Origin of the sequence: Arthrobacter sp. MSA 4-2 (genome assembly GCF_016405885.1) — a bacterium.
Lineage (GTDB): Bacteria > Actinomycetota > Actinomycetes > Actinomycetales > Micrococcaceae > Arthrobacter_D.
Genome location: NZ_JAEKGC010000013.1, coordinates 1 through 57,340, shown reverse-complemented (window position 1 = coordinate 57,340; position 57,340 = coordinate 1). Strand labels below are relative to the sequence as shown.

Sequence of the window (57,340 nt, the reverse complement as noted above, 5' to 3'; positions counted from 1 at the left end):
ACTCGGGAGTCGGAGTTGCGGCAGTAGGGGCAATGCACTGCGTACTCCTGTCTCCGCTCGGGCCGGATGGGCGGGTACCGGACCGCTGGGCGCTCCGGATGGTTCAAGTGTAGAACCAGATGTAGGGAAACTACAAGCGTGCAATTACCACATCTAGTGGTTATTGCGGGGGAAGCGCGCCCGTACGGCGTCGCCGTGGGCGGGCAGGTTCTCGGCCTCCGACAGCGCCAGGATGGGCGCGCTGACCTCCGAAAGCGCACTCCGTGAGTACTCCACCACCTGCTGCGCCCGCAGGAAAGTCGTCGTGTTGAGCCCGGACGCGAACGAGGCGGTCCCCCCGGTGGGCAGGACGTGGTTGGAGCCGGCACAGTAGTCGCCGAGGCTGACCGGGCTGTACGGTCCGACGAAGACCGCGCCCGCGTTGCGGACCCGGGCGGCGGCGGCCGCGGCGTCGGCGGTGTGGATTTCGAGGTGCTCGGCGGCGTAGGCGTTGCAGACTTCCAGGCCGGAGTCGAGGTCGTCGACCAGGATCACCCCCGACTGCGGGCCGGACAGGGCCGTAAGCACCCGTTCGCGGTGCCGGGTGGCGTCCGCCTGCCGGCCGAGTTCGATGCGCACGGCATCGGCGAGGGCGGGGGAATCAGTAATGAGCACCGAGGCTGCCTGCGGGTCGTGTTCGGCCTGGCTGACCAGGTCCGCGGCGACGAGGACGGGGTCTGCGCCGGCGTCGGCCAGCACCGCGATCTCGGTGGTGCCCGCCTCCGAGTCGATGCCGACGACGCCGCGGACGAGCCGCTTGGCCGTGGCCACGAAGACGTTCCCGGGCCCGGTGACGACGTCGACCGGCTCAAGGGAGGGGTGGCCGTCGGCCTCCTCGAAGCCGTAGGCGAAGGCCGCCACCGCCTGGGCTCCGCCGATCGCATACACCTCGGTAATTCCGAGCAGGGCCGCCGCCGCCAGGATGACCGGGTGCGGCCAGCCGCCCCATTCCTTCTGCGGCGGGGAGGCGAGGGCGATCGAGGGGACGCCGGCCGCCTGCGCAGGAACGACGTTCATCACCACCGACGAGGGGTAGACCGCGAGGCCGCCGGGCACGTAGAGGCCCACCCGGTCGACGGGAACCCACCGGGACACGAGCCGTGCCCCCGGCGCCGGACACACCTCCACCTCGGCCGGCACCTGCGCCGCGGCGAACAGCCGGGCGCGGGTGATCGCCTCGTCCAGGGCCGCACGGACCTGCGGATCGAGGTTCTCCAGGGCGCTGCGCAGGACGTCGGCGGGCACCCGGGGGTGGTCCTGCTCCACGCCGTCGAAGCGGCGGGCGAGCTCCCTCAGGGCCGGCAGACCCCGGTTCCGGACGTCCTCGAGGATCCGTCCGACCGCCTCTTCGGGCGGATGCTCCCCCACCACCGGCCGGGGCAGTGCGCGCTTCAGCTCACGCCGGCTGAGGGAGAGACCCCGGAGGTCGATGGTTCGGAAGCCCTCGCGGGCCGGGGCGGCAGCTGGATTTTCCACTCGGCCAGTCTACCGGCGCCCGGGACGCGGCCCGCTGTCAGGGACGCCCGCGCTGCAGCCAGTCGAACAGGGCGGCGGCAAACACGATGAGGGCTGCGGCCGCCGGCCAGATGGCGGCGGCGCCCGGAGAGTGGAGCCCGAATCCCGATCCGGGGATCTCGGGACTGCCATGCGGGCCGATCCAGGCACCGAGCGCGGTGCCGACCAGGACGGCGAGCAGGGACCCGAGGATCGAGCCGCCGACCGCGGCGAGGAGCCGCCGCAGCCCGCCGGGCCGCCCGAGGCGCCGGGCCAGCACCGTTCCCACGGCTACGCCCGCAACGAGTTCAAGCCCCGCGAGGGTCAGGTCGCGCAGCAGCCAGGTGCCGGGGAGGCGTCCGTCGCCGAAGAGAATCCCGCCCGGGGCGCCGAGCCACCAGAACACGCCCAGGACGATACCGAGCACCGCCGTCGAGCCCGCCCACCACAGCAGGCCCACGGGAGGGGCCGCCGTGCGGTTCGGAGCCGGGGCGTACACCGGGGGCGGGTAGGAGCCGGCGTCGTGCGGGCGGGAGGGGTGCATGACTTCTACATTAACAAAAGCACGCTCCCGCCGCCCGGCTCGCCTAGGGTTGAGGGATTGCCGGAGCCGCCGGCGGCCGCACCCGCCCGAGGGATGCGGATCGCAATCGTTGAAGGAGGGGCCATGGAAGGGAACCTGGTGAAGGACAGTCCTGCCGCCGCCGATCCGGGCCCGGGATCGGCATTCCGCGGAGTTTTCCGCCGCCATGCGGCCGGGGTCGCCATCATCACCGCGTCCTACAACGGACAGCCCTTCGGGTTCACCGCCACGTCCGTGGCGTCCCTGTCGGCCGACCCGGCCCGTTTCACCTTCAATATGTCGCGGGGGTCCTCCTCCTGGCCCGCCGTCGCCAACACCAGTTACGTCGGCGTCCACATGCTGAGCCTTGACAACCAGGCCCTCGCGGACCGGTTCGCCCGCACCCCGGACCGCTTCGGCGGGGACCATTGGAGCCCGGGCTCCCACGGGGTCCCGCTGCTGCACGGAGTGGCCGGCTGGCTGATCGGGCGCATCACCATGAGGCTGTCCTTCGAGAACAATGCGGTGGTCGTCGCCGAGGTGACCGAGGGAGGCACCGGGGCCGACGGCGCGCCGCTGCTGTACCACGGGGGCGGCTACGCCGCGCCCACCGACTACATCATCTGAGGGATCGGCCGGGGAGCGCGGCTGCGACGGCCGGCCTGCTCAGCCGGCCGGGTTGCTCAGGCGGCCCGGGCTCAGCCGATCGTCAGCCTCAAGCGGCCGGCATCCTCAAGCGTCGAGGCAGGCTGGGCCGAGCAGCACCTTCAGGTCCCCGAACAATGACGGGGTGGGGTTCACCCGCAGGTCCACTCCGAGCTTCATCACCTCGACCTTGCGGTTGCCGTTGAGCCGGATCTGGACCTCGCTGGTGCCCGGATGGGTGCGCAGCACCTCGCCCAGGGCCGTCACCGCCGCCTCGGTGGCCTTGTGCTGGGCCATGGAGATGACGACGGGCCCGGAGTGGCCCTCGCTGAGGTCGGGCACCGTGAGTTCCTGCGCGTTGAGCATCACCGCGCCGTCGTCCCGGCGCTGCAAGCGGCCGCGCACCACGACGATGAGGTCCTCGGCGAGCACGCCGGAGATCGGCCCGTACACCTGCCCGAAGAACATCACCTCCATCGACCCGGCGAGGTCCTCGATCTCCGCGCGGGCGTAGGCGTTGCCGCTGTTCTTGGCGATCCGCCGCTGCAGCGAGGTGATCATGCCCGCGATGGTGACAATGGCGCCGTCGGCCGGGCCCTCGTCGCTGATCACCGAGGGAATCGTCAGGTCGGCGTGCTGGCTGAGGATCCCCTCGAGGCCCTGCAGCGGGTGGTCCGAAACGTAGAGGCCAAGCATGTCGCGTTCGAAGGAGAGCTTGTCCTTCTTCTCCCATTCGGGCAGGTCCGGCACCTCGACCGAGAGGCTGCTGCCGGCGCCGGGGTCGTCAAACGCGCTGAACAGGTCGAACTGGTTCGCGGCCTCGTTGCGCTTGAGCACGATGACCGAGTCCACGGCCTCCTCGTGGATCATCGCCAGCGCCCGGCGGGGGTGCTTGAGCGAGTCGAAGGCCCCGGCCTTGATCAGGGATTCGATGGTGCGCTTGTTGCAGACGACGGCGGGGACCTTCTGCAGGAAGTCACTGAAGGAGGTGAAGTCGCCCTTCTCCTCCCGGGCCGTGACCATCGCCCCGACGACGTTCGCGCCGACGTTGCGGATGGCGCCCATGCCGAAGCGGATGTCGTTGCCGACCGGAGTGAAGTTCACGCTCGACTCGTTGACGTCCGGCGGCAGGACGGTGATGCCCATCCTGCGGCACTCGTTGAGGTAGATGGCCAGCTTGTCCTTGTCGTCGCCGACGCTGGTGAGCAGGGCGGCCATGTATTCGGCCGGGTAGTGGGCCTTGAGGTACGCCGTCCAGTAGGAGATCAGCCCGTACGCGGCGGTGTGAGCCTTGTTGAACGCGTAGTCCGAGAAGGATTCGAGGACGGTCCACAGCTTGTCCATGGCGGCCTGGGAGTAGCCGTTTTCCTTCATGCCGGCGAAGAAGTCGGCCTGCTGCTTGTCCAGCTCCGACTTCTTCTTCTTGCCCATGGCGCGCCGGAGCATGTCCGCCTGGCCGAGGGTGAAGTTCGCCAGCTTCTGGGCCGCGGACATCACCTGCTCCTGGTAGACGATCAGGCCGTAGGTGCCGCCCAGGATCTCCTCGAGCGGGCCCTCGAGCTCGGGGTGGATCGGCTCGATCTCCTGGAGCCCGTTCTTGCGCAGCGCGTAGTTCGTGTGCGAGTTCACGCCCATCGGCCCGGGACGGTAGAGCGCCAGCACCGCGGAGATGTCTTCGAAGTTGTCGGGGCGCATGAGCTTGAGCAGGGAGCGCATGGGCCCGCCGTCGAGCTGGAACACGCCCAGGGTGTCGCCGCGGGCCAGCAGCTCGTAGGAGGCCTTGTCGTCGAGCTCGAGGTCCTCCAGCACCAGGTCGGTGCCCTTGTTCGCCGTGATGTTCTCCACGGCGTCGGTGATGATGGTGAGGTTCCGCAACCCCAGGAAGTCCATCTTGATCAGTCCGAGCCCCTCGCAGGTGGGGTAGTCGAACTGGGTGATGATCTGGCCGTCCTGGTCGCGGCGCATGATCGGGATGATGTCGATCAGCGGGTCCGAGGACATGATGACGCCGGCGGCGTGGACGCCCCACTGGCGCTTCAGGCCCTCGAGGCCCAGAGCCGTCTCGAACACCTTGGCGGAGTCGGGGTCGGTCTTGAGCAGCTCGCGCAGCTCGTCGGCCTCGGAGTAGCGCTTGGCGTCCTTGTTGTGCACGTCGGCAAGGGCCAGGCCCTTGCCCATGACGTCCGGCGGCATGGCCTTGGTGAGCCGCTCCCCCGTGGAGAACGGGTAGCCCATGACGCGCGAGGAGTCCTTCAGGGCCTGCTTGGCCTTGATGGTGCCGTAGGTGACGATCATGGCGACGCGCTCGTCCCCGTACTTCTCGGTGACGTAGCGGATCACCTCGGAGCGGCGCCGATCATCGAAGTCGACGTCGAAGTCGGGCATGGAGACGCGCTCGGGGTTCAGGAAGCGCTCGAAGATCAGCCCGTGCTTGAGCGGATCGAGGTCGGTGATGCGCATGGCGTAGGCCACCATGGAGCCGGCGCCGGAGCCGCGGCCGGGGCCGACCCGGATGCCGTTGTTCTTGGCCCAGTTGATGAAGTCGGCCACCACGAGGAAGTACCCCGGGAAGCCCATCTGGGTGATGACGCCGACCTCGAACTCGGCCTGCTTGCGCACGTCGTCGGGCACGCCGCCGGGGTAGCGGTAGGCCAGGCCGGTCTCGACCTCCTTGACGAACCAGGACTGCTCATTCTCCCCCTCGGGCACGGGGAAGCGGGGCATGTAGTTGGCCTTGGTGTTGAATTCGACGTCACACCGCTCGGCGATGAGCAGCGTGTTGTCGCAGGCCTCGGGGTAGTCGCGGAAGATGGCCCGCATTTCGGCGGGCGACTTGAGGTAGAACTCGTCGGCGTCGAACTTGAAGCGCTTGGGGTCGGCCAGGGTGGAGCCCGACTGGACGCATAGCAGGGCCGCGTGCGCCTTGGAGTCCTCGGCGTGGGTGTAGTGAAGGTCGTTGGTGGCGACCAGCGGCAGGCCCAGTTCGCGGGCCAGCTTGATCAGGTCGGCCTGGACGTTGCGTTCGATGTCGAGCCCGTGGTCCATCAGCTCGCAGAAGTAGTTTTCGGCGCCGAAGATGTCGCGGAAGTCCGAGGCCGCCTGCTTTGCCTCCTGGTATAGCCCAAGCCGCAGCTTGGTCTGCACCTCGCCCGAGGGGCAGCCGGTGCTGGCGATCAGGCCCTTGCCGTAGGTCTGCAGCAGGTCCCGGTCCATGCGGGGTTTGTAGAGGTAGCCCTCGAGGGAGGCCAGCGAGGACATCCGGAACAGGTTGTGCATGCCCTCGGTGGACTCCGACCAGAGGGTCATGTGGGTGTAGGCGCCGGCGCCGGAGACGTCGTCGCGGCCTCCCCCGCCCCACTGGACGCGGGTGCGGTCGGAGCGGGCGGTGCCCGGGGTCAGGTACGCCTCCACCCCGATGATCGGTTTGATGCCGGCGCTGCGGGCCTTGCTCCAGAAGTCGAACGCCCCAAACACGAACCCGTGGTCGGTGGTGGCCAGCGCGTTCATGCCGAGCTCTTCGGTGTGGCTGAAGAGGTCGGTCAGCTTCGCGGCCCCGTCGAGCATCGAGTACTCGGTGTGATTGTGAAGGTGGACGAAGGACTCACGGGACGCTGCTGTTGAAACCACTCGACCATTCTAGGCCCGCCGTTCCATCCCTGGGCCCCACCCCGGGCTCCGCAGGCGTGTTAGGCGCGGTCCCCCGACAGGGCGCCCAGGGCGTACTCGAGGTCCAGCGGGTAGGGACTCACGGCTAGGACCGGCTCGCCGGTGCGCGGATTCTCGAAGCCCAGGCGGTGCGCGTGGAGCCACTGACGGGTCAGGCCGAGCTCCGCCGCAAGCCGCGGGTCGGCGCCGTAGGTGAGATCGCCCACGCACGGGTGGCGCAGCGCCGAGAAGTGGACGCGGATCTGGTGGGTGCGGCCGGTCTCAAGGTGGACCTCGACGAGGCTGGCCCGGCCGAAGGCCTCGAGGACCTCGTAGTGGGTGATCGAGGGCCGCCCGTCCTCAAGCACGGCGAACCGCCAGTCGTGGGCCGGGTGGCGCCCGATGGGCGCGTCGATGGTTCCCTCGAGCGGGTCGGGCAGGCCCTGCACGACGGCGTGGTAGACCTTGTCCACGGTGCGCTCCTTGAAGGCCCGCTTCAGGGCCGTGTAGGCCCTTTCGGTCTTGGCGACGACCATGGCCCCGGAGGTGCCGACGTCGAGCCGGTGCACGATACCGGCCCGTTCGGGGGCGCCGGAGGTGGAGATCCGGTAGCCGGCCGCGGCCAGGGCGCCCACCACGGTGGGGCCCACCCAGCCCGGGGAGGGGTGGGCGGCGACGCCGACGGGCTTGTCGATGACCACGAAGTCCTCGTCATCGACGAGGATGCCCATGCCTTCGACGGCCTCGGGGATCACCCGCAGCGGGTCGGCGGCATCGGGGACCATTACGAGCAATTCGGTGCCGGACTGCACCCGGTCGGCCTTGGCCAGGACCGCGCCGCCGCGGCTGACCCTGCCGTCGGCGCACCAGGCGGCGGCCACCGACCGGGAGACCCCGGCCAGCTGCGCCAGCGCGGCGTCGGTGCGGGATCCGCCGAGGTCCTCGGGCACGGTGAAGGCGGTCGGGGTGCCCACGTCGGAGGTCCCGCTCACGAGGCGTTGCCGTCCGGCCGGGGCGTGTCCGGGCCGGTTCCGGCGGCCCTGTCCGCGGCAGGGCTTTCCCCGGCAGAGCTGTCCCCTGCAGCGCTGTCCCCTGCAGCGCTCTCGCTGCTGCGCCGCCCGTCCATGCCGATACCGCGCAGGGTCATCAGGCACACCAGGATGACTCCGCTGACGACGGCGGAGTCGGCGATGTTGAAGATCGCGAAGTTGGGCAGGGCGATGAAGTCGACGACGTGACCCTGCCCGAAGGACGGTTCACGGAAGAGGCGGTCGGTGAGGTTGCCCAGCGCGCCGCCGAGCACGAGCCCCAGGGCGGCAGCCCAGCCCCAGGAGGCGACCTTGCGGATCTGGGTCAGGATGGCCAGGGAGACCAGGGCCTGGATGATGGTGAAGACCCACGTGACATTGGTGCCGATCGAGAAGGCCGCCCCGGGGTTCCGGATGAAGTGCCAGTTCAGCAGCGGAGGTAGCACCGGCGTGACCTGGCCCTCGGTCATGGTGGAGACCACCCAGGCCTTGGTGACCTGGTCAAGGACGTAGGCGGCGAGCATGCAGACCAGCAGCAGGACGGCGTACCGGGCCCGGACCCGCTTGCTGTGCCCGGGCCCATCGGTCCGTTTCGTTTCCGCGGGGGTTTGCTCTGCCGGTGGATTCTCGCTCATAACGCTTTCATGCCGGGTGCATACGCTTCCGCACGGCGGCAGAGGTATGGAACAGGTGGATCGGACTGTCGTGGGACGACTCCTCAAGGGTACGGCAAAGGCCGGCCCCTTTTCCGGGGCCGGCCTCAATCCGGTACTGCGCTGCGGTGCCGTGCCGGGCACCTCTGCGCGGTGCGCCCGAGGGGCTTTTAGGCGTCGGCCGTCTCCGAGGCCACCGACCCGCGGGAGTCGAGGTCGCGCAGCTGGCCCTCGATGTAGGCCTTGAGGCGTGAGCGGTAGTCGCGCTCGAAGCTGCGGAGCTGTTCGACCTTGCGCTCCAGCACGCTCTTCTGCTGCTCGAGGGCACCGAGGACCTTGCGGCTCTTGTCCTGGGCGTCGTTGACGAGGCTGCTTGCCTCGATCTGCGCTTCGGCGATGATCTTGTCGCGCTGCTCCACGCCCGCGTTGACGTACTCGTCGTGAAGCTTCTGGGCCATGGCGAGGACGCCGGCCGCGGACTCGGCGCTGGCAGCCGCGGGAACGGCTGCGGGCGAGACGGTCTCGACGCGGGGCTCGGGCTTTGCGGGCTCGGGCCGCTTCTCCTCCTCGCGGACAACTTCGGTCTTGGTGCTGGCGGCAACCGGGGCGGGGACCGTCCCGGTTGAGGCGGTGCCTGCAGGAGCGTCCGAGAGCCGGCGGCGCAGCTCCTCGTTCTCCTGGTTCAGACGGCGCAGTTCGACGACGATCTCGTCGAGGAAGTCATCCACCTCGTCCTGGTCGTAGCCCTCGCGGAACTTCGTCGGCTGGAACCTCTTATTGACAACATCTTCTGGCGTCAGGGCCATCTGGTCACCTCGTAGTGTTAAAGACCTGCCTGCCCGGGGGCGGACCTGCCTGCGGTACCGAATTGTGGACGTGAAAAACTGGATTCACATCAGAATGTGATTCAGCTTATATCTATTGGGACTCGAAAACTAAACCGGGCCTATGTCGTGGCGAAACCCCGTGACACACCCATTAGGATCACCACGGCGAAAAACAACACAAGAAAAGCCAGGTCGAGGGAAACTCCCCCAATTCGCAGCGGCGGAATCACGCGACGCAAAGCTTTGATCGGCGGATCGGTCACTGCATAAATACCGGAAGCAACGACCAGCGCGATTTTCTGGGGACGCCAGCTACGGGCGAAAATCTGGACGGCGTCGTAAATAATCCTGATGATCAGCGCAAGCTGGAACAACATCAGAACGAGGTAAATCAGGGCAAATACCAAACTCACGGAGCGGTTCCAGTCCTTAGGGCCTTACAGGGGGCGGCAGGCACGGACAGCCGGCCGGCTTCAGCTCTGGTTGAAGAAGCTGGTCTGAGCTTCGCTGGCCTTCTGGTCCTCACCCAGAACTTCAATATACGACGGCGAGAGCAGGAACACCTTATTGGTGACCCTTTCGATGCTTCCGTGCAGGCCGAAGACCAGGCCCGCGGAGAAGTCGACGAGGCGCTTGGCATCGGATTCGCCCATATCGGTGACGTTCATGATGACCGGGATACCGTCGCGGAAACTCTCGCCGATCAGCTTCGCATCGTTGTAGGAGCGGGGGTGGACGGTGGTGATCTGCCGCAGGGCGGAATCGTCACGGGTCGACTGGACGCGCTTGATCGGTGTCACCGGGGCCCGGTACTCCTCGCTGGGGACGCTTCGTGGGACGGGGGCGGGTTCGGGACGGCGTTCGTCACGGTCATAATCCACTGCGTAATCCTCGTTCCTGCTGTGGGCGCTCTTCGCCTCGGGCTCGTAGTGCTCGTCACCATCGGCGAGCCCAAGGTAAATCATTGTCTTGCGCAGTGCGCCAGCCATGGTAACTCCTGTCATTGAGAGAGTGGATAATTTGCTTCGTCCCGGTGCCGAAACCGCGCCCTGCGGGTTCCACTGCCGTCCCGGTGCAGACGCTACCGCAACGGTGGGCGGGGACCGAGTACATCTGAGCCAATCCGCAGGTGTGTCGCGCCCGCCTGGATGGCGGCCTCGAGGTCCCCGCTCATGCCGGCCGAGATGGCCGACGCGCCGGGGTGGTCCACCCGCAGGTCCGCGGAGATGCCGGCCAGGCGCTGGAAGGCGGCCAGCGGGTCGGCGCCCAGCGGCGCCACCGCCATGACGCCCTCAAGATGCAGCCCCTGCGCCCCGGCGAGCCGGGCGGCGATCTCCGGGACCTCCGATGCCGCTGCCCCTCCCCGTCCGCCGGCGCGGGCGTTCGGGTCGAGGCTGACCTGGATGAAGCAGCCCAGGTCGGGCCGCGGCGGAAGGCCGGCGCCGGAGCGGCGTACGGCCTCGGCGCCGGCGGCCTTCGCCAGCGCCTCCGCCACCGACGGCCGGTCCACGGAGTGCACCGCGGCGGCGTAGCGGACCACCGAGCGGGCCTTGTTGCTCTGCAGCTGGCCGATGAAGTGCCAGCGCAGGTCGAGGTCGGCGGTCTCGGCGGCCTTCGCGGCGGCCTCCTGGTCCCGGTTCTCGCCCAGGTCCCGCACGCCGAGGCCGGAGAGCAGCCGCACGTCCGCGGCGGGAAAGAACTTCGTCACCACGATCAGCTCGGGCGCGTCGGTCCGTCCGGCGGCGGCGCAGGCCGCCGCGATCCTTCCCCGTACCGATTCCAGCCGTTCCGCGAGTTCCTGCCGGCGCGCGGAGGCGTCCGCCGTCCCGTCCGTGGCGCTCACGTGCGCCAGACCAGGCCGGCGAGCCGGCCGGCACCGGGTTCCCTGCGGTGGGAGAACAGCCGGGGGTTTTCGAGGGTGCACGCCGACGATCCCGACGGCACCGCCGCCACGTCGACGCCGGCATCGAGCAGCTGCTGCCGCACCGCGGCCGGCAGGTCCAGCGCCGGGGTGCCGTGCCGTGTCTGCGCGTAGGAGGCCGGTACGGCGGCCGCAACCTCCTCCCTCATTTCCGCCGGCACCTCGTAGCAGCGCCCGCACACTGAGGGGCCGATCCAGGCGGTGAGCTCCCGGGCGCCGTGGGCGCGCAGGCCCGCGACGGCGTTGGGTACGATGCCGGTCAGCACGCCCCGGCGTCCGGCATGGACGACGCCGGTCGCCGGGCCGGAGCGGTCGGCAAGGACAACGGGGACGCAGTCCGCCACGAGCACGGCCAGCGCCTGGCTGCCGTCGGGGCTGAGCAGGGCATCGGCCTCCGGCGGGCTCCAGCGGGGGGACCCGGCCGGCACCTCGGCCACCGTACTCGAATGCACCTGGGTCATGAACCGCAGGGAACCGGGGGCCACGCCCATCGCCGTCTCCACCCGTGCCCGGTTACCGGCCGCCGTCGAGGGCCGCCCAAGGTTGAGTGCGAGGTTGCCGGCGGCGGAATCGGTAAAGGCGGCGTGCAGCCCGGGCTGCACGCCGCCTTGCCAAAAGAACATCCGCAGGAGGTCCCGGTTACTTCAGGAAGTCGGGCACGTCGAGGTCGTCCGAGCGGCCCGAGGAGAGGTCCGGCTCCACCACGGCGGGCAGGTCGACGTCGAAGCCGGCATCGGCCGGCACCGTGTTGGACTGGGAGAAGCGCTGCTGGGACCACGCACCGAGGCCCGCGGAGGCCGGAGCGGCGGCACGGGCGGTGTCGCCCCCGCCGACCGTCGGGGCCGCAGCGGGCTTCACCGCGGGCACTGCGGGCTGGGACGTCGCATCGACCTGGTCGAACCCTGCCGCGATGACCGTGACGCGGGCCTCGTCGCCGAGGGCGTCGTCGATGACCGCACCGAAGATGATGTTCGCCTCCGGGTGGGCGACCTCCTGGACGAGCCGGGCCGCCTCGTTGATTTCGAAGAGGCCGAGGTCGGAGCCGCCCTGGATGGACAGCAGCACGCCGTGCGCGCCGTCGATCGAGGCCTCGAGCAGCGGCGAGGCGATGGCGAGTTCGGCGGCCTTCACGGCGCGGTCCTCGCCGCGCGCGGAGCCGATGCCCATGAGGGCCGAGCCCGCACCCTGCATGACCGACTTGACGTCGGCGAAGTCGAGGTTGATCAGGCCGGGGGTGGTGATCAGGTCGGTGATGCCCTGGACGCCGGAGAGCAGCACCTGGTCGGCCGAGCGGAACGCGTCGAGCATTGAGACGTTGCGGTCGCTGATCGAAAGCAGGCGGTCGTTCGGGATGACGATGAGGGTGTCGACCTCGTCGCGCAGGGTGTCGATGCCCGACTCGGCCTGATTGGACCGGCGGCGGCCCTCGAAGGTGAACGGCCGGGTGACGACGCCGATGGTCAGCGCGCCGAGCGAGCGGGCGATGCGTGCCACGACGGGCGCACCGCCGGTGCCCGTGCCGCCGCCCTCACCGGCGGTGACGAAGACCATGTCGGCCCCGCGCAGCACCTCTTCGATCTCCTCGGAGTGGTCCTCGGCCGCCCTGCGGCCGACCTCCGGGTCGGCGCCGGCGCCGAGCCCGCGCGTCAGTTCCCGTCCGACGTCGAGCTTCACGTCGGCGTCGCTCATCAGCAGCGCCTGTGCGTCGGTGTTGATGGCGATGAACTCCACCCCACGGAGTCCCACCTCGATCATCCGGTTGATGGCGTTTACGCCGCCCCCGCCGATGCCGACGACCTTGATGACGGCCAAGTAATTCTGCGGTGCTGCCACGTCCTGTGTCCCTTGTTCGAATCTGTGCGCTGTTGTCTGGGGTTACACCCGGCCGGAACCGGCTTCAACCTTCACCCGGCATAACGTTAACTCTCAGGTTGAGGGTTAATGTTATGTCAAGTAACTTCTATCTGAGACGCTATGGGCACCGGGAGTCTTCTGCAATGACCGGTGCCGCGTGTCGCCTTGTTTCTTTGAAATCCCGCTCACCGGGTGACCGGACGGTCGGGGGTGCTGACGTCATATTCCTTCACCGGTGGATCCGATGCCGGGACCTTCAGCAGGGCCGAGAGGACCCTCGCCTTGGCGGTGTTGCGCTCCGCACTCCCCCAGAAGATTCTCTGGTTGCCGGTCAGCGAAAGCGAAACCGAGTCCACGCTTCGGGCGGAGGCGTGGTTGAGGCGGGACAGGATGTCCGGGGGCAGGTCGGCCAGCACCGCGGTGATCGAGCGGAAAACCTCCGAATTGACCGCCTCCGTCCCGCCGTCGATCAGCGGAAGCTTCACCGCCTTCCGGTCCGCGACGGTCTTGAGCTGCCGGCCCTCCGAGTCGATCAGAATGAACTGCTTGTCCTTCTGCACGATGGCCACCGGCACCCGTTCGCGGATGGTGACCACGAGGGTTGACGGCGGCTCGGCCGCCACGCGCACCGCCTCGATGGGCGCCTTGTCCCGCAGGAGGCCTTCGACCTTGTCGTCCGGGAGCCGGGTGAGCGAGGTGCCAAGGAGCGGCTTGAGCGCCGTGGTGACCTCCTCGGTGGAAACGAGCGTGTTGCCCTCGACCCGCAGGTGCTTCAGCGCCAGGACCGGAGAGAAGATCAGGTACGCGAGCAGGCCGCCCACCACCAGGACCAGGCCTGGGAGGGTCCACAGCAGCACCCGCCGCCGGCGCCGGGCCGGCGGTTCAGGGAATTCAAGGACCGTCGCTCCGGCCGGCTCCGCGTCCTCCCGGGGCAGCACGGAGACCTTGCCCGAGTTGGCCCGCCCACCGGCGGCGGCACCGGTCCCGGCGCCGGCCGGACCGGATGGCTTCCTAGGCTTCATCGTCCGCCGTTCCGGTGCCTTCCCGGGCACGGAGGGCCTCGACCAGCCCGGAGGCAAGGTGCGTGACGTCCCCGGCGCCGACGGTGAGGATGATGTCACCGGCGGAGGCGCGGGCGGCCACCTCACGGACGGCGGCCTGCTGATCCTGAACGTATCCCCCGGGCCGGGCGAGCTTCGCGGCGATCAGGTCGCTGGTGACGCCCGGGATCGGGTCCTCGCGGGCGGGGTAGATGGGCAGCAGCGTCGCCGAGTCCGCCGATGCGAGGGCGGCGGCGAACCCGTCGGCGAACTCCCGCGTCCGGGAGAAGAGGTGGGGCTGGAACAGCACGTGCACCGCATGCCCGGCAGCGACGGTGCGGGCCGCCGCCAGGGCCGCGGCGACTTCCGTGGGGTGGTGGGCGTAGTCGTCGAAGACCCGCACCCCGGCGCCCTCGCCGCGGGCCTCGAAGCGCCGGGCTGCCCCGGAGAACGAGGCGAGGCCCTCGGCGGCGACCGCCGGGTCCACGCCGAGTTCGAGGCCGACGGTGAACGCCGCCGCGGCGTTGAGGATATTGTGGGCCCCCGGCACGCTCAGCTGGAGTTCCTGCTGGGCGTCGAGTCCGTCGACGGCGAAGGAGAGCACGCTGTTGGAGGTGCTGCCCAGCGCTCGGGTGGAGCCCAGCTGGATGTCGGCGGTCGGCGAGTACCCGTAGGTGCGCACCCGGCGGGTGGCGGCGGCGGCGGCGGCCAGGGCGGCCGCTCCGGGATCGTCGGCGCAGGCGACGAGTACGCCGTCCTCGGGCAGGAGCCCGACGAACTGTTCGAAAACCGCGGTGACGGCGGCAGCCGTGCCGTAGTGGTCGAGGTGGTCCGCTTCGACGTTGGTCACCACGGCGATCTGCGGGCTGTAGTTCAGGAATGAGCCGTCCGATTCGTCGGCTTCCGCAACGAACACGTCGCCGCCGGACCAGCGCGCGTTGACTCCGAGGGCCGCGACGTCGCCGCCGATGGCGAAGGAGGGATCGCGCCCGGCCGCCTGCAGCAGCACGGTGATCATCGCCGTCGTCGTGGTCTTTCCGTGGGTTCCGGCGACGGCGATGACCAGCTGGCCGGCCATGGCCGCGGCGAGGGCCTCGGAGCGGTGCTGGATGGTGATGCCGCGGTGGCGCGCCTCGAGCAGTTCGGGGTTGTCCGGCCGGATGGCCGAGGAGATGACGACCTGGCCGGCGCCGGTGACGTTCTCGGCCCGGTGGCCGACGTGGACCTCGGCGCCGAGGGCGGCAAGGGCCTTCAGGGCCTTGGAGTCCGCGGCGTCCGAGCCGGACACGGGGATGCCCTGGCCGAGCAGGACCCGGGCGACAGCCGACATGCCGGCGCCGCCGAGGCCGATGAAGTGGACGCGTCCGGCGGTTGGGCCGCCCGGCCGAGGCTCGGGGACGGATTCCTGCGGGATGCCGGTCATGAGGAGGCTCCTGCCGCGTCGAGGACGAGTTTGGCCATCGTCCGGTCGGCGTCGCGGATGCCCTGCGCCGCGGCGGCAGAGGCCATCCGCTCAAGGGCCTCGGGGTCCTTCAGCAGGGCGAGGGCCTCCGAGCTCAGCCGCGCCGGTGTGAGGTCGGAATCGGAGATCAGCACCGCTCCCCCGTCGGCGGTGAGGGCTGCGGCGTTGAGGGCCTGCTCGCCGTTGCCATGGGCGAGCGGAACGAGGATCGAGGGCAGCCCGACGGCGCTGATCTCGCAGACGGTGGCGGCACCGGCCCGGGCCACGAGCAGGTCGGCCGCGGCGTACACGGCCTCCATGTCGTCGACGTACTCGAGCTGGTGGTAGCCCGGCAGCGTGAGCGGGGAGCCGTCGCCGGCCGTGATGGTCTTGCCCCGGCCGGTGATGTGGAGGATCTGGATCCCCTCGCCGCACAGGCCGGGGGCGGCCGCGGCGGCTGCGCGGTTGATGCTCAGGGCCCCGGAGGAGCCGCCGGTGATGATGAGGGTCGGGCGTGCCGGGTCGAGTCCGAGCGCGCGCCGGGCGGACTCGCGTGCGGTTGCCCGGTCAAGTCCGGCGATGGCGCGGCGCATGGGCATGCCCACCCACTGGGCCTTGGGCAGCCGGGTGTCCCGGAACGCCACGGCGACGGTCCCGGCGATGCGGGCGCCCAGCCGGTTGGCGATACCGGGGCGGGCATTGGCCTCGTGGATGACCAGGGGCACGCGCCGCAGGAACGCCGCGAGGTACAGCGGCGCGGCGACGTAGCCGCCCACGCCGACGACCACCGAGGGCCGAACCGTATCGAGAATGCGCAGCGCCTGCCGGACGGCGGCGGCCAGGCGGTAGGGCAGCTTCACCAGGTCGGTGGAGGGCCGGCGGGGCAGCGGCACCCGGTCGATGGTCTCCAGGGCATAGCCGGCGGCCGGCACGAGCCGGGTCTCCATTCCGGACTCGGTCCCGACGGCGGTGATCCGGGCGCCGGGGGCGAGGTCGGTGATGGCGTCGGCGATGGCCAGCAGGGGGCTGATGTGGCCGGCGGTGCCGCCGCCGGCCAGGACGACGGACACGGGTGTCGGGGGGTTCATGATGCTGCGTTTTCGCTTTCGGTCTTGATGAAGGTCGCGGGCATCCGCCGGGCGAAGGAGAGCAGGACGCCCACCGCGGCGAGGGTGAAGGTCAGCGCCGACCCGCCGTAGGAGATGAAGGGCAGGGGGACGCCGATCACCGGCAGCAGGCCGGTCACCATGCCGACGTTGACGAAGGCCTGGCCGATCAGCCACACCAGGATGGACCCCATCAGGATACGCACGAAGGGGTCGCTGTAGCGCATGGCGACCTGGATGGTGGCCACCGCGAGAATTCCGAACAGGGCGACAACGACGATGGCGCCGACGAGGCCGAACTCCTCGCCGATGATGGCGAAGATGAAGTCGTTGTGCGCCTCGGGGATCCAGTTCCATTTCTGGCGGCTCTGTCCGATGCCCACGCCGAACCATCCGCCCGAGGCCATGGCGAACAGGCCGTTGTCCGACTGCAGGCACAGGTCGGCGCCGTCCTCGCAGTTCAGCCGCAGCCAGGCGCTGATGCGCCCGCCCCGGTTGGCGCTGGTGGCCACCATGAGGGTTCCGACGAGCGCTATGCCGACGCCGGCGAGGAGGAACATCTTCAGCGGTGCCCCGGCGAAGAACAGGGCCGCGGCGGCGATCATCATCAGGATCATGCCGGTGCCGAGGTCGCCGCCGAGCAGCACCAGGCCGATGGGCAGCCCGCCCAGGGGCAGGGCGGGAATCAAGGCGTGCTTCCAGTCCCGGATCAGCCCCTTCTTGCGCTCGAGGACCGTGGCGAACCACAGGGCGAGGGCGAGTTTGGCCGGCTCGGAGGGCTGGAAGGACTGGCTGCCGATCATGATCCAGTTCTTATTGCCGTTGATGCTGACGCCGATGACGAGCACCAGGATCAACAGCACCACCGCCACGCCTAGTCCGGGCCAGGCCAGGGCCTTGTAGAGCCGGGGCCCGAAGCGGGCAAGGATGAACATCAGCACCAAGCCGGCGCCGGCCCACACCGCCTGCTTCAGGAAGAGGTCGAACTCCTCCTTGCCCTCGGAGATCGCCTCAACGGAGGACGCCGAGAGCACCATGAGCAGGCCGATGGCCGTCAGGGCGAGGGCTGACCCGAGGATCAGGTAGTAGCTCGAGCCGCTGGGGCTGCGGTCGGTTCCCTCGAGGAAGCGCCAGCCCCGCGCCGCGGCTGCCCGAATCCCGCGGCGCGGTGCCGGGGCGGTGGAGCCGGTGGTCTGCGTCGTGCCGCTGGCACGCCCGGCCGGTGATCCGGCGGCTCGGCCGGCCGCTGCGCCGGCGGCGCGGGCGGCCGCGGGCCTGCGCCCGGGGTGCCGGGTGGGGGTGGTAACCATCTAGAGCTCCTTAGCGGTTGGTGCCTGCCCCTCCACCAGCGCTCGAACCGCCGTGGCAAAGGCATCACCCCGGTGGGCGTATGAGGAGAACTGATCCATTGAGGCGGCGGCCGGTGCGAGCAGGACGGTGTCGCCCTCCCCGGCGAGGCGGGCCGCCTCGGAGACCGCCCATTCCATCACCTGCGGACCCTCTCCCCCGCCCTCGGGGTGTCCGTTTCCAGTGTGACTGGTGTGCCAGCTGATGATGGGCACATCGGGAGCGTGTCGGTGCAGGGCCTCCTGCAGTGCCGTGCTGCCCGCCCCGATCAGCACCACGGCCCGCAGGCGGGCGGCGTGGGTGCGGACGAGGTCGTCGTAGGCGACGCCCTTGGAGAGGCCCCCGGCGATCCAGACCACCGAGGTGAAGGCGGCCAGGGAGGCCGAGGCGGCGTGCGGATTGGTGGCCTTGGAGTCGTTGATCCAGAGCACGCCCCCGGCGGAGGCGATGGCCTCGATGCGGTGCGCGCCCGGGGCGTAGGTGCGGATCCCCTCACGGACGGCGGCCGGAGAGATGCCCGCGGCCCGCACCAGGGCGGCGGCGGCCAGCGCGTTGGCCACAAGGTGGCGCGGCACGACGTCCCCGAGTTCACGGACCGACGCCAGTTCGGCGGCCGAGTCCCTGCGCTGTTCGATGAAGGCCCGGTCAACGAGGAGGTCCTCGACGACGCCCATCATGCTCACCGCGGGCGTACCGGTGGTGAAGCCGACCGCCCGGCAGCCTTCGATCACGTCGGCTTCCTCGACCATCACCTCGGTCTCGTGCTGTTCGGCGTTGTAGATGCAGGCGACCCGGGTGCGATCGTAGATCTTGGCCTTCGCCGCGGCGTAGGCCTCGTAGCTGCCGTGCCAGTCGACGTGGTCCTCGGCGATGTTGAGGCACACGCTCGCCAGCGCGGAGATGGACTCGCTCCAGTGGAGCTGAAAGCTGGAGAGCTCCACGGCGAGGAAGTCGAACCCCTGCGGGTCGCGGATCACATCGAGGATGGGCGTGCCGACGTTCCCGGCGGCCACGGCGCGCTTCCCGGCCGCGAGCAGCATCGACTCGGTCAGGCCGACCGTGGTCGTCTTGCCGTTCGTGCCGGTGATCGTGAGCCATTCGGCGGTGGGCCGGCCTTCGCGGATGCGCACCCGCCAGGCCAGCTCGACGTCGCCCCAGATGGGGATGCCCGCACCGGCGGCGGCCGCCAGCAGTGGCTGGGCCGGGCTCCACCCGGGCGAGGCGATGATCAGCTCCGGCGCCTGCCCATCGACCAGCGGGATGCCGGTGGTGGAGTCGGCGCCGAGGAGCACCTCGCGGACGCCGACGATCCGCAGCGTGTCTGCCTTGGCCCGGTTGTCCTCCGAGTCGGAGCCGTCGACGACGACCACGGCCGCGCCGAGCTCAACAAGGGTGTCGGCGGCGGAGAAGCCCGAGGCGCCGATGCCGGCGACGACGACGCGCAGCCCCCGCCAGTCGGCATCCCAGCTCGTCAGCCCTGCCAGCCGTCCGGCCGCATCCGATTCCGAAATGTCCGTCAACCCACTACCCAATCCGCATAGAAAATACCGAGTGCCACGGCCACGAAGAGGCCGCCGAGGATCCAGAACCGCACCACGACCGTGACCTCCTGCCAGCCCTTCAGCTCGAAGTGGTGCTGCAGCGGCGCCATCTTGAAGACGCGCTTTCCGCCGGTCGCCTTGAAGTAGCCGACCTGGATGATCACCGAGAGGGTGATCATCACGAACAGGCCCGCCATGACCACGAGCAGGAGCTGGGTCCGGGAGAGGATCGCGAAGCCGGCGATCGCGCCGCCGATCGCGAGGGAGCCGGTGTCGCCCATGAAGATCTTCGCCGGCGAGGTATTCCACCAGAGGAAGCCGACCAGCGCGCCGGCCATCGATCCGGCGATGAGCGCCAGGTCCAGCGGGTCGCGCACCTCGTAGCAGACATTCACGGGGACCTGCAGGGAGCCGCAGCTCTGGTTGGACTGCCAGATACCCATCAGCATGTACGCGGCGAAGACGAGGATGGAGGCGCCCGCGGCGAGCCCGTCGAGCCCGTCGGCGAGGTTCACCCCGTTGGTGGCGGCGGTCATGATCAGGTTCGACCACAGAACGAACAGAATGGCCCCGACCAGCGTGCCCGCGAATGCGAGGTCCACCGAGGTGTCCCGCAGGAAGGAGATGGCCGTCGAAGCCGGCGTGCGGCCCTGCTCGTCCGGGAACTGGAGGGCCAGCACTGCGAAGAGGATACCGACGAAACTCTGCCCGGCGATCTTCGCGCCGGCGCTGAGCCCGAGGCTGCGCTGCTTGGAGATCTTGATGTAGTCGTCGAAGAAACCGACGGCACCCATCCCGGCCGTCACCAGCAGCAGGAGCAGTCCCGAGACACTCGGCCCGGTCGAGGCGCCGAGCAGCGCCATCACGCCGTGGGTGAGGAAGTAGGCGAGCAGCACCGAGCCGACGATCACCGCGCCGCCCATGGTGGGGGTGCCGCGCTTGGTGTGGTGCGCCGTCGGGCCGTCGTCGCGGATGAACTGGCCGTAGCTCTTCCGGACCAGGAGTTTGATGAATAGTGGAGTGCCGACAAGTGCGAAGAACAGCGCCGACGCCGAACCGATCAGGAGGGCGATCACGGCTGCGGGCTCCTTCGTGGGGCAGTGCCGTCCGGGCTGGCGGCCGGAGGCTGGATGGGATGCGCTGGCACTGGATCCGGCGAGCCGGCAGCATCAGGGAGCAATGCTATCCGATCTCCCAGGAACCTCAGGCCCGCCCCGTTGGAGGACTTGAACAGCACAATGTCACCGGGCCGCAGCTCGGCCCGGAGCAGCCGTTCGGCCGCCTCGGCATCGGGCACCTGCTGAATCTCGTCGCCCCAGGAGCCTTCGAGCAGGGCGCCGTTGAACAGGGCGCGGACGTTGTCGCCGCCGACGACGACGAGCTTGGAAATGTTGAGCCGCACGACGACCCGGCCGAGGAGGTCGTGCTCCTCGATGGAGGACTCCCCCAGCTCGAGCATTTCGCCCAGTACGGCCCACGTGCGGCGCCGGCCGGCTCCGAGTTCGGCCAGGGTGCGCAGGGCCGCCCGCATCGACTCTGGGTTGGCGTTGTAGGCGTCGTTGATGACGGTGACCCCGTCGGCCCGCTCGGTGAGCTCCATCCGCCAGCGGCTCTTCGCGGCCTGGGTGCGCAGCGCTGAGGCAATGCGCTCCCCGGGCACGCCGAGGGCCCAGCCCACGGAGGCAGCCGCGAGCAGGTTGGCCGTGTGGTGGAGGCCCAGCAGCGGGGACACCACCGGGCGGGAGGTCCCGTCGGGGATCACGAGGTCGAAGGCGGGGTGGCCCTCGGGCGTCGTGGTGCTCCCGGCCGCGGTGAGGATGTCGCCGTCGGCGGCCCCGAAGTCCCCGGAGGAGGTGAAGTAGACGCGCCGGGCGCTGGTGCGCGAGCGCATGGCCAGCACCCGCTCATCGTCGGCGTTGATCACGGCCGTCGCTCCGGGACCCAGGGCGGCGAACAGCTCGCCCTTGGCGCGGGCAATGGCCTCCACCCCGCCGAACTCGCCCACGTGGGCGGACCCGACGCCGAGCACGACACCGATGTCCGGCTGAACCATGTCCGCAAGGTAGGTGATGTTGCCGGCCTTAGTTGCACCCATTTCAATGATGAGGTAGCGCGTTCCGTAGTCGGCGCGGAACACCGTCAGCGGCACCCCGACCTCGCCGTTGTAGGACCCGGTGGGCGCCACGGTGGGGCCTTCGGTGCCCAGCAGGCCGGCCAGGAGATCCTTGGTGGTGGTCTTCCCTGCCGACCCGGTGATGCCCACGACGGTCAGCGGCCCGCTGGCGCGGAGCCGGCGCACGGATTCGGCGGCGAGGACCCCCATGGCGAGCACGGCGTCGGGCACGATCACGGCGGGCAGGTCGGATCCGTCGGCTCCGCTGACTGGGCGCTCGGCGAGGGCCAGGACGGCGCCGGCGGCGAAGGCCTGGGCAGCGTAGTCGTGGCCGTCGGTGACCTCGCCGGGTTTGGCGATGAACAGCCCCCCCGGGAGGACCTCGCGCGAGTCGGTGGCCGCGGAGGTGACGGTGAGGGTGGGGTTTCGGCTGGCGCCCTGTGAAAGGTGGCCGCCGGTGAGTGCCGCGATGTCGGCTGCGCTGAATTCAATCATGACGGTCTAGGACTCTATCGCCACAGGCGTGCGCACAGAGAATCCGTGCCTTGTCAACGAGGCGGCGAGCTCCACGCGGTCGTCGAGGGCGTGGTTCACCCCCTTGATCTCCTGCCAGACCTCGTGGCCGCGGCCCGCGACCAGGACGGTGTCCTGCTCCCCCGCCATCGCCACGGCCGCCTCGATGGCTTCCGCCCGGGGAAACACCTCGAGCACCTCGCAGGCAAGGTTCTCGGCCCGCACCGCGGCCAGCGCGCCGTCGAGGACACCGCGCCGGATCTGCGCTTCGTCCTCGTCGTGCGGGTCGTCGTCGGTGACGATGACCACGTCGGCGAGCCGCGCCGCGGCCGCCCCCATGATAGGCCGCTTGGTCTCATCGCGTTGTCCGGTGGCGCCGAAGACGATGATGACCCGGGAGCCCGGATCGGGGCGCCGCACCGCGGCGAGGGTCCGCACCAGCGCGTCGGGGTTGTGGGCGAAGTCCACGATGCCTGTCGGGGCGTCGCTGATGAGCTGCATCCGCCCGGGTACCTGCACCGTGAAGGGATCGTGTGCGGCGGCGGCCCGCTGCAGGTCCTCCGGGTCCACCCCGGAGGCAAGCACCATCACCGCGGCGAGGGCCGCGTTGGAGACGTTGAACGTGCCCGGAAGGCCCGTGGACAGCGCCAGGTCCGTCCCGCCGGGCCCGCGCAGGGTGAACCGGTGGCCGAGGCCCGCCGGTTCGATCGCCTCGACCGTCCAGTCCGCGGGTGCACCGGACGGCGCGTCCGGGTCCGTGCGCAGGGTCACCACCGGACCGGTGGCGGCCGCGGCCATCCGCGTACCCCACTCGTCGTCGACGGTGACCACGCCGACGCGGGAGCGTTCGGCGCCGAAGAGGGAGGCCTTGACAGCGAAGTAGGACTCCATGTCGCCGTGCAGGTCGAGGTGGTCCTGGGTGAGGTTGGTGAAACCGGCGACGTCGAACACCACGCCGTCGACCCGTCCGTATTCGAGGGCGTGGGAGGAGACCTCCATGGCGGCCGCGCCGAGTCCGCGTTCGCGCATCAGGGCCAGGAGGGAGTGGACCTGCGGCGATTCGGGAGTGGTGAGGGTGCTCGGGATGGCTTCGGCCCCGGCGAGGATCTCGATGGTGCCGATCAGCCCCGTGGTGCGGCCCAGGGCCCGCAGGAGGGCGTTGATGAAGTAGGTGGTGGTGGTCTTGCCGTTGGTGCCGGTCACCCCGAAGAGCACCGGCCGCGCCGCCTCGGCGGGCTGGCTGGCGAACACGGCGGCCGACAGCGGGCCGACGAGCATCCGCGGACGCTCCGCCACGAGGACGGGGAGCGCGGAGGGGTTGGACCCCGCCCCGATCAAGGCGGCGCCTTCGGCGTCCGTCAGCACGGCGACGGCCCCGCCGGCGGCTGCCTGCGCGGTGAACTCGGCCCCGTGGCGCTGCGCGCCGGGCACGGCGATGTAGAGGTCGCCGGGCGCGGCGGCCCGGGAGTCCACGGCCACTCCAGTCACATGCAGGGAGGCCACCGCCGAATCCCGCACCGGCGCCCCGTCCACGGTGATGGCGGGCAGGGCGGCGTCGAGCCCGCCCAGGGCAGCGGCAAGGGACACCGGCTGGACATGCCGGGGCCTCATTCCAAGGCCTGCGGCGCTTGGAGGGGTGTTGATTGACACGGAGCTTTTACTTTCGGATCAGTACTCGACGGGGTAGGCCTCGGGCTTACCCGTCGAAGGTGGAACGTTCGATGCGTTGAGGACCTGCTTCATCACCTTTTGGAACGACTCGCCCGGCACCAGGTAGTAGAGGTCGCCCTGCGGACGCTGCAGGGTCACCACCACAACATATTCGGGGTCCTCGATCGGGGCGATCCCGGCATACGACAGAGTGTAGCCGTCGTATCCGCCGTTGGGCCCGGGTGCTTCAGCCGTGCCGGTCTTCGAACCGACCCGGTACTGCTCGAGGGCGCCGGACTTGCCCGAGCCTTCGACCGTGACCGTCTCAAGGAGCTTCTGCAGCTTCTTGGCCGTCGGTTCCGAGACGACCTCGGTTCCCTCCCCCTGGGGCACCTTGTGCTCGGTGCCGTCCGGGCCGATGTAGGAATCGATCAGCCGGGGCGGGAGCCGGACGCCGTCATTGGCGACCGTCTGGAACACCATGGCGGTGTGAAGGGCGGTCTGGGCCAGGCCCTGTCCGAAGAGGACCGTGTACTGCTGGCGGTCGTCCCAGGTTTCGGGCTTGGACAGGAGGCCGCGGGTTTCGCCGTTGAGCCCCGTGTTCAGCTCCTCGCCGATCCCGAACTTCTTCAACCAGTCGTAGCGCTGCTGCTTGGTCAGCTGCTCACCGATCTTCACGGTGCCGGTGTTGAGCGACTTGGCGAAGATGCCGGCCACCGTGCGGCGCTCCTCGCCGTGCGCGTAGGCATCCTTGAAGGTCTGGTTCCCCACGGTGTACAGCGGGGGGATCTCGAACCGGGTGGTCGGCTCAATGATCCCTTCCTCAAGGCCGGCGGCAAGCGTGATCAGCTTGGTGGTCGAGCCGGGCTCGAAGGCCGCGGTCACCGACAGCGGGTTGCGGAACTCCGGCGGGGTGGCCCCGGGGTTGTTGGGGTCCGGCGTCGTCGATTCGGCGAGGGCCTTGATGGCTCCGGTCTTGGCTTCGACGACGACGATATTGCCCCAGTCGGCGTTGTAGTCCTTCACCTGCGAGGCGATGGTCTGCTGGGCGAACCACTGGAGGTCCTGGTCGATCGTGAGCCGCACGGACTGGCCGTCCTTGGCGGGCACGTCCTCATTGGTGGCGTAGGGGATGCGGATCCCGTCGCCGCCGATCTCATAGGTCTTGCTGCCGGCCTTGCCGGTGAGCTTGTCGGTCAGGGACAGCTCGAGGCCCTCGCGGGGCTTCCCGTCCGGGCCGACGTAGCCGATGATCGACCCGGCCACCGAGCCGGCCGGGTACGTGCGTACGCTGGTCTTGTCCGCGTACACGCCCGGCAGGCCGACGGCCAGGGCGCGGTTCTTGACCTCGGGGGTGACGGTGCGGGCCACGTAGTTGAAGCTCTTGTCCCCCTGGATGGAGGCGCGCAGGGTTTCGGCGTCGATGCCGAGCACGGCGGAGAGTTCCTGGAAGCCCTGCTCGATCGGCAGGTCAAGCTCCCGCTCGCCCAACTCCTCGTTGTACCGGTCGAAGGTTTCGCCGCCGCTGAGCCGCTGGTCGACGACGATGTCGAAACGTTCGACGCTGCGGGCGAAGTACTTCCCGTTGGCGTCAAGGATGGACCCGCGCACCGGCTGCACCGCGGTGGTGGTGAGCCGCTTGGACAGCCCGGCCTGGGCCAGCCCGTTCAGGTCGAGGGCCTGCAGCTGGAACAGCCGGACGCCGAGGACCAGCAGCAGGACCAGGACGAAGGCGAGCCCGACGCGCAGGCGCCGTGATCCGAGCGCTACGCGGAGGGCGTCCTGGCTGCCGGGTTTGGGGTGTGCCACGTGGGGTCCTTGGTGGTCGCGGGGAGTTTCTGGGCGGGGGCCCGGCGGGGCCGGGGTTCCTAGCGGGAGCTGGGGAGCTGTGCGGGACCGGGGATGGTACCGCCGGCGGGGCGCTCGGGTGCCGCACCCTGCCCGGGCGCATTGCGTGCCTGCTCCGGCAGCTCGACGGCCGGCCCCCGGGGCGCGGGAGCCTCTGCGGCCTGCCCTTCGGCGGCCTCGGCCGGCGCCGGGGCGGGCGCGGCCTCGGCGGGTGCCGGGGCTGGCTCCGGCTCCGCGGCGGCCTCCGGTGCCGCGGGCGGGGCGGGAACGGGGGCATCCTGGGCCGTGACGACCTCGGGTGCGGCAATGAGCGCCTCGGGGGCGCTGCCTTCCTTGGCCGGCTCGGGGGTGCCGGTGACCTTGACTGTCTCAAGGTCGATGGAGCCGAACGTCGGGGAGGACACCATGCCGAGCTTTGTCGCCGCGGCCGCCAGGTTCTGGGGCGCGCCGCGGTCCTCGAGTCGCTGGACGAGGGCTTCGTTCTCCTGGCTCAGCGCCACCTGCTGCCCGCGGAGCTGAACCAGCTCGTACTGGGTGCTCGAGACGGAGATGTTAAGGATCAGCACGGCCACCAGCGCGGCGACCAGCAGTGCGCAGCTGAACACGGCGAAGGGCACGCGGCGGCGCGAAGCGCGCGCCGGAACCACCGAGAGCGGTGTCCGGGGACGCTGGGGCGTTCCGGGCGAGGGCCTTCCACGGCGGACGGGATGAGAGGCAAGGGCGCTGCTGCCGGAAGTCGCGGGTGGCCGGGTGTGCGCACTCAATGCCTGGCTCATGTTGTTTTCCTGTCCTTGGGACCTCGTGTGATTTTTTCGACAGCCCTGAGCTTCGCCGACGCCGCCCTGGGGTTTTCCCGTATCTCCTGCTCCGTCGGGGCCTCGGTGCCCCGGGTGAGAAGTCGGAGATATGGCTTGTGCTCCTCGAGTTCGACGGGGAACCCGACCGGAGCCGAAGACTTGCTTCCGGCCGCGAAGGCACTCTTCACGATCCGGTCCTCGAGGGAGTGGTAGGACAGCGCGACGATCCGGCCACCGACATTCAGGGCGTCAATCGCGGCCGGCACGGCCCGTTCGAGCACCGTCAGCTCTTCATTGACCTCGATCCGCAGCGCCTGGAAGGTGCGCTTCGCGGGATGGCCGCCGGTGCGGGCGGCCGAGGCCGGCACGACCGAACGGATGACTTCGACGAGCCGGCCCGTGGTCGTGATGGGAGCGGCGGCGCGTGCCTCGACGATGGCGGAGGAGATCCGTCCGGCGAACTTCTCCTCGCCCCAGGTGCGGATGATCCGCAGGAGGTCCTCGCGGGAGTAGGTGTTGACGATCGTGGCGGCGGTGGCCCCGCGGCTGGTGTCCATCCGCATGTCGAGCGGCGCGTCGTAGGAGTAGGCGAATCCCCTCTCGCGTTCGTCGAGCTGCAGCGAGGAGACCCCGAGGTCGAAGAGGACGGCGTCGACGCCGGGAATCCCGAGATCGGCAAGGGCCTCACCGATCTCGTCGTAGACGGCGTGGACGAGGTCGAGCCGGTCGTCGAACCGGCTGAGGCGGGCACCGGCGAGGCTCAGCGCCTGGGGATCGCGGTCAATGCCCACGAGGTGCGCCGTGGGGAAGGCCTCGAGCATGGTTTCGGAGTGCCCGCCCATTCCGAGGGTCGCATCGACGATGACCGGCCGGCGGCCTGCCTCGGCGGCGGCCTCGACGGCGGGAGCCAGGAGGGTGACAGAGCGTTCGCGCAGAACCGGGATGTGCCGATCGCCGGTCGGGCGCTCATCGCTCATGCACTGACTCCTTCCTGAGTGTGGCTGTCCACCCGCACCACCTAAGCGGTGTTGGTGCGGGTGGTTGGTACGAATGGTCCACGCGTCGGGAGGTGTCCTTGAATCAGATCCCCATCCGGCCGGCCGTCCGTCCGCCTGGCTCCGGGGAAGTGAAGCCAGGTGAATCAAGGCGTCCGGCGGCTGGAGATCTCATCCAAGAAATTCACGCCGCAATGGTTTTGTGCAGTTGTTCCGGACCGGGCGGTCTGGTCTTTTCGGTGGTTCCGGCCGGGTGGCCGGTGCCGCCTAGAAGATTCCCGGCAGTCCCTCGTCATCCGTTTCGGAGAAGGCTGTTTCCTTCTCTTCCAGATAGCTGTTCCAGGCTTCCGCGTCCCAGATCTCGGCCCGGCTTCCCGCACCGATCACTGCGAGCTCTCGGTCCAATCCGGCATACGAGCGAAGCGCGGGCGGAATGGTTATCCGGCCCTGCTTATCCGGCACTTCATCTGAAGCCCCGGAGAGGAAAACCCGAATGTAATCCCGTGCCTGACGGGAAGAAATCGGAGCCGACCTCATTTGCTCGTGAACCTTTTCGAATTCGCTCTGGCTAAAAACGTAAATGCAACGTTCCTGCCCCCTGGTCAACACCAAACCGGACGAGAGTTCCTCCCGGAACTTCGCCGGCAGGATCAACCTGCCCTTCTCATCGAGACGGGGGGTATGGGTCCCGAGGAACATCCCCCACCGCCTGTTCTGACTCGGGCGAAGGCCGGTTCGTTACCGATTCGCTCTTATATTCCCCACTTTACTCCACAACGCTCCACAGTCAATCCACCGACACCACCAGTCCCTCCACTTTTATTTCGGGCGCGCCGGAAGCATTTTTGGTACGCATGTGAAAGCGCCGCAGCACCCTGGCGGGGTGGGGCGGAAGGCCGGCAGGCTTCGGGGTGCGGGCTCGGGACGCACGCCGGCCGGGGCCTTAAATCACGAAAGACCCGCAGGTGCGGGTCTTTCGGAAAGTTCAGTTCGGAGCTGGTCGGCTCACCGGGGGCGGGCCGTTAAGGGCGGGCTCAGGGTTGATCCCGCTTCCGCTCCTCCCACTTATCTTCGAGGCTGCTCATGAAGCCGCTCCTGCCGGCGGAGGCAGGTTTGGAAGGGAGCCCCGCGGTGTGTCCTGTCTCGACGGTCTTAGCCTTCGTCGTCGCGAAGTAGACGCCGGCGCCCATGATGATGAAGCCGGCCACCCCCACCACGATGAGCTGGGATCCGATGCCCGCAAGCAGGACCAGGATTCCAGCGATGGTGACAAGCGAGCCGATGACGAGCCTTCGGGTCGACATCGACCGGCGTGTACTTGACGCCATCGAGTGTGCGAATTTCGGATCGTCGGCGTGAAGCTGCTGTTCGAGCTGATCGAGCAACCTCTGCTCGTGTTCCGAGAGTGCCATCACGGCCTCCTTGATGTAAGTGCCAACGTTCCTTCATCCAACCAACGAGTCCGGCCCCGGGATGGTTCCCGGCTGGGCCCGCCGTTCCGGTCCGCGCCGCGCGGCCGTGGGGGCTGCGCGGCGCGGATGCCGGAGATCGATTGACCTACACCAAGAGTAGTTCTCACCACGGTAACTTGAAAGTCACAATGTAGCGTTACCGGGCGGATTTCCGCGCCGGGCCGTGCGGGGCGCCGGAGGGCCCAGCAGACCCGCCGGCCGCACCCCGGCGGCGCCGAATTTCCGGTTCACGGCATCGAGGGCAACCTCGGCTGTCCGCCAGTTGTCATCCTGCCTGTCGATCGTCAGCTGGTGGGCCCCCGCTCCGCCAGATCCGAGCTGTTCGGCCCGCAGCCCGATCAGCCGCACGGCCAGGGGACGCTCGCCGAGCGCGGTCAGCAGCGCCGTCGCTGCGCCGTAGATCGCGTGGGCGCTGTCGACGGGCTCGGCCAGTTTCTTTGAACGGGTCAGGGTTGAGAAGTCGGCATAGCGGAGCTTGAGGGAAACGCCCTGGGCAGACAGGCCCGCCGCGCGCAGCCGGGTGGCGGTCCGGTGGGCAAGCCGCAGGAGTTCCCGGTGCAGGACGGCGGTGTCGGTGACATCCTGCGCGAAGGTCTCCTCCGCCCCGATGCTCTTCTCGGCGCGGGAGACAACGACCTTCCGCGGATCCCTGCCCCAGGCCAGTTCGTGGACGTGCCGGCCGGAGGTGCCGAGGAGCTTGGTGAGCGCCGAGACCGGGGTGGAGGCGAGGTCCTCCACCGTCCGGATGCCCAGGCGGGCAAGGGTCTCCTGGGTCTTGGCGCCCACTCCCCACAGCACGGAGACCGGCTGGGCGTGGAGGAAGGCGACGGTGTCGCTGCCTGGCACCAGCAGGAGTCCATCGGGCTTGGACTGGGTCGAGGCGATCTTCGCGACGAATTTGGTGGTGGCGGCCCCCACGCTCGCCGTGATGCCGAGGCTCCTGCTGATCTCCGCGCGGATCTGCTCCCCGATCTCCCGGGGATGTCCCAGCCGGCGCGTGGCTCCGGCGACGTCGAGGAAGGCCTCATCGACGCTGAGCTGTTCAACCAGCGGGGTGACCGATCGGAAGATCTCCATCACCGCCGCCGACACCTCCGCATAGCGGTCGTGGTGGGGTTCGAGGATCACCGCCGCCGGGCAGCGGCGCATCGCCACGGCCATCGGCATGGCGGAGCGGACGCCGAACCGGCGGGCTTCGTAGGAGGCAGACAGGACGACCGAGCGGCCCGACGGGCTGCCGACGATGACCGGCACGCCCCGGAGTTCGGGCCGGCTCATCAGTTCGACCGATACATAGAAGGCGTCCATGTCGATGTGCAGGATGGTGCACTCCGCGCCGACCGGCAGCTGGTCCCGAGTCCCGTTCACCACGGAGCCATCGTATCCGAGGTCCCCGACACCGCAGGCCGGGCCCGGCCCCGGCTGGGGGGCCCGGCCGAGGGGGTTTAGAGTTGGATCCGTTCACGCCTGCCTAGCCGTACGGGGAATCCATGCAGTCCGCCACCCGACCCGCCGACCCGGACAACCGCCTCACTGACTCGGTCCGCCGGGACCAGGGCGCCTTCCTCTCGTCCATGTCCGAGGAAACCGGAGCGTTCCTCGCAGCGCAGGAGGAAATCCTCGCGGAGATCTCCCCCGAGTCACTGTCACTGCTGTCCGCCATCCGCGGGCTGACGTCCGGGGGAAAACGGATCCGCGCCCTTCTCTGCTTCTGGGGCTGGCGTGCCGCCGGCGGAACGGGCGACCTGCAGCCGGTGGCAAGGGCGGGAGCGGCGCTCGAGTTCTTCCAGGCCGCGGCCCTGATGCACGACGACGTGATCGACCGGTCGGAGACACGCCGCGGAGCCCCTAGCATCCACCGGCAGTTCCGGCAGCAGCACCTGGACGCCGGGTGGCACCTCGACGCCGACCGTTTCGGTACGTCGTCGGCGATCCTCGCCGGGGATCTGTGCCTTGCCTTCAGCGAAGAGCTGTTCACCGGGGCGTGCGTCGGGGCCGGGGCGTCCTCCGCGCGGGCCATCTTCAACCGGATGCGCACCGAGGTCATGGCCGGCCAGTACCTCGACCTCCTCGAGGAGGCAGTGGGGCCGGACCTGCCGCCGGCGACCGCGGCCGATCGTGCCCTCAACATCCTCCGGTACAAGTCGGCGAAGTATTCGATCGAGCGCCCGGTGATGCTCGGCGGCGCGCTGGCCGGGGCGGACGCGGCCACGCTCGCGCGGTTCTCCGCATTTGCGCTGCCGCTCGGCGAGGCCTTCCAGCTGCGCGACGACGTGCTCGGGGTCTTCGGCGACCCGGCGGTGACCGGGAAGCCTGCCGGAGACGACCTCCGGGAAGGCAAGCGGACCTACCTCATTGCCCGCGCGCTGGCCGGCAGCGGCCCGCATGACCAGGGCGTGCTCAACTCGCTGCTGGGCGATCCGGCGCTTGACGACGAAGGGGTCTCTCGGCTGCGCGGGCTCATCACCGCCAGCGGGGCCCTGCGGGATACCGAGAAGCTGATCCAGGACCGTTCGGCCGAAGCCTTCGCTGCCCTTGGTGTCCTTGAGACCGATGAGGTGTCGGCGGCGGCCCTGGGGCTCCTTGCGGAAGCGGCAGTGACCCGGACCTTCTGACCGTCCGGCACCGTCCAGCACCGCCCGGCCCGTGCGCCGTGCGGACCCTCAGGCGCACGGCGTACGCGCCGGCCGGCGCCCGGAGGACGGCTGCCTGCCCGACGCCGTCCACCCCGCGCCGTCTACAAGGCGCTGCCTACAGGCTCCGTCTACGAGCTCCGTCTAGCCGGCGCCGTCTACGGGCTCTGTCTACCGGTCGCTGTCTACCAGGCTGCGGCCTGGGCCCGGCGCCGAATCTCGGTCTTGCGGCCTTCGCGGAGGGCGTCGATGGGACGGCCCGGCAGCGAGTCGTCCTCGGTGTAGAGCCAGCGGATGATGTCCTCATCCTCGAACCCGGAGTCTGAGAGGACCACGACGGTGCCCTTGAGGCTGTCGAGGACCGCCCCGTCGACCAGGAATTCCTCAGGGACGCTCCGGATCCTCCGGTCGGTGATCCTCAGGGCGACCAGGGCACGCTCATCGAGCAGCGCATGGACCTTCGTGATGGGGACGCCAAGCAGTTCGGCGACCTCGGGGAGATTTCTCCAGTGGGGCACAAGTTCTTCGATTTCAGTCACCTTCTAAGGGTGCCACGACCCGGCGCACACGCTCTACCCGCCGCCTGCAGGGGAACCGACACGCCGGACGGGCTCCTGATGTGGAGTTCCCACCTGTTGTGATACGCCCGCCATCGTGTACATTCACTACAGTCACACATGTAACTGGAGTCACAGAAGACCCATTGCTTAACATTGCACCTTGGCTTGCCGGGACAGGAGAACGATCGCTCCCGGCAGTCCGACGACCGTGCGGCCCCGGCCGCCCATAGATGAGGAAATGCCCATGACTGCCCAGCCACCGTCTACACCCCTGAGCGGAGCCTCCCGGCGCGCCGCCGCAGGCACCTCCTCCTCCCGGCGGCGGAACCTGGCCGTGTCCACGGCCGCCATCCCGGCCGTCATCCTGTCCTCGGTGGCGCTGGCAGAATCAGCAGCGGCCCACCAGCCCTCCCCTGCCACCTCGGTGCGGCACCAGGTCCCTGCCGTACAGGCCGCCCCTGCCCGCGCCCTCATTCCGGCAGCCGAGGTCGCCGCCCGTATTCCCGCCCTGAAGGTTCCTGCCGTGACAACGCCGGCGGCCTACACGATCAAGGCGGGCGACACCATGGGTGCCATCGCCCGCAAGCACGGAATCGAGCTCGGCGCCCTGCTCAAGCTCAACCGCATGAGCCCCACCACAGTGATCTACCCGGGACAGAAGATCCGACTGGTGGCCGGATCCACCCCTGCGCCCGCCGCTCCTGCAGCGGTCCGCACCCAGACCACCGGCAGCTACGTCGTCAAGCCCGGTGACACCCTCGGCGCCATCGCCGCCCGGCACGGCGTCAGCCTCGACAGCGTGCTCAGGGCCAACAACCTCTCGATGAGCTCGGTCATCTACCCCGGCCAGAAGATAGCCATCGGCGGACCCGCGGCCGTCAAGCCGTCGGCACCGGCTCCGGCTCCGGCCAAGCCCGCTCCCACCGCCCCGGCCGCTCCGGCCGGCAGCTACGTCGTCAAGCCCGGAGACACCCTCGGCGCCATCGCCGCCCGCCACGGCGTCAGCCTCGACAGCGTGCTCAGGGCCAACAACCTCTCGATGAGCTCAGTCATCTACCCGGGCCAGAAACTGGTCCTCGGTGGAAAGCCGGCCGCCCCTGCGGCTCCGTCCGCGCCCGCCGCACCATCCACGCCGACCGCGCCCGCCGCCCCGGCCGGAACCTACACGATCAAGGCCGGAGACACCCTGGGTGCCATCGCAGCCCGCCACGGGGTGAGCCTTGCCGCGCTGCTCCAGGCGAACAACCTGCAGGCGTCGACGGTGATCTACCCCGGCAAGAAGCTCACGATTCCCACCGGCAACGGCGGCTCCCCCACGACGCCGCCCCCGACGAACCTCGTCCCCTCGACCTTCCTCGGGGTCACCTACCCCCAGGCCGTCGTCGCGGACGCGAACCGCAACAAGCAGATCCTCAACTCGCTGCCGGTCCCGAGCTCGGCCGAGATGCGCACGATCGTGGCGAACACCGCACGGTCGATGGGCGTCGATCCCAGCCTCGCCATGGCTTTCGCCTACCAGGAATCCGGCTTCAACCAGCGCGCGGTCTCCCCCGCCAACGCCATCGGCACCATGCAGGTCATCCCGATGTCCGGGGAGTGGGCCAGCGACCTGGTCGGGCGCAAGCTCAACCTCCTCAACCCGCAGGACAACGTGACGGCCGGCGTGGCGATCATCCGCTCGCTGCTCGCCACGAGCCCCTCGCAGGACATCGCGATCGCGTCCTACTACCAGGGCGCATACTCCGTGAAGACCCACGGCATGTTCAGCGACACCAAGAACTACGTCGCCGCCATCAAGGCCCACCAGAAGAACTTCCGGTAGGACCGGTGGAGGGCGGGGTCGGGTGTTGATTCTGCCCTCCACCGCAGCCAGGACTTAGTATCAATAGGTGCACCAACGGCTGAACGACCCCCTGATCGGCGAACTTGTCGATGGGCGCTACCTCGTGGAGTCGCGCATCGCGCGCGGCGGAATGTCCACGGTCTACCTCGCCCTCGACCGCAGGCTCGACCGCAGGGTCGCGTTGAAGGTCCTGTTCACGCACCTCGCCGAAGACCGCACCTTCCTGGACCGGTTCGAGCAGGAAGCGAAGTCGGCCGCCCGTCTCTCCCACCCGCACGTTGTGGGTGTCCTTGACCAGGGCATCGACGAGACGGCCGAACGCAGCACCGCCTATCTCGTGATGGAGTACGTTCCCGGACGCACACTGCGGGACCTGATCCGCGAACGCGGACGGCTCACCCCGAGGCTGGCCCTTGCCCTAATCGACCCCGTCATCGAAGGCCTCGCCGCCGCCCATGAGGCGGGGCTGGTGCACCGAGACGTCAAGCCGGAAAATGTGCTCCTGTCCAGCAACGGGCAGATCAAGATCGCCGACTTTGGCCTCGCGCGCGCCGTCAGCGCAAGCACCGGCACCGCGACGCTTGTCGGCACCGCAGCCTACCTCCCGCCCGAACTTGTCACCGGCAAGCCGGCGGACGCCCGCAGCGACGTCTACTCCGCGGGCATCATGCTCTTTGAACTCCTGACGGGACGGCAGCCCTTCACCGGCGATGCCCCGGTCCAGATCGCCTTCCAGCACGCCTACGAGCATGTACCGGCGCCATCGGAGTTCCTGCCCGGCCTGGCCGAGGATATCGACGAGCTGGTGCAGTGGTGCACCTCCCGGGATCCCGAGGACCGGCCCGTCGACGGCACCGCCCTGCTCGGCGAGCTTCGCCATGTCCGCACGACGCTCACCGGCGCCGACCTCGACTACTGCCCGCCGTCGCCGGTTCGGCGCGACGACCGCGGAGCCGGGACCGCCGGCTCACCGGGGATCGGCAGGATGCCGGATGGCGGCGGTACCACCGTGATGCTCGGCGGCCCCGCAGGCAGCCCCACCGAAATGATCGGCACCGGCAGCCCCACCGAAGTGATAGGCACCGGCAGCCCCACCGAAGTAATGGGCATTGGCAGCCCCACCGAAGTGATCAGCACCGGCACCCACGCGGGCAGTCCTACGGAAGTAATCGGTGAAGGGCGCTCTGGGGCGACGGCGGTTCCGCCCGGGTCGGCGGACTCTCCAACGGCGGTCCTGCCAACCTCTACGGGCAGCCGGAACGCCACGACTCGAATTTTTCCGCCGGAGCCCCAGGTGCGGCCGGCCGGCCCGGGCGGCGGCAGCAACGCCACCCGCGTCCTCGGCGGGACGCACCGGCCGGGCGCCGGTCCGCCTCCGGCCGTCCAGCCGCGCGCCCAGGCTCATCCCGCCCAGATCCACCCGCCGCAGTCCCAGGCTCCGCAGCGGCATCCCGCGCAGCCCGCCCTCAAGGTGAGCAGGTCCCAGCAGCGCAGGCAGGCGCGCGCCGCGCAGCGGCCGGTGAACCGGCTGCGCACCCGGCGCGCGGCGCAGTGGCAGGCCGTGCTGGTTCTGCTGCTGGTCCTGCTGGCCTTCCTGGCCGTGGCCGCGGGCTGGCTGCTGGGGATCAGCCAGCCCGGTGGCGGCGTTCCGGTGGGGGCCGGGCTGTCCAGCCCCGCGGCGTCCGGCTGCGAAGCGGATCAGTTCTTGGAGAGCGCTCCGGCGACGAGGAAGGCCATCTCGAGCGACTGCATGTGATTCAGCCGCGGGTCGCACACGGACTCGTAGCGCTCGAGGAAGGATTCCTGGTCCACCGGGTCGGCCCCGCCGAGGCACTCGGCGACGTCGTCGCCGGTCATCTCGACATGCAGTCCACCGGGGAACGTCCCCAGGTCCTTGTGGACCTCGAAGAATCCGCGGACCTCATCCATGACGTCGTCGAAGTTCCGGGTCTTGTACCCGTTCGGCGAGGTCACCGTGTTCCCGTGCATCGGGTCGGTCACCCACAGAACCTGCGCGCCGGAGGCCGTGACCTTTTCCACGAGCTGGGGCAGCTTCTCGCGGATGTTCCGGGCGCCCATCCGGGTGATGAACGTCAGGCGTCCGGGCTCGCGGTTGGGATCGAGCTTGTCGATGAGGGCGAGCGCGTCGTCACCGGAGGTGGTGGGGCCAAGCTTCACCCCGATGGGATTGCGGACCCGGGAGAGGAAGTCGACATGGGCGCCGTCGAGGTCGCGGGTACGCTCTCCGATCCAGAGGAAGTGCGCCGAGGTGTCGTAGGGCAGGTTGGTGCGTGAGTCGATGCGGGTGAGCGCCCGCTCGTAGTCCAGCAGGAGCGCCTCGTGGCTGGCGAAGAACTCGACGCGCTTCAGCGCTTCGAAGTCGGCGCCGCAGGCGTCCATGAAGCGCACCGCCCTGTCGATCTCCCGGGCGAGCGACTCGTAGCGCGAGTGCGCCGGATTGGCGGTGAAGCCCTTGTTCCAGTGGTGCACCAGGCGCAGGTCGGCGAACCCGCCCTGGGTGAACGCCCGGATCAGGTTCAGGGTGGAGGCGGAGGTATGGTACGCCTTGACCATTCGGGAGGCGTCATGGCCGCGGCTCTCGGGGGTGAAGTCGTAGCCGTTGACCATGTCGCCGCGGTACGCGGGGAGGGTGACGCCGTCGCGGGTCTCGTCGTTCGAGGAACGGGGCTTGGCGAACTGGCCGGCCATCCGGCCCATCTTGATCACCGGCAGGGACGCACCGTAGGTGAGGACCACGGCCATCTGGAGGATCGTCTTGACCCGGGCGCTGATCCGGTCGGCGGTTGCGCCCTCGAAGGTTTCGGCGCAGTCGCCGCCCTGGAGCAGGAATGCCTTGCCCTGGGCCGCCGCGGCCAGCCGTTCCCTCAGGACATCCACTTCACCGGCGAATACCAGCGGGGGCAGCGACGAGAGCTCCTTGATGGAGGAGGTGTGGACCGCAGGGTCCTGCCACTGGGGCTGCTGCGAAATGGGAAGGCTCCGCCAGTGGTCGAGCCCTGCTGTACCGGCGGCGGGGAGCGGAAAAGGAGGCAATAACGCTGAGGCTGCAGTATCGGTCACCCCTCAAGCCTAATGGCTTCGACGCCGCGGTTTGTCGCCGCCCGTCACGTAGCCGCCCGGCTGTGTCACATAGGCCACTTTCGGCCCACTGCCCCGCCAACGGGCGGGAAAAGCGCCTCAGGCGGAGTCCTTCTTCCGCCCCTTGGGCGGCTGGGCCTTGCCCACTTCGGTCACGGTCCCGGGTGCCGGTGCCTGCTGAGCCTCCGGCGGCGGCATCCGCACCGCGGCCCGGCGGGTGTCGGCACCTGGGCGGTGGTGCTTCCTGCCGGCGGCCTTCTCCGCTGCCAGCTTTTCCTTGACGCTGCTGGCGTAGGCGTCGACGTACTCCTGACCCGATAGGCGCATCAGTTCGTACATGATCTCGTCGGTGACCGAGCGCTGGATGAACCGGTCATCGGCCATGCCCTGGTACCGGCTGAAGTCGAGGGGCTCCCCCACGATGATGCCGACCCTGCGGATGTTCGGGATCCGCCGCCCGATGGGCTGAACCTTGTCGGTGCCGATCATGGCAACGGGAATGACGGGAACCCCGGTGGCCAGGACCAGCTTGGCGACGCCGGTCTTGCCGCGGTAGAGGCGTCCGTCGGGGCTGCGGGTGCCCTCGGGGTAGATGCCCAGGAGGCCTCCGCCGTTGAGGATGTCCATGCCGGCCGTCAGCGAGGAAGAGGACGCGGCGCCGCCGGAGCGGTCCATCGGCAGCTGGTTCGAGAGCCGAAAGAACATGGCGGTCAGCCTGCCCTTGAGGCCCTTGCCGTTGAAGTATTCCGATTTCGCCAGGAACACCACGGGCCGGGGCGCCGCCACCGGGAGGAAGATCGAATCCGAAAAGGAAAGGTGGTTGCTGACGAGGACGGCCGGCCCCTCCGCGGGAATGTTGTCAAGGCCCTTGACCCAGGGCCGGAAGAGCACTCTCAGAATCGGACCGACGATGATCCTCTTCATGACCCAATAGAACACGCTGCCAGCCTTCCCTGCAGGGACCGTCCGGCTCCCGCCGGACGGCACGCTTTTCCTTTTGTGACATTACTCTAAGGATCCCGTCGGCTGGTACGGCGCGGTGAACGGGTGCGACCATTGACCCATGACATCGATTCCCGGCGCGGTCGCCTACTCCCAGGACGGCACCGGAGAGACGGCCCGGACCGGAGTGCTGCTCAGCCATGGCTTCACCGGATCGCCGGTGAGCGTCCGCGCGTGGGCGGAACACCTTGCGGGGCAGGGCTTCTCGGTCCGGCTGCCGCTGCTGCCCGGGCACGGCACCTCCTGGGAGGAACTGGCACGCACGCCCTGGCGGGCCTGGTACGGCGAGTACGAAGAGGCCTACGAGGACCTGGCCCGAAGCACCGACAGGATTGTCGCCGCAGGGCTCTCCATGGGAGGTGCGCTGGCCCTGCGCCTGGCCGCCCAGCACGACGTCGCGGGGGTGGTCGTCGTCAATCCCGGGCTGACCTTCGCGGATCCGCGCGCCCGGTACGCGGGGCTCCTCAAGTACGTGATGCGCTCGGTTCCTGCGATCGGCAACAGCATCCGGCTCGAGGGCCAGGACGAGGGCGCCTACCTGCGGACCCCGGTCGCCGCCGTGCACCAGCTGGCCGGGCTGTTCCGCGATACGACGGCCCTGCTGCCGAAGGTCACGGCACCGACCCTCGTGTTCCGGTCAGACGTCGACCCGGTGGTTCCCGAAACCAGCATCGAGGTGCTGCGGCGGCACCTGGGCAGTGCCGACCTTGAGATTATCCGGTTGACGAACAGCTACCATGTGGCCACGATGGACAATGATGCACCCTTCATCTTTGACCGGTCTGCGGACTTCATCAGGCACGTGAGCGCAGGTACCAGCGTATGACCCCCCGAGAGCCGAATGAGTCCACTGACGACGCCGTCTGGCGGGACCTCGTGGCACGGTTGGAAAGCACCCCCGGTAACCCGGAGACCGAGGAATCCGACGACCCGGAGCCCAGCGACCGGGACCGCGTCGAGGCGATTTTCAGGAACCAGCCGCTGCGTCCGGCCGGCCCGAGGGACTACGAGGAACCCGAGGACGACGAGGGCGACGGCGGGGCGGGATACGAGCCCCCGGAACCTCCTCCGCTCGGCACGGGAGACCCCCTGGTGGTGCTGGCCTGGCTCGGCGCGGCCGGCGGGCCCGTCCTGCTGCTGCTCTTCGCCATGTTCTGGCGGGACGCGCCGACGGCGGTGACTCTGGGCGTGCTCGCCGGGTTCCTGGCCGGCGTGGTGTTCCTGGTGCTGCGCCTGCCTCGTCAGCGCGACTACGACGACGACGGCGCGGAAGTCTGATCCTGCTCCCCCGCCGCGGGAGGCTTCCTAGCGGCCGCGGGGCAGCGAGCGGGAGAGGTCCGCGGCCCCGATCAGCCCGGCCGACGGTCCCAGGGCGGCGGCCTCGATGGCGGCGGCGGGCCGGAAGCCCCGCCCGGTGAGGTTGCGGGCGAAGGCCCGGCGGGCCGGTTCGAGGAGGAGCCCGCCGGCGTCGCTGAGTCCGCCTCCGATGACGAAAGTGCCCGGGTCCAGGGCCGCCGCGAGGTTGGCAAGTCCCAGCCCGAGCCACTGCCCCACCTCCTCGACCAGCTCCTGGCAGGCAGGATCCCCGTCGAGGGCAAGCCGTGTCACCAGCGCCCCGGTGATCGCCTGGACATCCCCGTCGACTGCCGCCAGGAGCGACTGCGCCACGGGCGAGTTCGCCGCCGCCAGTTCCCGTGCCTCCCGGCCCAGCGCGTTGCCCGACGCGTACTGCTCCCAGCACCCCCGGTTGCCGCATTCGCAGCGGTGGCCGCCCGGCACAATGACCTGGTGCCCGAACTCCCCGGCCACCCCGTACCGGCCGCGCTCAACCCGCCCGTCAAGGATCATGGCCCCGCCGATGCCGGTCCCCAGGGTCACGCACACCAGCCGGGGCTCGCCGCGGCCGGCGCCGAACCGCCACTCCGCCCAGGCGGCGGCGTCGGCGTCGTTGACGACGGTCACGCGCCGCCGCAGCAGCTTCTCGAGGTTGCTGCGCAGCGGCTCGTTCCGCCACGCCAGGTGGGGACTGAAAAGCACGGTCCCGTTCGAGAGGTCCATCCAGCCGGCGGCGCCGATGCCGATGGAGCGGATCCGGTGTCCCCGGCCCAGTTCAGCCACGAGGTCGACGATGACGGCCTCGACTCCGCGGGCATCGCTGCCCGGGGTGGACCGGCGGGCCTGCGCGAGGAGGCGGCCGGCGCCGTCGACGACGCCGGCGGCGACCTTGGTCCCGCCGACGTCAATGCCGATGGCCAGTCCTCGCCGGGCCGGGGGCAGCCCCGGGCGTCCGGCACGGCCGGGCAGCCCGGCCCGGCGGGCCGCCCGGGGCTGCCCTGCCGCCCAGGGCGGTGCGCCGCGGCGCCGCGGGGACGACGAAGCCGGCTCCGCTCCAGCTGCCATCTCGTCCTCCTTCAGGATCCTGCGGCGGGAGCCGGTGCGCATTTTCCTCCACCGTTATCAATTCGTACATTACTGGACAGTAATGAGGGCTGCGGCACCCTATAGTCTATGAAAATGCCTGTAGTCGTCGGCGATATCAAAGGAGCTATTGTGCGCGAAATCAGCGTTCCCGTCCTAGTGGACGTCCCCCGCAACAGCAACACTACCGACCTCGTGGTGCGGCAGGCGGAAAAGGCGTCAAACCCGGCCCTGTTCTCCGTCCAGGACGAAGCAGGTCAGTGGCGGGACATTCGCGCCACCGAGTTCCGCGAGCAGGTCGAGGCCGTCGCCAAGGGCCTGATCGCCTCGAACGTCAACCCGGGCGACCGGGTCGCGATCATGGCCCGCACCCGCTACGAGTGGGCCCTTGCCGACTTCGCCATCTGGTTTGCCGGCGCCGTCCCGGTTCCCGTCTATGAAACCTCCTCACCGGCGCAGGTCGCATGGATCCTTACCGACTCCGGCGCCGTGGCGGCCTTCGTCGAGTCGGCCCGGCACGAGAACGTCGTCCGTGAAGCCGCCGCCGCCGAGAGCACGTCCGCCCTGACCCACGTGTGGCAGTTCGACGGCAACGGACTCGAAACCCTCCGGACCGCGGGGACCCTCGTCGAGGACTCGACCCTCGCGGACCGCCGGTCGCTGGCGAACCTCGACGACATCGCCACAATCATCTACACCTCCGGCACCACGGGGCGCCCCAAGGGGTGCGAGCTCACCCACGCAAACTTCGTCGAGCTCTCCGAAAACGCCGCTGCGGCGCTGTCCGAGGTCGCCCACGAGGGTGCGCGGACCATCATGTTCCTGCCGCTGGCGCATGTCTTCGCCCGGTTTATCTCGGTGCTGTGCGTCGCCGCCGGAGCGACGGTCGCCCACACGGCGGACGTCAAGAACCTGCTGCCGGACCTTCAGAGCTACCAGCCGAGCTTCATCCTGGCCGTGCCCCGGGTCTTCGAGAAGGTGTACAACAACTCGATGCTCAAGGCCGAGGACGGCGGCAAGGGCAAGATCTTCCACGCCGGCGCCGACGTCGCCATCGCCTGGTCGAAGGCCGACCAGGCCGGGAAGGTCCCGTTGGCCCTGCGCGCCAAGCACGCCCTGTTCGACCGGCTGCTCTACCGCAAGATCCGCGCCGCCATGGGCGGGAAGGTCGAGTACGCGGTCTCGGGCGGGGCGCCTCTGGGCGACCGGCTGGGCCACTTCTTCCACGGCATCGGCCTGCTGGTCCTCGAGGGCTACGGGCTCACCGAGACCACGGCGCCGCTCACGGTGAACACCCCGCGCAAGGTCAAGATCGGCACGGTCGGCGCCCCGCTGCCGGGCAACGCCGTCAAGATCGCCGACGACGGCGAGATCCTCGCGAAGGGCGTCGCGGTGCTCCGGGGCTACTTCAACCGGCCGGACCTCACGGCGGAAAACTTCATCGACGGCTGGTTCCGCACCGGTGACATCGGCGAGCTCGACGCCGACGGGTACCTCAGCATCACGGGCCGCAAGAAGGAAATCATCGTCACGGCCGGCGGCAAGAACGTGGTGCCGGCGATGCTTGAGGACACCATCCGCGCGAACGCCATCGTGTCGCAGTGCGTGGTGGTCGGTGACCAGCGCCCCTTCATCTCGGCCCTGATCACCCTCGACGAGGAGGCCCTGCCGGGCTGGCTCGAGCGCCATCAGCTGCCGGCCGGCACCACCATGGAGGAGGCCGTCAGCCACCCGGCCGTGCTGGCCGAGATCCAGACCATTGTCGACGAGGCGAACAAGACGGTCTCCCAGGCCGAAGCGATCAAGGTGTTCCGCATCGTCCCCTCGGACTTCACGGAGACCAGCGGCCACCTCACCCCCTCCCTGAAGATCAAGCGCGCCCAGGTCCTCACCGACTACTCCGACATCGTCGAGGGAATCTACGCCACCCCCCGCGTATAGGGAGCCGGGCGCCGTCGAAAACGACCGGCGCACCTCAAAACGACGAACGCACCCGAATTATCGGGTGCGTTCGTCGTTTTCGGCTGCGTGCGTCGTTATCGGTGCTGTCCTCGTTAGCCGGCGCGGCGGCGGCAGGGGTCAGTCGTGCAGTTCGTCGACGACGAGCGCGGCCAGTTCGATCACCGCGTTGCGCGTGGCCGGCTGCAGCTTCGCCAGGTCGATGCGTGAGCCTTCGGCCAGGTGCCGGTCGTACGGGATGCGCACCACCGTGCCGACCCGGGAGAGGAAGTGCTCCTCGATCTCCCCGACCCTGACCTGGGTTCCATTGCCTGAGGACAGGTTGACGACGACGATCGCCTTGGCCACTAGGTCGTGCCGGCCGTGGGCCTCGAGCCAGGACAGGGTTTCCGAGGCCAGCCTCGCCTCGTCGACGCTTCCGCCGGAGACGAGCACCACGGTGTCCGCCTTCTCAAGGGTTCCCTTCATCACCGAGTGCACCATGCCCGTGCCGGAATCGGTGAGCACGATGGAGTAGTACCGGCCGAGGATGTCGGTGACCGCGCGGTAGTCGGCGTCGTCGAAGGCCTGCGCCACGGCGGGGTCGGTGTCCGAGGCCAGGACGTGCAGCCGGGAGCCGTCGCGGGTGACGTAGTGGGCCAGCTGAGCGAAGGAGTCGACCATGAACCGGTTCTGCACCAGCTGGCGGGCGGTGAAGTCGGCGCGTCCCGGGGAACGGTCGGACAGCGTTCCCCGGTCGGGGTTGGCGTCCATCGCGATGATGCGGTCCTCGCGCATGTCGGCGAGCGCCATGCCGAGGAGCGTGGTGACGGTGGTCTTGCCGACGCCGCCCTTGCGGGAGAGGACCGGCACATAGCGGGTGTGCCCGCCGAGACGGACGGCGATTCGATGTTCGGTTGCCCTGCGGATCCGCACCGCGTCGGAGTCGCCGAGGTTCACGTAGCCCAGCGTCGCCGAGTAGAGCCAGCGCCGCCAGCCGCCGGAGGGCGGCCGCTCGGTCCCGGTCAGCAGGCGGTCGGCGGTCAGGGCGGACGCCGGTTCCGGCCCGGTTTCGCGCACGCGGCGGGCGCTCGGCGGCTCCTCGGCTGCGGAATCTCCGGTCCCGGGCGCGGTACTGCCGGGCGGCTCCTCCGCGGAAGGCGCGGCGGATCCGCTCGGGCGCCACCCGGTGGGCTCCACGGGCACCGGGATGGAGAGGAGGTTTGGTGCGGAGGTGGCACCGATTTCGGGGATGAGCGTGGGCGGCAGCGGTGCCTGGATGACGGGGACCGGGCCGACCTGCACCCCGCCGTTCCACAGGGCTGCGGCCGATGCCTCCGGCACCGCCGGCGGCGCGGCCGGGGAGGGCACTCCGACGGCGGCGGGGTTCTGGCTCGAGGCAGGGGTCCCATCAGAAGGGGCCCCGTCAGCAGAGGGCACGTCGGTGGAAGGCACGGCGCCGGCGGCGGGTCCCGCGCCGGAGGTGGCGTCCCCGCCTGCCGAGGACCCCGTACCGGGAGCCGTCACCGCGTCCGGGGCCTTCGCCGCATCCGAGGGTTTCGTTATATCCGAGGTCCTGCCGGCCTCGGCCGGACCGGTGGTCCCCCGGGCAGCCGTCCCGGATCCCGTCGCCTCCCCTGCGCCCTGCCCCGGCTCGGCGGCGGCGTCCGGTTGTGCCGGGTCGGGTTGTGTGGGACTTGAGGGGGATTTCGAGACCATGGTTCCTCACGGGGTTGGGTACGGGCCGGGCGCGCCGGGCGGCGCGGGGCATCAACGATGAACTCTAGCGCAGCGCCTCCGGACCGGGACGGAGTCCATCCCGGCCCGGAGGTTGAAGGCTCAGGCGGGGCTGATGACGACGAGCAGGTCGCCGCCCTGGACCTGCTGGGCGCCGTCGGCAGTGATGCGCTGCACGGTGCCGGCCGTTGGGGTGGTGATGTTCGCTTCCATCTTCATCGCCTCGATCGTGGCGACGGTGTCGCCGGCGCTCACCGTGGCGCCCTCCGCAACGGTCACCGTGACGGCGCCCGCGAAGGGTGCCGCGACGTGGCCGGCATTGGACGGGTCGGCCTTCTCCGCGGCCTTGACGTCGCTCTTGACGCTGCGGTCGCGCACCGAAACGGGCCGCATCTGGCCGTTGAGGGTGCACATCACCGTGCGCAGTCCCTTCTCGTCGGCGTCCGAGACGGCCTCGAGGGTCGCGATCAGCCTCACGCCCTTCTCGAGTTCGATGACGTGCTCGCCGCCCTGCTGCAGTCCATACAGGTAGTCGGCGGTGTTCAGCACCGAGACGTCGCCGTAGGTCTCCCGCGTCCGGATGAAGTCCGCGGCCGGCCCGGGGAACAGCAGGCGGTTCAGCGTGGTCCGCCGCTGGGCGGAATCCCCGGCCAGGGCCTGCTCATCTGCGGACTCCAGGTCAACGATGCGCGGCTTCACGGCCCGGCCCTGGAGCGCCTTGGAGCGGAACGGTTCCGGCCAGCCGCCCGGCGGGTCGCCGAGCTCGCCGTTGAGGAACCCGATCACCGAGTCGGGGATGTCGTAGTTCTGCGGGTTCTCCTGGAAGTCGGCCGGGTCGGCGTTCGAGCCGACCAGCTGAAGCGCCAGGTCGCCGACCACCTTGGAGGACGGAGTGACCTTGACCAGCCGGCCGAGGATCCGGTCCGCCGCGGTGTACATGTCCTCGATCGCCTCGAACCGCTCGCCGAGGCCCAGGGCGATGGCCTGCTGCTTGAGGTTCGATAGCTGTCCGCCCGGGATCTCGTGCCGGTACACCCGGCCGGTCGGGCCCGGAAGCCCGGACTCGAACGGCGAATACGTCCGCCGCACGGCCTCCCAGTAGGGTTCGAGGGAGCTGACCGCGTCAAGGTCGATCCCCGTGTCCCGCGGGGTGTGGGCAAGCGCTGCCACGAGGGCCGACGCGGAGGGCTGGCTGGTGGTGCCGGCCAGCGGGGCGCTGGCCGTGTCCACGGCGTCCACCCCGGCGTCGACGGCGGCAAGGAGCGTCGCGAGCTGCCCGCCGGCGGTGTCGTGGGTGTGGAGGTGGACCGGCAGGTCGAAACGCTCGCGGATGGCGGTCACGAGCTTCGCGGCCGCGGCGGGACGGAGCAGCCCCGCCATGTCCTTGATGGCGAGGATGTGCGCCCCCGCGGCGACCATCCGCTCGGCCAGCCCCAGGTAGTAATCGAGGGTGTAGAGGGTTTCCTTCGGGTCGAGCATGTCCGCGGTATAGCACAGGGCCACCTCGGCCACCGCCGTGCCGGTGGCCCGGACGGCGCGGATCGCCGGTTCCATCTGGGACACGTCGTTGAGCGCGTCGAAGATTCGAAAGATGTCGATGCCCGAGGCGGCGGCCTCCTTGACGAAGGCCTCGGTCACCGCCTCCGGGTACGGGGTGTAGCCGACGGTGTTGCGCCCGCGCAGGAGCATCTGCAGGCAGATGTTCGGAATCTCCCGCCGCAGCGTATCGAGCCGGTCCCACGGGTCCTCCCCAAGGAAGCGCAGGCCGACGTCGTAGGTGGCACCGCCCCAGGCCTCAACCGACAGCAGCTGCGGGGTCAGGCGTGAGACGGACCCTCCGGCGGCCGCGAGGTCGCGGGTGCGCACCCGCGTGGCGAGCAGTGACTGGTGGGCGTCCCGGAAGGTGGTGTCGGTGACAGCGACGGCCTCCTGGGCGCGCAGCCTGGCGGCGAACCCCTCTGGGCCGAGCTCCTGCAGCAGCTGGCGCGACCCGGGCGGCAGGTCCTGCCCGCCCTCGGGCGCCGCGGGCAGCTTCTCCCGCGGGTCAAGGTGGGCCGGGCGCTCCCCGTTCGGCTTGTTGACCGTGACGTCGGCCAGCCAGGTCAGCAGCTTGGTCCCCCGGTCCGCAGGGACCCTTGCGGTGAGCAGCTCGGGGCGTTCGTCGATGAAGGAGGTGGCAACGTTCCCCGCGATGAAGTCGGGGTCGTCGAGCACGGCCTGCAGGAAGGAGATGTTCGTTGAGACCCCGCGCACCCGGAACTCCGCCAGCGCCCGGCGGGCACGGGTAACCGCCGTGGGGTAGTCCCTGCCCCGGCAGGTCAGCTTCACGAGCATGGAGTCGAAGTGCGGGCTGATCTCGGCGCCCGCATACACGGTGCCGCCGTCAAGGCGCACCCCGGCACCGCCAGCGGAACGGTAGGCGGTGATCCTTCCGACGTCGGGGCGGAACCCGTTGGCCGGATCCTCGGTGGTGATCCGGCTCTGCAACGCGGCTCCGCGGAGCTGAACCGTCTCCTGGCTCAGGCCGAGGTCGGCCAGGGTCTCCCCTGCCGCGATCCGCAGCTGGGACTGGACAAGGTCGACGTCGGTGACCTCCTCGGTCACCGTGTGCTCGACCTGGATGCGGGGGTTCATCTCGATGAACACATGCTGGCCGGCGCGCTCACCCACGGTGTCGACGAGGAATTCGACCGTGCCGGCGTTGACGTACTTCAGCGCCTTGGCGAAGGCGACGGCGTCGCGATACAGCGCCTGGCGGATGGAGTCGTCGAGGTTCGGCGCCGGTGCGATCTCGATGACCTTCTGGTGGCGGCGCTGCAGCGAGCAATCGCGCTCGAAGAGGTGCATGACATTGCCCTCGGCGTCAGCCAGGATCTGCACCTCGATGTGACGGGGGCGCAGCACCGCCTGTTCGAGGAACATCGTCGGATCGCCGAAGGCCGATTCGGCCTCGCGCATCGCCGCCTCAAGCGCTCCCGGGAGGGCCTCGCGGGTGTCAACCCGGCGCATCCCGCGTCCGCCGCCGCCGGCGACGGCCTTGGCGAACACCGGGAAGCCGATCTCGTCCGCAGCCGCGATCAGCTCGTCGACGTCCGCGCTGGGCCTCGAGGATTTCAGGACCGGGATGCCGGCCTCCCGGGCGGCGTCGAGGGCCTTGACCTTGTTGCCCGCGAGTTCGAGCACGTCGGCGGGCGGCCCGACGAAGGTGATGCCCGCCTCGGCCGCTGCCCGTGCGAGGTCCGGGTTCTCGGAGAGGAAACCGTACCCGGGGTAGATGGCGTCGCATCCGGATTCCTTCGCGACGCGGACCACCTCCGCGACGTCGAGGTAGGCGCGCACCGGGTGCCCCTGCTCCCCGATCAGGTAGGCCTCATCGGCCTTCTGCCGGTGGATGGAGTTGCGGTCCTCGTATGGGAACACGGCGACGGTCTTGGCTCCCGCCTCGTGCCCCGCCCGGAAGGCCCTGATGGCGATTTCGCCCCGGTTTGCTACAAGAATCTTGGAGAACATGCCGCTCCTGCTTATTTACGGTGAATATGCTGGGGAATGTGCCGATAATTCGGTGGTACGCCGTGCGGCGAAGGATTGCGTGGTTTCAGCAAGAGCCTACAGTCGGTTGACCACGCCCGCTCAAATTGCGTCCGAATACTGGCCGCGCGACGCCGTGCGGCATGCCGGACGGAATTACCTCCCGCGGGACCATACAATAGGGAAGCGCATCAGTGCCGCCGTGCCCGCAGCCGGAATTCCCGCGATTTAAGGTAGAGGTCCAACCAGTGCAAGTAGTGAGTATCAGCAGCCTCAAAGGCGGCGTGGGGAAAACCTCCGTGACCCTGGGGCTGGCATCCGCGGCACTCGCAGCTGGCATCCCGACCCTCGTTGTCGACCTTGACCCGCATGCCGATGCAACAACGGGCCTCGGCGTCCGCGCCGGTGGCCAGCTGGACATTGGGCGGCTCCTGAAGACCGCCCGCCGCGCCGACCTCGCGGCCAACACCGTGCCCAGCGGCTGGGTCGAGACGGCGATCGAGCGGAACCTTGCCGGCTCCGGCGCGAAGCCGGTCCTCGACGTCGCCATGGGTTCGGCCTTCTCGGGCATCTACGACCGCCCGGACCTTGGACGCCGCGACCTGCGCCGCCTCTCTACGCTGCTCTCCCGCGTGACCGGCTACGGCCTGGTCCTCATCGACTGCCCGCCCTCGCTCAACGGACTCACCCGGATGGCCTGGACGGCGAGCAACAGGGTGCTGCTGGTGGCCGAGCCGGGACTGTTCTCGGTGGCTGGCACCGAACGCACGATGCGCGCGATCGAACTGTTCAAGGCCGAATACGCACCGGGCCTGCAAACCGCCGGGATCGTGGCGAACCGGGTGCGTTCCTCCTCGAACGAGCACACCTTCCGCCTGGCGGAGATGAAACAGATGTTCAATGAACTGCTGCTCAGCCCCACGATTACCGAACAGGCCAACTGGCAGCAGATCCAGGGCGCCGCGCACGCGGTCCACCACTGGCCCGGCGAATCGGCCCGACAGGCCTCAGAATACTTCGATGAGCTACTGCGCTCCCTGGTGGGCGCCGGCCGCCTGCGCAGCCGCGTCGCCCGCCGCTGACCAGCCCCGACCGGGCCTCGGTGCCGGTGGGGCGGGCACGTCCTACCCGCCGCAACGTATGCGCCGGGCTATGGGTTAACGGATGCGGATGACGAAGCCGTGGGGCGATGCGCCGGACCTTGTGCGGAGCAGCTCTCCCGTAATGGCCGAGCTCACGTAATCGCTGAACGGGGCGATGCCTGCTGCCCGATGCGGGCCGGTAGGGGAAGATGCTGCTGCCGATGCGGGCCCACCGACGCGCGGGCCGAAAGAATAATGAGGATTCAAACCCGGCGGAGGCCGGGAGGTTCGTGCAGGGCCCCGAGCAGGGCCGGGGGTGGCCCTAGCCGATCCGGCGGGCCGTGCGGCGTTTGCTGAGCTCGTCGTCGGGGAAGTCCTGGTCGGCCGCGTGTTCGCTCGGGAGCGCGGCGAGGCTTCCCTCGACCTCACGCCACACCCGGCCGACGGCGATGCCGAAGACGCCCTGTCCGCCCTGGACGAGGTCGATGACCTCGTCGGCGGAGGTGCACTCGTAGACGCTGGCGCCGTCGCTCATGAGCGTGATCTGGGCGAGGTCCTCAACGCCGCGTTCGCGCAGGTGCTCGACGGCGGTGCGGATCTGCTGGAGCGAAACGCCGGTGTCGAGGAGCCGCTTGACGACCTTGAGGACGAGGATGTCGCGGAAACCGTAGAGCCGCTGCGTGCCGGATCCTGAAGCTCCGCGGACGGCCGGTTCGACGAGTCCGGTGCGGGCCCAGTAGTCGAGCTGGCGGTAGGTGATGCCGGCGGCCTTGCATGCTGTGGGGCCGCGGTATCCGGCGTCTTCGTCGAGCACGGGGAGATCTTCGGTGAAGAGGAGGCCCTGGGCGCTCGAGGGTATGCCAGTGCCCGCCGCTGCCGGGCTTTTCAGCTTACCGGCGTCACCCTTCGGACTCACGCGTGCCTCCTCATTGGGTTCCCGGGGAAGTAGCCTCTGGAGGCCGGATCTCAGGGCTCTGTTACAGTGTGCCCCGAGTTCCTCTCCGTTGCAATGGGAACCGTATGCTTTGACGTTAGATCGCCTCGGACACAAGGTCAAAGATGCTGGCCTCTAAGATTTGCGTGTCGGGAGGTCAGGGCTCGAAATCCTCGGGCTCGACGTCGGCGAGGAATTCGCGGAACTGCTTGAGTTCCTTCTCGGCCGTTTCCTGGTCGCCGGTTTCCTCGTCGTCGGCCTCGGGGTCGGCGATCTCGACGCCGGCGGCATCGAGGACCTGCTCCGCGCAGTAGATGCTGCAGGGGACGCGCAGGGCCACGGCCAGGGCGTCGGAGGCACGGGAGCTGACGCGCGTCCCGTCGTCGAGCACGAGTTCCGCGTGGAAGACGGTGTCCTGCACCGCGACGATCCGGACCTCGGTGATGGCGCGTCCCGCCGCGGCGACAACACTGACGAGAAGGTCGTGGGTCATCGGGCGGGGCGGGACGATGCCCTGCTGGACGAACGCAATGGCACTGGCCTCCGGTGCCCCGATCCAGATGGGGATATGCCGCTCCCCCGCCAGTTCCTTCAGCAGCACAAGGGGCTGGTTGGAGGGCAGCTCAATTCGAACTCCGACAACTTCGACTTCGATCATGGCCGGCCTAACTGTCCATTCTGGCTATCTGAGAGTAAACCAGGGCGCTGTGAAGGTTAAGGCACAATTCGCTGATCTCGCGGGCGGTCTCGGCTGCCCGGGCCTTCGAAGCCACGTCGCGCCGCGAGGCCACCGGGGCGACGACGCGTTCGACCAGTCCGAGCTCGCGGTCGGCGGCGGCCCGGAAGGGGCGCAGGTGGCGCGGTTCGATGCCGTGGCTCTCGAGCTGGACGCAGGCCTGGGTGACCTTCAGCGCATGCTCATCGAACCGGCCATCCACCGGGGCGATCAGCCCGAAGCTGATCAGGTCGTCGACCAGGCGGCGGGGGGCCTTGGCCTCGGCCGCGAGGGTCTCCGCAGTGAGCCTGCGTGCGTGGGAGCTGAGCTCGCGGGCCAGCTGGTCCGAGACCATCCGCGGCGACAGGCTCATCCCCCCGGGCAGCGACTCGGGCCGCTCACCGCGGTCGATGGCGTCGACGTAGTCCTTGATCACCTTCAGCGGCAGGTACTGATCGCGCTGAAGGGCTAGGACGAACCGCAGGCGCTCGACGTCGGTCGGAGCGTACTTGCGGTACCCCGCACGGGTGCGCTGCGGGCTGATCAGTCCCTTTTCCTCAAGGAACCGGATCTTGGACGCCGTGACCTGCGGAAACTCCGCCGCCAGCTCCCGCAGCACTTCCCCGATATTGAGGACTCCGGGGCTGGGGTGGGCCGGGGCGATGCCGACGCTGCGCCGGCTGGGCTGGGGTGTCGGCATGAAGTGGATCAGGCCTGTGCCGCGGGCTGGGAGGGCGTCTGGCCGGCCGTGGTGGCTCGGGCGGCGTAGAAGGTGAGCCGGAACTTGCCGATCTGGACCTCGTTGCCGCTGCGCAGCACCACGCTGTCCACGCGGTCGTTGTTCACGTAGGTGCCGTTGAGGCTCCGGGTGTCGACAACCATGAACCCGTTGGGGGTGCGGCGGAACTCGGCGTGCTGTCGGGACACGGTGACATCGTCAAGGAAGATGTCGGCATTGGGGTGGCGCCCGGCCTTGGTGACGTCCTCATCCAGGAGGAACCGCGCTCCGGCGTTGGGGCCGGAATGGGCCACAAGGAGGGCCGAACCCGCGGGCAGCGCTGCCACCGAGGCCTGTTCCTCCTTGGTGAGATGCCGCTCAACCTCCGCGAAGGCTGCCTGCGGAGGCAGGCCGATCGTCGTAGTTTCCGGGGACTCCACGTGGTGCCCTCCTTGGTTTACGGCTGCGCTGTCGTCGCCAACCATTGGTGTTTCCTCCCACATTAGGCGGCCAACCGGACAATGCCGGTTGGCCGTGAAGTACTGCCAGAGCCGGTGTGTCTAGCCTACCTGCTGTGAGTATTCCGTTGAACTCAGCAGGTCCTCGACAACCGATGCACTCTCAACCTTGATCTCCATCAGCCAACCCTCGCCGTAGGGATCGGAGTTGATGAGTGCGGGATCGTCGTCGAGCCCCTCATTGCGTGAAACAACCTCGCCGGTGACGGGAGCGTAGATGTCGCTGACGCTCTTCGTCGACTCGACCTCTCCCACAACGTCCGCACCGGTCACCGAAGTGCCGACCTCGGGCATCTGGACGTACACCACGTCACCCAGGGCGTCCTGGGCGAAGTCTGTGATTCCCACCCGGACGATGCCGGCAGCATTGGGCTCGGTGACCCACTCGTGCTCGGCGGTGTAGTAGAGGCCTTCGGGGACGTTGCTCATGATTGCCTTTCGTCGTTCTATCTAGGGGGAGGAGAGGGGCGGCGCTGCCCGAGCCGATCCTGATCGAGTATAGGCATAAATCATCGGCGGGTAGCGTGCCGGCCGGTTCGAATGAAGGCCTTATACGCCCCCCGGCCGACCTGCGGAAGTTATCTGTGCGGCGCCGGAATTATTGCCCGTACGAATTCTCCCTGCCTAGGGTTAATCGCGCGATCAGGGCGGGAGGTGATCAAAATGATCTCCACAAAATTGAGGACTCTCCCGGCGGCGCTGGGTGTGAGCGCGCTGCTTCTTGTTGGGTGCAGCGATGGGCTCGGGGGCCCCGGCCCGGAAAACCCGGTCGAGGAGGTGACCCAGGACCCGACGCCCCCGGCTGCTGAGTCCGCGACGGCCGAGGCATCCTGCGAGCCGCGCGGCGGCGAAGGAGGAGGGACCGGCGGGACCGGGACCGAAACCGAAGGTACCGGGTCCACCGATTCCGAGAGCGTTCAACCGTCGATCGGAGCCACCGGCCCCGGTGGAACCGAAACCGACGCGGCCGGCGGCGGTGAGACCGGAGCCACGGGCACCGGAGCCACCGGCACTGCGGCCACCGGCACCGATGGCACCGAAACCGGGGGCACGGGCACCGATGGCACCGAAACCGGGGGCACGGGCACCGATGGCACCGAAACCGGCGGCACCGGCACCGATGGCACCGAAACCGGCGGCATCGGCACCGATGGCACCGAATCCGGCGGCACCGGCACCGAAACCGGGGCGGCCGGTGGAACCGGCACGGGCCGGGGTACGGACGACTGTGAGCCGACAGCCGGGGCGACGGACGCCGGCGCAACCGGAACCGACAACACCGGCGGCGGGGGCACAGGAACCGAAGGCGAAGGGACCGGGCCGGAAACCGCGGGACCCGATGGCGAGGAGGAGGGCACCGGCGGCGGTTAGCCGCGGTGGTGCCGATTCCGGTCGGCGGTCAGCGCCGGGCGCGGAACGGACGGCGGGGCATCAGCACGCCGGTCAACGCAGCGCCGATTAACGCAGCAGGGGCCGTTTCCGGTTGTTCCGGAAACGGCCCCTGGCCTGTGTTTTTTCTGTCGGGATGACAGGATTTGAACCTGCGACCCCTTGACCCCCAGTCAAGTGCGCTACCAAGCTGCGCCACATCCCGATCGGTTCAACCAGCCGGTCAAACCACCTCAATTACTGTACAGCATTTTCCGGGTGGCTCCGGACAATGCTCAGCGTTTGCGTCCCCGCTTTTCCCTCACGCGCATGCTGACCTCGATGGGTGTCCCCTCGAAACCAAATGTTTCGCGCAGGCGGCGGGTGATGAAGCGCCGGTACCCCGGGTCGAGGAAGCCTGTGGTGAAGAGCACGAACTTGGGCGGCCGGCTTGAGGCCTGGGTGCCGAAGAGGATGCGCGGCTGCTTGCCCCCGCGCACCGGGTGCGGGTGGGCGGCCACGAGCTCACCCAGGAAGGCGTTGAGCCGCCCTGTGGGGATGCGCCGGTCCCAGGACTCGAGAGCGGTGTCAAGGGCCGGTACCAGGCGGTCCTTGTGCCAGCCGGTCAGTGCGGAGATGTTGACCCGCGGAGCCCAGTCGACGTGCGCGAGGTCCTGCTCGATCTCACGCTCGAGGTACCGGCGGCGCTCGTCGTCGAGCAGGTCCCACTTGTTGAACGCGAGGACCAGCGCCCGGCCGGATTCGATCGCCATGTTCAGGACGCGGACGTCCTGCTCGCTGAGGACCTCGTCGACGGCCAGCAGCACGACGGCGACCTCGGCCTTCTCCAGCGCCGACTGCGTGCGCAGGGAGGCGTAGAAGTCGGCGCCCTGCTGCATGTGCACGCGGCGCCGGATACCGGCGGTGTCGACGAAGCGCCAGGTGCGCCCGCCGAGTTCGATCATCTCGTCGACCGGGTCGCGGGTGGTGCCGGCCAGCGGATCCACAACGACGCGGTCCGAGCCGGCGAGCTTGTTCAGGAGGGATGACTTGCCGACATTGGGCCGGCCGATCAGGGCCACCCTGCGGGGGCCGCCGGTGCGTTCGATGCCGCCGTGTTCGGAGAATTCGGGCAGGATCTCGATGACCTGGTCCAGCATGTCCGCCGTGCCCCTGCCGTGCAGGGCCGAGACCGGCCAGGGCTGACCGAAGCCGAGCCCCCACAGGAAGGAGGCGTCCGCCTCGTTCTGGATGTCGTCGACCTTGTTGGCTACGAGGATGACCGGCTTCTTCTTCCGGCGGAGCATCTTCACGACCGCCTCGTCGGTGGCCGTGGCGCCCACGGTGGCGTCGACGACGAGCAGCACGGCGTCGGCCATGTCGACGGCGATCTCGGCCTGGTCGGCGACGCGCGCCGCGATGCCCTTGGCGTCGACCTCCCACCCGCCGGTGTCGACGAGGGTGAAGTTCCGCCCGTTCCACTGGGCCGGGTATGACACCCTGTCGCGGGTGACCCCGGGGGTGTCCTCGACGACCGCCTCGCGGCGGCCCAGGATGCGGTTGACCAGCGTCGACTTGCCGACGTTGGGCCGGCCGACGATGGCGAGCACCGGATTGAGGCGCTGTTCGGCGTCTTCGTCGTACTCCTCGTCCCCCTGGGCGAGCAGCGCGGCGTCCTCTTCGTCGAGCTCGTAGTCAGCCAGCCCGGCGCGCAGCGAGGCCGCGCGCACCTCGGCTTCGGCGTCATCGAGCGCGTCGAGGTGTTCGGCGATCTGGTCATCGCCGGTCGGTTCGAAATCGGTGTCGGGCCCGGTGGGGTCCTGGGGCGAGAGGTTCCCGCTCATGAGTGTTTTCCTTAATTCAGTCTGAACTGCTAGTGGGCGACGGTGTGGACGACGTCCAGGACGGCTTCGACCGTCTGCTCGAAGTCGAGCTCGGACGAGTCGACGGTAACGACCCCGTCGGCGGCCTGCTGGAAATTGACGACTGTCGAATCCTTGGCGTCCCGTTCGAGCACCTGCTGCTGCAGCTGGGACGAGGACTGGGTTCCGCCGAGCTGGTCACCGCGCCGCCGCAGGCGCGCCGATTCGCTGGCGGTGAGCAGGATCCGGACCTCGGCGTCGGGGGCGACGACGGTAGTGATGTCCCTGCCCTCGACGACGATCCGGTGCCCGGCACCGGCGATCAGCGCCCGTTGGCGCCGGATCAGCTCGGCCCGTGCGCCGAGGGTCGTCGCCACGGCGCTGACCGCCTCGGAGACCCGGGGTTCGCGGATCGCCGTGGTGACATCCACGCCGGCCAAAGTGACCAGCTCGCGGTCGGGGCTGGTGCTGATGTACAGCTCGATGGCCCGAGCCGCGTGTTCGACGGCGGCGGCGTCCTTGAGGTCGATCCCGGTGGACAGGCAGTGAAGCGTCACCGCGCGGTACATGGCTCCCGTGTCGAGGTAAGCGGCGTGGAGCCGGCGTGCGGCCTCCCGGCTGACGCTCGACTTGCCCGAACCGGACGGTCCGTCGATGGCCACCACCAGCGACTTCCCGAGCCGGAAGTGGGAGTGGATCGTGGATTCGCTCATTGGACGACCTTCCAGCCGCGGCCGGTCAGTGACTCCGCCAGCTCGTTTCGACGGCCGGGGACAACCCAGACCTCTGCCATGCCGACCTGGCGGCCGGGTGAGTGCTCAAGGCGCAGGTCCTCGACGTTGACGCCGATGTCGCCGATTTCGGTGAGGAGGCGGGCGATCTGGCCCGGAACGTCCTCGACGAGCACCGTGAGCCGGGCGAAGGAGCCCGGCGGCGTGCCGTGCTTGCCCGGGATGCGTGCCTGGCCGGCGTTGCCTTCGGCCATCAGCTGCGCCATGTCGAGGCGCGCGCCGGCGGCCACGGGGTCTTCGAGGGTGCCGATCAGCCGGTTGAGATCCTCCCGCACGCCATACAGGATCCGCACGAGCTTCTCGGCGTTCGCCGAGAGGATCTGCACCCACAGGCGGGGGTCGCTGGCGGCGATGCGCGTCACGTCCCGGAGCCCGTTGCCTGCAAGGGCAAGGGAGTGTGCGGGGGTGTCGGCGAGCCGGCTGGCAACGAGCGAGGAGAGCACCTGCGGAAGGTGGGAGATCAGCGCGACCGTCTCGTCGTGTTCCTCCGGGGACATGCGCGCCGGCACGGCTCCGAGGTCCACTGCGAGGGCTTCGGCGCAGCGCACCGCGGCGGGCGAACTGGCCGGGCCTGGGCACAGGACCCAGGGCATGCCGGTGAACAGTTCGGCGGTCGCTGCCACGGGGCCGGACCGTTCCCGGCCGGCCATGGGATGGGTGCCGACGTAGCGCTCAAGGAACGCCGGATCGCCCACCGCTGCCTCGACTCCCTGCAGGACGGCCGACTTGACGCTCGCAATGTCGACGACGACGGCGCCGGGGTAGTCGGCGAGGGCCGAGGCCGCGAGCACCGCGGCCACGTCGGGCGGGGCCGCTACGACGACGAGTTCGGGCGCGAACCCGGCGGCATCCCCGAGGGCACGCCCGGCGCCGATATCAACGGCGACTGCCTGGGTCGACGGCGAGATGTCCGACAGTGCGACCTCGACTCCGCGGGCGCGAAGCCCCAGGCCGATGCTTGCCCCGAGCAGCCCCGTGCCGATTACCAGCACCGGACCGGCAAGATGCGTTCCGTTGTCCCTTGCAGGTTCCATCCGCTAGAGGCCTACCGATGCAAGGAGGTGGCCGACCTCCTGGCGGCCCAGAACACGGATGCTTCCCTGCCGCTGGTCGTTCAGGCGGATCGGGCCGATCTGGGTGCGGACGAGACGCTCCACGGGGTGCCCGACGGCGTCGAACAGGCGGCGTACCACGCGGTTCTTCCCCGAGTGCAGCACCACCTCGACGAGGATATGTCCGGGGGTGGAGTCGATGAGCTTGAAGGAGTCGACCTTGGAGATGCCGTCCTCGAGCTCAATGCCTTCCTTCATCTGCGCGCCAATGCCCGGGCCCATCGGGCCGCGGACCTGCACGTAGTACGTCTTGGGCACTTCGTAGGACGGGTGGGTGAGCCGGTTGGTGAGCTCGCCGTCGTTGGTGAGGAGCAGCAGTCCCTCGGTTTCGGCGTCGAGCCGGCCGACGTGGAACAGCCGCTCATTCTTGTTCTTGTTCTTGAGGAAGTTCCCAATGCTCGGGCGTCCCTCGGGGTCCTCCATCGTGGAGATAACGCCGCGCGGCTTGTTGAAGACGTAGTACTTCAGGTCCTCGTTGAGCTGCAGGCGCATGCCGTCGACGTGGATTGACACCTCGGACGGAACCACCCGGACACCGAGTTCGCGCACGATGGTGCCGTCCACCTCGACCCTGCCGTCGAGGATCATTTCCTCGCACACGCGGCGGGAGGCGACCCCTGCCGAGGCCATGACCTTCTGGAGCCGCACGCCGTCGGGGTTGTGCATGTCGAGTTCGTCGGCGGGACGGCTGGTGCGGGCGGCCTTGGGACGGCGTACCGGACCCAGGTCCTTGCCGAAGCGCTCTCCGCCGAACGCGCGGGGGCCCGATGGCTTCTGTCGAGGCTTTCCGGCGCCTGACTTCTTGGCCGCGTACCGGTCGGCAGCGGGGTTTCCGGTGCCCCGGTAGCCGGAATCGCGCCGCGCCTCCCCCGGTCGGCCCGCACCGCGTGCGTCACCGGTGGGACGGCCCGAACGCTCGCCCGTGGGACGGCCCGCACCGCGTGCGTCACC

At 69.4% G+C, this 57,340-nt stretch carries 50 protein-coding genes and 1 tRNA gene (1 of these 51 cut by a window edge); 9 read left to right on the top strand and 42 right to left on the bottom strand.

Going from position 1 to position 57,340, the window contains the following annotated elements; all coding sequences use genetic code 11:
- The 3 genes from nrdR to I6N91_RS14300 form a co-directional block, all read right to left on the bottom strand.
- Nucleotides 1-38: the beginning of a transcriptional regulator NrdR gene (gene nrdR, locus I6N91_RS14310; RefSeq protein WP_198813707.1), read on the bottom strand. Its footprint begins 460 nt before the window's first position; the window shows 38 of its 498 coding nt (coding positions 1-38); its start codon is at nt 36-38; its stop codon lies beyond the left edge, outside the window.
- Nucleotides 39-153: 115 nt separating this feature from the next.
- Nucleotides 154-1,515: a histidinol dehydrogenase gene (gene hisD, locus I6N91_RS14305; protein WP_198813705.1), complete on the bottom strand. Its 1,362-nt coding sequence runs from the start codon at nt 1,513-1,515 to the stop codon at nt 154-156.
- 37 nt (nt 1,516-1,552) lie between these two features.
- Nucleotides 1,553-2,077, bottom strand: a complete 525-nt coding sequence (locus tag I6N91_RS14300) for a hypothetical protein (RefSeq protein WP_198813703.1) — start codon at nt 2,075-2,077, stop codon at nt 1,553-1,555.
- A 123-nt stretch (nt 2,078-2,200) separates the two neighbouring features.
- Here I6N91_RS14300 and I6N91_RS14295 point away from each other — a divergent pair, with 123 nt between their 5' ends.
- Nucleotides 2,201-2,722, top strand: coding sequence for a flavin reductase family protein (locus tag I6N91_RS14295; RefSeq protein WP_198813701.1), 522 nt, complete (start codon nt 2,201-2,203; stop codon nt 2,720-2,722).
- Nucleotides 2,723-2,827: 105 nt separating this feature from the next.
- Here I6N91_RS14295 and dnaE read toward each other — a convergent pair whose 3' ends face one another.
- The 23 genes from dnaE to dinB all read right to left on the bottom strand — a co-directional run bounded on the left by dnaE (nt 2,828) and on the right by dinB (nt 29,902).
- Nucleotides 2,828-6,367, bottom strand: coding sequence for a DNA polymerase III subunit alpha (gene dnaE, locus I6N91_RS14290; RefSeq protein ID WP_294566522.1), 3,540 nt, complete (start codon nt 6,365-6,367; stop codon nt 2,828-2,830).
- 59 nt (nt 6,368-6,426) lie between these two features.
- Complete coding sequence (locus I6N91_RS14285; protein ID WP_307843367.1) at nt 6,427-7,377, bottom strand: RluA family pseudouridine synthase; 951 nt, start codon at nt 7,375-7,377, stop codon at nt 6,427-6,429.
- A complete protein-coding gene (gene lspA, locus I6N91_RS14280) occupies nt 7,374-8,048 on the bottom strand; it encodes a signal peptidase II (RefSeq protein WP_198813699.1) in 675 nt (224 codons plus the stop codon). Before lspA ends, I6N91_RS14285 begins: the two co-directional genes overlap by 4 nt.
- A gap of 188 nt (nt 8,049-8,236) precedes the next feature.
- Nucleotides 8,237-8,872, bottom strand: coding sequence for a DivIVA domain-containing protein (locus I6N91_RS14275; RefSeq protein ID WP_198813697.1), 636 nt, complete (start codon nt 8,870-8,872; stop codon nt 8,237-8,239).
- A gap of 140 nt (nt 8,873-9,012) precedes the next feature.
- Nucleotides 9,013-9,306, bottom strand: a complete 294-nt coding sequence (locus tag I6N91_RS14270; RefSeq protein WP_198813695.1) for a YggT family protein — start codon at nt 9,304-9,306, stop codon at nt 9,013-9,015.
- 60 nt (nt 9,307-9,366) lie between these two features.
- Nucleotides 9,367-9,882, bottom strand: coding sequence for a cell division protein SepF (locus I6N91_RS14265; protein WP_120169685.1), 516 nt, complete (start codon nt 9,880-9,882; stop codon nt 9,367-9,369).
- 92 nt (nt 9,883-9,974) lie between these two features.
- Nucleotides 9,975-10,745, bottom strand: a complete 771-nt coding sequence (locus I6N91_RS14260; protein ID WP_198813767.1) for a YggS family pyridoxal phosphate-dependent enzyme — start codon at nt 10,743-10,745, stop codon at nt 9,975-9,977.
- Nucleotides 10,733-11,437: a peptidoglycan editing factor PgeF gene (pgeF, locus tag I6N91_RS14255; RefSeq protein WP_198813693.1), complete on the bottom strand. Its 705-nt coding sequence runs from the start codon at nt 11,435-11,437 to the stop codon at nt 10,733-10,735. Before pgeF ends, I6N91_RS14260 begins: the two co-directional genes overlap by 13 nt.
- Nucleotides 11,438-11,453: 16 nt before the next feature.
- The gene (ftsZ, locus tag I6N91_RS14250; RefSeq protein ID WP_198813692.1) at nt 11,454-12,647 is read right to left on the bottom strand and encodes a cell division protein FtsZ; all 1,194 of its coding nucleotides are present in this window, start codon (nt 12,645-12,647) and stop codon (nt 11,454-11,456) included.
- Nucleotides 12,648-12,853: 206 nt separating this feature from the next.
- Nucleotides 12,854-13,690: a cell division protein FtsQ/DivIB gene (locus I6N91_RS14245; RefSeq protein WP_198813691.1), complete on the bottom strand. Its 837-nt coding sequence runs from the start codon at nt 13,688-13,690 to the stop codon at nt 12,854-12,856.
- Complete coding sequence (murC, locus tag I6N91_RS14240; RefSeq protein WP_198813690.1) at nt 13,680-15,131, bottom strand: UDP-N-acetylmuramate--L-alanine ligase; 1,452 nt, start codon at nt 15,129-15,131, stop codon at nt 13,680-13,682. The genes I6N91_RS14245 and murC overlap by 11 nt, the downstream gene beginning before the upstream one ends.
- Nucleotides 15,128-16,237, bottom strand: coding sequence for an undecaprenyldiphospho-muramoylpentapeptide beta-N-acetylglucosaminyltransferase (gene murG / locus I6N91_RS14235; protein ID WP_198813689.1), 1,110 nt, complete (start codon nt 16,235-16,237; stop codon nt 15,128-15,130). The genes murC and murG overlap by 4 nt, the downstream gene beginning before the upstream one ends.
- Entirely contained in the window at nt 16,234-17,565 is a 1,332-nt protein-coding gene (gene ftsW / locus I6N91_RS14230) for a putative lipid II flippase FtsW (protein WP_198813688.1), read from the bottom strand. The genes murG and ftsW overlap by 4 nt, the downstream gene beginning before the upstream one ends.
- Entirely contained in the window at nt 17,566-19,122 is a 1,557-nt protein-coding gene (gene murD, locus I6N91_RS14225; protein WP_233091872.1) for a UDP-N-acetylmuramoyl-L-alanine--D-glutamate ligase, read from the bottom strand.
- The gene (mraY, locus tag I6N91_RS14220; RefSeq protein WP_120169699.1) at nt 19,119-20,219 is read right to left on the bottom strand and encodes a phospho-N-acetylmuramoyl-pentapeptide-transferase; all 1,101 of its coding nucleotides are present in this window, start codon (nt 20,217-20,219) and stop codon (nt 19,119-19,121) included. Before mraY ends, murD begins: the two co-directional genes overlap by 4 nt.
- A complete protein-coding gene (gene murF, locus I6N91_RS14215) occupies nt 20,216-21,751 on the bottom strand; it encodes a UDP-N-acetylmuramoyl-tripeptide--D-alanyl-D-alanine ligase (protein WP_198813687.1) in 1,536 nt (511 codons plus the stop codon). Before murF ends, mraY begins: the two co-directional genes overlap by 4 nt.
- A gap of 6 nt (nt 21,752-21,757) precedes the next feature.
- Nucleotides 21,758-23,380, bottom strand: a complete 1,623-nt coding sequence (locus I6N91_RS14210) for a UDP-N-acetylmuramoyl-L-alanyl-D-glutamate--2,6-diaminopimelate ligase (protein ID WP_198813765.1) — start codon at nt 23,378-23,380, stop codon at nt 21,758-21,760.
- A 57-nt stretch (nt 23,381-23,437) separates the two neighbouring features.
- Nucleotides 23,438-25,228, bottom strand: a complete 1,791-nt coding sequence (locus tag I6N91_RS14205; protein ID WP_198813686.1) for a penicillin-binding protein 2 — start codon at nt 25,226-25,228, stop codon at nt 23,438-23,440.
- A gap of 59 nt (nt 25,229-25,287) precedes the next feature.
- Nucleotides 25,288-26,043, bottom strand: coding sequence for a hypothetical protein (locus I6N91_RS14200; protein WP_198813684.1), 756 nt, complete (start codon nt 26,041-26,043; stop codon nt 25,288-25,290).
- Complete coding sequence (rsmH, locus tag I6N91_RS14195) at nt 26,040-27,041, bottom strand: 16S rRNA (cytosine(1402)-N(4))-methyltransferase RsmH (RefSeq protein WP_198813682.1); 1,002 nt, start codon at nt 27,039-27,041, stop codon at nt 26,040-26,042. Before rsmH ends, I6N91_RS14200 begins: the two co-directional genes overlap by 4 nt.
- Before the next feature lie 285 nt (nt 27,042-27,326).
- Nucleotides 27,327-27,758: a division/cell wall cluster transcriptional repressor MraZ gene (mraZ, locus tag I6N91_RS14190; protein WP_133404868.1), complete on the bottom strand. Its 432-nt coding sequence runs from the start codon at nt 27,756-27,758 to the stop codon at nt 27,327-27,329.
- A gap of 335 nt (nt 27,759-28,093) precedes the next feature.
- Nucleotides 28,094-28,471, bottom strand: a complete 378-nt coding sequence (locus tag I6N91_RS14185; protein ID WP_120169713.1) for a DUF3040 domain-containing protein — start codon at nt 28,469-28,471, stop codon at nt 28,094-28,096.
- A 183-nt stretch (nt 28,472-28,654) separates the two neighbouring features.
- Nucleotides 28,655-29,902 (bottom strand): DNA polymerase IV, encoded by a 1,248-nt coding sequence (dinB, locus tag I6N91_RS14180; RefSeq protein ID WP_307843366.1) that lies wholly within the window; start codon nt 29,900-29,902, stop codon nt 28,655-28,657.
- A 119-nt stretch (nt 29,903-30,021) separates the two neighbouring features.
- On the opposite strand from dinB, the gene I6N91_RS14175 reads away from it, so the two are divergent.
- Entirely contained in the window at nt 30,022-31,146 is a 1,125-nt protein-coding gene (locus tag I6N91_RS14175; RefSeq protein WP_198813680.1) for a polyprenyl synthetase family protein, read from the top strand.
- A 203-nt stretch (nt 31,147-31,349) separates the two neighbouring features.
- On the opposite strand, the gene I6N91_RS14170 is transcribed toward I6N91_RS14175, so the two are convergent.
- Nucleotides 31,350-31,703, bottom strand: a complete 354-nt coding sequence (locus I6N91_RS14170) for an Rv2175c family DNA-binding protein (protein WP_198813678.1) — start codon at nt 31,701-31,703, stop codon at nt 31,350-31,352.
- Nucleotides 31,704-31,968: 265 nt separating this feature from the next.
- Between I6N91_RS14170 and I6N91_RS14165 the strand changes: the two genes are divergently transcribed.
- Nucleotides 31,969-33,546 carry a lytic transglycosylase domain-containing protein gene (locus tag I6N91_RS14165; protein WP_198813677.1) on the top strand — a complete coding sequence of 526 codons (1,578 nt, stop codon included), beginning with the start codon at nt 31,969-31,971 and terminating at the stop codon, nt 33,544-33,546.
- Between the two features lie 67 nt (nt 33,547-33,613).
- A complete protein-coding gene (locus I6N91_RS14160; RefSeq protein ID WP_198813676.1) occupies nt 33,614-35,323 on the top strand; it encodes a protein kinase in 1,710 nt (569 codons plus the stop codon).
- On the opposite strand, the gene I6N91_RS14155 is transcribed toward I6N91_RS14160, so the two are convergent.
- Both I6N91_RS14155 and I6N91_RS14150 read right to left on the bottom strand, forming a co-directional pair.
- On the bottom strand, nt 35,266-36,648 hold the full coding sequence (locus I6N91_RS14155) for a class II 3-deoxy-7-phosphoheptulonate synthase (RefSeq protein WP_374058955.1): 1,383 nt from the start codon (nt 36,646-36,648) through the stop codon (nt 35,266-35,268). The genes I6N91_RS14160 and I6N91_RS14155 overlap by 58 nt on opposite strands.
- Nucleotides 36,649-36,765: 117 nt before the next feature.
- Complete coding sequence (locus I6N91_RS14150; protein ID WP_198813675.1) at nt 36,766-37,605, bottom strand: 1-acyl-sn-glycerol-3-phosphate acyltransferase; 840 nt, start codon at nt 37,603-37,605, stop codon at nt 36,766-36,768.
- 124 nt (nt 37,606-37,729) lie between these two features.
- Between I6N91_RS14150 and I6N91_RS14145 the strand changes: the two genes are divergently transcribed.
- Together I6N91_RS14145 and I6N91_RS14140 are read left to right on the top strand one after the other, a co-directional pair.
- Nucleotides 37,730-38,494, top strand: coding sequence for a carboxylesterase (locus tag I6N91_RS14145; protein WP_198813674.1), 765 nt, complete (start codon nt 37,730-37,732; stop codon nt 38,492-38,494).
- Nucleotides 38,491-38,946: a hypothetical protein gene (locus I6N91_RS14140; RefSeq protein ID WP_198813673.1), complete on the top strand. Its 456-nt coding sequence runs from the start codon at nt 38,491-38,493 to the stop codon at nt 38,944-38,946. Before I6N91_RS14145 ends, I6N91_RS14140 begins: the two co-directional genes overlap by 4 nt.
- A gap of 27 nt (nt 38,947-38,973) precedes the next feature.
- Here I6N91_RS14140 and I6N91_RS14135 read toward each other — a convergent pair whose 3' ends face one another.
- A complete protein-coding gene (locus I6N91_RS14135; protein ID WP_198813672.1) occupies nt 38,974-40,068 on the bottom strand; it encodes an ROK family glucokinase in 1,095 nt (364 codons plus the stop codon).
- 114 nt (nt 40,069-40,182) lie between these two features.
- Here I6N91_RS14135 and I6N91_RS14130 point away from each other — a divergent pair, with 114 nt between their 5' ends.
- Complete coding sequence (locus tag I6N91_RS14130) at nt 40,183-42,027, top strand: AMP-dependent synthetase/ligase (RefSeq protein WP_233091870.1); 1,845 nt, start codon at nt 40,183-40,185, stop codon at nt 42,025-42,027.
- 138 nt (nt 42,028-42,165) lie between these two features.
- Here the strand turns inward: I6N91_RS14130 and I6N91_RS14125 are convergent, their stop codons facing one another.
- Nucleotides 42,166-43,743 (bottom strand): MinD/ParA family protein, encoded by a 1,578-nt coding sequence (locus I6N91_RS14125; RefSeq protein ID WP_233091869.1) that lies wholly within the window; start codon nt 43,741-43,743, stop codon nt 42,166-42,168.
- A 120-nt stretch (nt 43,744-43,863) separates the two neighbouring features.
- Nucleotides 43,864-47,271, bottom strand: coding sequence for a pyruvate carboxylase (locus I6N91_RS14120; RefSeq protein ID WP_198813669.1), 3,408 nt, complete (start codon nt 47,269-47,271; stop codon nt 43,864-43,866).
- Nucleotides 47,272-47,537: 266 nt separating this feature from the next.
- Between I6N91_RS14120 and I6N91_RS14115 the strand changes: the two genes are divergently transcribed.
- Nucleotides 47,538-48,371: a ParA family protein gene (locus I6N91_RS14115; protein WP_198813667.1), complete on the top strand. Its 834-nt coding sequence runs from the start codon at nt 47,538-47,540 to the stop codon at nt 48,369-48,371.
- A 322-nt stretch (nt 48,372-48,693) separates the two neighbouring features.
- Here the strand turns inward: I6N91_RS14115 and I6N91_RS14110 are convergent, their stop codons facing one another.
- The 5 genes from I6N91_RS14110 to gcvH all read right to left on the bottom strand — a co-directional run bounded on the left by I6N91_RS14110 (nt 48,694) and on the right by gcvH (nt 51,685).
- The gene (locus I6N91_RS14110) at nt 48,694-49,287 is read right to left on the bottom strand and encodes a MerR family transcriptional regulator (protein ID WP_120169733.1); all 594 of its coding nucleotides are present in this window, start codon (nt 49,285-49,287) and stop codon (nt 48,694-48,696) included.
- A 175-nt stretch (nt 49,288-49,462) separates the two neighbouring features.
- Complete coding sequence (locus tag I6N91_RS14105; RefSeq protein ID WP_198813666.1) at nt 49,463-49,963, bottom strand: bifunctional nuclease family protein; 501 nt, start codon at nt 49,961-49,963, stop codon at nt 49,463-49,465.
- Nucleotides 49,964-49,970: 7 nt separating this feature from the next.
- On the bottom strand, nt 49,971-50,720 hold the full coding sequence (locus I6N91_RS14100; RefSeq protein ID WP_198813665.1) for a MerR family transcriptional regulator: 750 nt from the start codon (nt 50,718-50,720) through the stop codon (nt 49,971-49,973).
- A gap of 8 nt (nt 50,721-50,728) precedes the next feature.
- Nucleotides 50,729-51,223, bottom strand: a complete 495-nt coding sequence (locus I6N91_RS14095; RefSeq protein WP_198813664.1) for an FHA domain-containing protein — start codon at nt 51,221-51,223, stop codon at nt 50,729-50,731.
- Nucleotides 51,224-51,298: 75 nt separating this feature from the next.
- Complete coding sequence (gcvH, locus tag I6N91_RS14090; protein ID WP_120169741.1) at nt 51,299-51,685, bottom strand: glycine cleavage system protein GcvH; 387 nt, start codon at nt 51,683-51,685, stop codon at nt 51,299-51,301.
- Between the two features lie 234 nt (nt 51,686-51,919).
- On the opposite strand from gcvH, the gene I6N91_RS14085 reads away from it, so the two are divergent.
- Nucleotides 51,920-52,627 carry a hypothetical protein gene (locus tag I6N91_RS14085; protein WP_198813663.1) on the top strand — a complete coding sequence of 236 codons (708 nt, stop codon included), beginning with the start codon at nt 51,920-51,922 and terminating at the stop codon, nt 52,625-52,627.
- A gap of 149 nt (nt 52,628-52,776) precedes the next feature.
- Here the strand turns inward: I6N91_RS14085 and I6N91_RS14080 are convergent.
- The 5 genes from I6N91_RS14080 to I6N91_RS14060 form a co-directional block, all read right to left on the bottom strand.
- Nucleotides 52,777-52,850, bottom strand: a tRNA-Pro gene (locus I6N91_RS14080).
- Between the two features lie 70 nt (nt 52,851-52,920).
- The gene (der, locus tag I6N91_RS14075; protein ID WP_198813662.1) at nt 52,921-54,468 is read right to left on the bottom strand and encodes a ribosome biogenesis GTPase Der; all 1,548 of its coding nucleotides are present in this window, start codon (nt 54,466-54,468) and stop codon (nt 52,921-52,923) included.
- A gap of 29 nt (nt 54,469-54,497) precedes the next feature.
- Nucleotides 54,498-55,199 (bottom strand): (d)CMP kinase, encoded by a 702-nt coding sequence (gene cmk / locus I6N91_RS14070; protein ID WP_198813661.1) that lies wholly within the window; start codon nt 55,197-55,199, stop codon nt 54,498-54,500.
- Entirely contained in the window at nt 55,196-56,311 is a 1,116-nt protein-coding gene (locus I6N91_RS14065) for a prephenate dehydrogenase (RefSeq protein ID WP_198813660.1), read from the bottom strand. Before I6N91_RS14065 ends, cmk begins: the two co-directional genes overlap by 4 nt.
- A 3-nt stretch (nt 56,312-56,314) precedes the next feature.
- Nucleotides 56,315-57,340 (bottom strand): pseudouridine synthase (locus I6N91_RS14060; protein ID WP_198813658.1); only part of this gene is annotated, 1,026 nt, incomplete at its 5' end.

Coding starts and splice junctions, on each gene's coding strand:
- I6N91_RS14120 (WP_198813669.1), bottom strand. CDS start 47,271: ATGTTCTCCAAGATTCTTGTAGCAAACCGGGGCGAAATCGCCATCAGG.
- I6N91_RS14105 (WP_198813666.1), bottom strand. CDS start 49,963: ATGATCGAAGTCGAAGTTGTCGGAGTTCGAATTGAGCTGCCCTCCAAC.
- cmk (WP_198813661.1), bottom strand. CDS start 55,199: ATGAGCGAATCCACGATCCACTCCCACTTCCGGCTCGGGAAGTCGCTG.
- I6N91_RS14135 (WP_198813672.1), bottom strand. CDS start 40,068: ATGGCAGCTGGAGCGGAGCCGGCTTCGTCGTCCCCGCGGCGCCGCGGC.
- ftsW (WP_198813688.1), bottom strand. CDS start 17,565: ATGGTTACCACCCCCACCCGGCACCCCGGGCGCAGGCCCGCGGCCGCC.
- murC (WP_198813690.1), bottom strand. CDS start 15,131: ATGACCGGCATCCCGCAGGAATCCGTCCCCGAGCCTCGGCCGGGCGGC.
- murF (WP_198813687.1), bottom strand. CDS start 21,751: ATGATTGAATTCAGCGCAGCCGACATCGCGGCACTCACCGGCGGCCAC.
- I6N91_RS14265 (WP_120169685.1), bottom strand. CDS start 9,882: ATGGCTGGCGCACTGCGCAAGACAATGATTTACCTTGGGCTCGCCGAT.
- mraZ (WP_133404868.1), bottom strand. CDS start 27,758: ATGTTCCTCGGGACCCATACCCCCCGTCTCGATGAGAAGGGCAGGTTG.
- I6N91_RS14175 (WP_198813680.1), top strand. CDS start 30,022: ATGCAGTCCGCCACCCGACCCGCCGACCCGGACAACCGCCTCACTGAC.
- der (WP_198813662.1), bottom strand. CDS start 54,468: ATGAGCGGGAACCTCTCGCCCCAGGACCCCACCGGGCCCGACACCGAT.
- I6N91_RS14165 (WP_198813677.1), top strand. CDS start 31,969: ATGACTGCCCAGCCACCGTCTACACCCCTGAGCGGAGCCTCCCGGCGC.
- I6N91_RS14210 (WP_198813765.1), bottom strand. CDS start 23,380: ATGAGGCCCCGGCATGTCCAGCCGGTGTCCCTTGCCGCTGCCCTGGGC.
- I6N91_RS14145 (WP_198813674.1), top strand. CDS start 37,730: ATGACATCGATTCCCGGCGCGGTCGCCTACTCCCAGGACGGCACCGGA.
- lspA (WP_198813699.1), bottom strand. CDS start 8,048: ATGAGCGAGAATCCACCGGCAGAGCAAACCCCCGCGGAAACGAAACGG.
- I6N91_RS14200 (WP_198813684.1), bottom strand. CDS start 26,043: ATGAGCCAGGCATTGAGTGCGCACACCCGGCCACCCGCGACTTCCGGC.
- I6N91_RS14140 (WP_198813673.1), top strand. CDS start 38,491: ATGACCCCCCGAGAGCCGAATGAGTCCACTGACGACGCCGTCTGGCGG.
- murG (WP_198813689.1), bottom strand. CDS start 16,237: ATGAACCCCCCGACACCCGTGTCCGTCGTCCTGGCCGGCGGCGGCACC.
- I6N91_RS14085 (WP_198813663.1), top strand. CDS start 51,920: ATGATCTCCACAAAATTGAGGACTCTCCCGGCGGCGCTGGGTGTGAGC.
- I6N91_RS14245 (WP_198813691.1), bottom strand. CDS start 13,690: ATGAAGCCTAGGAAGCCATCCGGTCCGGCCGGCGCCGGGACCGGTGCC.
- I6N91_RS14295 (WP_198813701.1), top strand. CDS start 2,201: ATGGAAGGGAACCTGGTGAAGGACAGTCCTGCCGCCGCCGATCCGGGC.
- I6N91_RS14300 (WP_198813703.1), bottom strand. CDS start 2,077: ATGCACCCCTCCCGCCCGCACGACGCCGGCTCCTACCCGCCCCCGGTG.
- I6N91_RS14065 (WP_198813660.1), bottom strand. CDS start 56,311: ATGGAACCTGCAAGGGACAACGGAACGCATCTTGCCGGTCCGGTGCTG.
- pgeF (WP_198813693.1), bottom strand. CDS start 11,437: ATGTTCTTTTGGCAAGGCGGCGTGCAGCCCGGGCTGCACGCCGCCTTT.
- gcvH (WP_120169741.1), bottom strand. CDS start 51,685: ATGAGCAACGTCCCCGAAGGCCTCTACTACACCGCCGAGCACGAGTGG.
- I6N91_RS14100 (WP_198813665.1), bottom strand. CDS start 50,720: ATGCCGACACCCCAGCCCAGCCGGCGCAGCGTCGGCATCGCCCCGGCC.
- I6N91_RS14185 (WP_120169713.1), bottom strand. CDS start 28,471: ATGGCACTCTCGGAACACGAGCAGAGGTTGCTCGATCAGCTCGAACAG.
- I6N91_RS14130 (WP_233091870.1), top strand. CDS start 40,183: ATGCCTGTAGTCGTCGGCGATATCAAAGGAGCTATTGTGCGCGAAATC.
- rsmH (WP_198813682.1), bottom strand. CDS start 27,041: ATGAGCGATGAGCGCCCGACCGGCGATCGGCACATCCCGGTTCTGCGC.
- I6N91_RS14125 (WP_233091869.1), bottom strand. CDS start 43,743: ATGGTCTCGAAATCCCCCTCAAGTCCCACACAACCCGACCCGGCACAA.
- I6N91_RS14275 (WP_198813697.1), bottom strand. CDS start 8,872: ATGGCCCTGACGCCAGAAGATGTTGTCAATAAGAGGTTCCAGCCGACG.
- I6N91_RS14095 (WP_198813664.1), bottom strand. CDS start 51,223: ATGGTTGGCGACGACAGCGCAGCCGTAAACCAAGGAGGGCACCACGTG.